This is a genomic window from Pseudundibacterium arcticum (assembly GCF_042646465.1).
GTDB classification, from domain to species: Bacteria; Pseudomonadota; Gammaproteobacteria; order Burkholderiales; family Burkholderiaceae_D; genus Undibacterium_A; species Undibacterium_A arcticum.
The window spans coordinates 1-56,299 of sequence record NZ_JBHRTP010000101.1; the positions used below are offsets into that span (position 1 = coordinate 1).

At 58.6% G+C, this 56,299-nt stretch carries 58 protein-coding genes and 1 pseudogene (1 of these 59 cut by a window edge); 36 read left to right on the forward strand and 23 right to left on the reverse strand.

Features of this window, described 5'->3' with window-relative positions; all coding sequences use genetic code 11:
- Positions 1–104: 104 nt before the first annotated feature.
- Positions 105–1,293: pseudogene (prpF, locus tag ACFOFO_RS24515) on the forward strand (2-methylaconitate cis-trans isomerase PrpF).
- 94 nt (positions 1,294–1,387) lie between these two features.
- Here the strand turns inward: prpF and lexA are convergent.
- Positions 1,388–2,059 carry a transcriptional repressor LexA gene (gene lexA / locus ACFOFO_RS24520; protein WP_390333280.1) on the reverse strand — a complete coding sequence of 224 codons (672 nt, stop codon included), beginning with the start codon at positions 2,057–2,059 and terminating at the stop codon, positions 1,388–1,390.
- A 256-nt stretch (positions 2,060–2,315) separates the two neighbouring features.
- Between lexA and rpsF the strand changes: the two genes are divergently transcribed.
- The 8 genes from rpsF to ACFOFO_RS24560 all read left to right on the forward strand — a co-directional run bounded on the left by rpsF (position 2,316) and on the right by ACFOFO_RS24560 (position 7,836).
- The gene (gene rpsF / locus ACFOFO_RS24525) at positions 2,316–2,708 is read left to right on the forward strand and encodes a 30S ribosomal protein S6 (protein ID WP_390324287.1); all 393 of its coding nucleotides are present in this window, start codon (positions 2,316–2,318) and stop codon (positions 2,706–2,708) included.
- A 105-nt stretch (positions 2,709–2,813) separates the two neighbouring features.
- On the forward strand, positions 2,814–3,053 hold the full coding sequence (gene priB / locus ACFOFO_RS24530) for a primosomal replication protein N (RefSeq protein ID WP_390333354.1): 240 nt from the start codon (positions 2,814–2,816) through the stop codon (positions 3,051–3,053).
- Between the two features lie 51 nt (positions 3,054–3,104).
- On the forward strand, positions 3,105–3,389 hold the full coding sequence (rpsR, locus tag ACFOFO_RS24535) for a 30S ribosomal protein S18 (RefSeq protein WP_390324290.1): 285 nt from the start codon (positions 3,105–3,107) through the stop codon (positions 3,387–3,389).
- A 53-nt stretch (positions 3,390–3,442) separates the two neighbouring features.
- Positions 3,443–3,895, forward strand: a complete 453-nt coding sequence (gene rplI / locus ACFOFO_RS24540) for a 50S ribosomal protein L9 (protein WP_390324292.1) — start codon at positions 3,443–3,445, stop codon at positions 3,893–3,895.
- Positions 3,896–4,004: 109 nt separating this feature from the next.
- Positions 4,005–5,390 carry a replicative DNA helicase gene (locus ACFOFO_RS24545; protein WP_390324294.1) on the forward strand — a complete coding sequence of 462 codons (1,386 nt, stop codon included), beginning with the start codon at positions 4,005–4,007 and terminating at the stop codon, positions 5,388–5,390.
- Positions 5,391–5,531: 141 nt separating this feature from the next.
- Positions 5,532–6,158, forward strand: coding sequence for a DUF47 domain-containing protein (locus tag ACFOFO_RS24550; RefSeq protein ID WP_390324296.1), 627 nt, complete (start codon positions 5,532–5,534; stop codon positions 6,156–6,158).
- A 122-nt stretch (positions 6,159–6,280) separates the two neighbouring features.
- Positions 6,281–7,294, forward strand: coding sequence for an inorganic phosphate transporter (locus ACFOFO_RS24555; RefSeq protein ID WP_390324298.1), 1,014 nt, complete (start codon positions 6,281–6,283; stop codon positions 7,292–7,294).
- Between the two features lie 137 nt (positions 7,295–7,431).
- The gene (locus ACFOFO_RS24560; RefSeq protein ID WP_390324300.1) at positions 7,432–7,836 is read left to right on the forward strand and encodes a DUF3224 domain-containing protein; all 405 of its coding nucleotides are present in this window, start codon (positions 7,432–7,434) and stop codon (positions 7,834–7,836) included.
- Positions 7,837–8,065: 229 nt separating this feature from the next.
- Here ACFOFO_RS24560 and ACFOFO_RS24565 read toward each other — a convergent pair whose 3' ends face one another.
- The 13 genes from ACFOFO_RS24565 to ACFOFO_RS24625 all read right to left on the reverse strand — a co-directional run bounded on the left by ACFOFO_RS24565 (position 8,066) and on the right by ACFOFO_RS24625 (position 23,694).
- Entirely contained in the window at positions 8,066–9,622 is a 1,557-nt protein-coding gene (locus ACFOFO_RS24565) for a DHA2 family efflux MFS transporter permease subunit (RefSeq protein WP_390333282.1), read from the reverse strand.
- 244 nt (positions 9,623–9,866) lie between these two features.
- Complete coding sequence (locus ACFOFO_RS24570; RefSeq protein WP_390324301.1) at positions 9,867–11,069, reverse strand: HlyD family secretion protein; 1,203 nt, start codon at positions 11,067–11,069, stop codon at positions 9,867–9,869.
- Complete coding sequence (locus ACFOFO_RS24575; RefSeq protein ID WP_390333285.1) at positions 11,066–12,598, reverse strand: efflux transporter outer membrane subunit; 1,533 nt, start codon at positions 12,596–12,598, stop codon at positions 11,066–11,068. Before ACFOFO_RS24575 ends, ACFOFO_RS24570 begins: the two co-directional genes overlap by 4 nt.
- 72 nt (positions 12,599–12,670) lie before the next feature.
- A complete protein-coding gene (locus ACFOFO_RS24580) occupies positions 12,671–13,144 on the reverse strand; it encodes a MarR family winged helix-turn-helix transcriptional regulator (protein ID WP_390333287.1) in 474 nt (157 codons plus the stop codon).
- Between the two features lie 195 nt (positions 13,145–13,339).
- The gene (locus tag ACFOFO_RS24585) at positions 13,340–15,022 is read right to left on the reverse strand and encodes a PhoH family protein (protein ID WP_390333289.1); all 1,683 of its coding nucleotides are present in this window, start codon (positions 15,020–15,022) and stop codon (positions 13,340–13,342) included.
- A 240-nt stretch (positions 15,023–15,262) separates the two neighbouring features.
- Positions 15,263–15,736, reverse strand: a complete 474-nt coding sequence (locus ACFOFO_RS24590; protein ID WP_390333291.1) for a peroxiredoxin — start codon at positions 15,734–15,736, stop codon at positions 15,263–15,265.
- Positions 15,737–15,821: 85 nt separating this feature from the next.
- The gene (locus ACFOFO_RS24595) at positions 15,822–16,760 is read right to left on the reverse strand and encodes a polysaccharide deacetylase family protein (protein WP_390324305.1); all 939 of its coding nucleotides are present in this window, start codon (positions 16,758–16,760) and stop codon (positions 15,822–15,824) included.
- Between the two features lie 58 nt (positions 16,761–16,818).
- The gene (locus ACFOFO_RS24600; RefSeq protein ID WP_390324307.1) at positions 16,819–17,871 is read right to left on the reverse strand and encodes a bifunctional UDP-4-keto-pentose/UDP-xylose synthase; all 1,053 of its coding nucleotides are present in this window, start codon (positions 17,869–17,871) and stop codon (positions 16,819–16,821) included.
- Positions 17,872–17,948: 77 nt separating this feature from the next.
- On the reverse strand, positions 17,949–18,845 hold the full coding sequence (locus ACFOFO_RS24605) for a formyltransferase (RefSeq protein WP_390324309.1): 897 nt from the start codon (positions 18,843–18,845) through the stop codon (positions 17,949–17,951).
- Entirely contained in the window at positions 18,842–19,834 is a 993-nt protein-coding gene (locus ACFOFO_RS24610) for a glycosyltransferase (protein WP_390324311.1), read from the reverse strand. Before ACFOFO_RS24610 ends, ACFOFO_RS24605 begins: the two co-directional genes overlap by 4 nt.
- Before the next feature lie 381 nt (positions 19,835–20,215).
- Positions 20,216–21,355, reverse strand: coding sequence for a DegT/DnrJ/EryC1/StrS family aminotransferase (locus ACFOFO_RS24615; RefSeq protein ID WP_390333293.1), 1,140 nt, complete (start codon positions 21,353–21,355; stop codon positions 20,216–20,218).
- A gap of 163 nt (positions 21,356–21,518) precedes the next feature.
- Positions 21,519–23,180, reverse strand: coding sequence for a glycosyltransferase family 39 protein (locus ACFOFO_RS24620; RefSeq protein ID WP_390333295.1), 1,662 nt, complete (start codon positions 23,178–23,180; stop codon positions 21,519–21,521).
- A 112-nt stretch (positions 23,181–23,292) separates the two neighbouring features.
- Complete coding sequence (locus tag ACFOFO_RS24625) at positions 23,293–23,694, reverse strand: Mth938-like domain-containing protein (protein WP_390333296.1); 402 nt, start codon at positions 23,692–23,694, stop codon at positions 23,293–23,295.
- Positions 23,695–23,933: 239 nt separating this feature from the next.
- Here ACFOFO_RS24625 and ACFOFO_RS24630 point away from each other — a divergent pair, with 239 nt between their 5' ends.
- The 4 genes from ACFOFO_RS24630 (at position 23,934) to sugE (ending at position 27,812) form a co-directional block, all read left to right on the forward strand.
- The gene (locus tag ACFOFO_RS24630) at positions 23,934–25,163 is read left to right on the forward strand and encodes a pyridoxal phosphate-dependent aminotransferase (RefSeq protein ID WP_390333298.1); all 1,230 of its coding nucleotides are present in this window, start codon (positions 23,934–23,936) and stop codon (positions 25,161–25,163) included.
- A 141-nt stretch (positions 25,164–25,304) separates the two neighbouring features.
- Positions 25,305–26,627: a homoserine dehydrogenase gene (locus tag ACFOFO_RS24635; protein ID WP_390324316.1), complete on the forward strand. Its 1,323-nt coding sequence runs from the start codon at positions 25,305–25,307 to the stop codon at positions 26,625–26,627.
- Positions 26,628–26,745: 118 nt separating this feature from the next.
- Positions 26,746–27,321: a TMEM175 family protein gene (locus ACFOFO_RS24640; protein ID WP_390328054.1), complete on the forward strand. Its 576-nt coding sequence runs from the start codon at positions 26,746–26,748 to the stop codon at positions 27,319–27,321.
- A 170-nt stretch (positions 27,322–27,491) separates the two neighbouring features.
- Positions 27,492–27,812, forward strand: coding sequence for a quaternary ammonium compound efflux SMR transporter SugE (gene sugE / locus ACFOFO_RS24645; protein WP_390324318.1), 321 nt, complete (start codon positions 27,492–27,494; stop codon positions 27,810–27,812).
- A 63-nt stretch (positions 27,813–27,875) separates the two neighbouring features.
- Here sugE and ACFOFO_RS24650 read toward each other — a convergent pair whose 3' ends face one another.
- From ACFOFO_RS24650 to ACFOFO_RS24660, 3 genes are all read right to left on the reverse strand, one after another.
- On the reverse strand, positions 27,876–28,157 hold the full coding sequence (locus tag ACFOFO_RS24650; RefSeq protein WP_390333300.1) for an EF-hand domain-containing protein: 282 nt from the start codon (positions 28,155–28,157) through the stop codon (positions 27,876–27,878).
- A 151-nt stretch (positions 28,158–28,308) separates the two neighbouring features.
- On the reverse strand, positions 28,309–28,617 hold the full coding sequence (locus tag ACFOFO_RS24655; RefSeq protein WP_390333302.1) for a hypothetical protein: 309 nt from the start codon (positions 28,615–28,617) through the stop codon (positions 28,309–28,311).
- Positions 28,618–28,642: 25 nt separating this feature from the next.
- A complete protein-coding gene (locus tag ACFOFO_RS24660) occupies positions 28,643–29,218 on the reverse strand; it encodes a helix-turn-helix domain-containing protein (RefSeq protein WP_390333304.1) in 576 nt (191 codons plus the stop codon).
- A 200-nt stretch (positions 29,219–29,418) separates the two neighbouring features.
- On the opposite strand from ACFOFO_RS24660, the gene kbl reads away from it, so the two are divergent.
- From kbl to ACFOFO_RS24675, 3 genes are all read left to right on the forward strand, one after another.
- Positions 29,419–30,636, forward strand: coding sequence for a glycine C-acetyltransferase (gene kbl, locus ACFOFO_RS24665; RefSeq protein ID WP_390324322.1), 1,218 nt, complete (start codon positions 29,419–29,421; stop codon positions 30,634–30,636).
- Positions 30,637–30,647: 11 nt separating this feature from the next.
- Positions 30,648–31,631, forward strand: coding sequence for an NAD-dependent epimerase/dehydratase family protein (locus ACFOFO_RS24670; RefSeq protein WP_390324324.1), 984 nt, complete (start codon positions 30,648–30,650; stop codon positions 31,629–31,631).
- A 115-nt stretch (positions 31,632–31,746) separates the two neighbouring features.
- Positions 31,747–33,132 (forward strand): L-serine ammonia-lyase, encoded by a 1,386-nt coding sequence (locus ACFOFO_RS24675; RefSeq protein ID WP_390324325.1) that lies wholly within the window; start codon positions 31,747–31,749, stop codon positions 33,130–33,132.
- Between the two features lie 102 nt (positions 33,133–33,234).
- Here ACFOFO_RS24675 and ACFOFO_RS24680 read toward each other — a convergent pair whose 3' ends face one another.
- Together ACFOFO_RS24680 and ACFOFO_RS24685 are read right to left on the reverse strand one after the other, a co-directional pair.
- On the reverse strand, positions 33,235–33,579 hold the full coding sequence (locus tag ACFOFO_RS24680) for an antibiotic biosynthesis monooxygenase family protein (protein ID WP_390333307.1): 345 nt from the start codon (positions 33,577–33,579) through the stop codon (positions 33,235–33,237).
- Complete coding sequence (locus ACFOFO_RS24685) at positions 33,560–34,774, reverse strand: cytochrome P450 (protein ID WP_390333308.1); 1,215 nt, start codon at positions 34,772–34,774, stop codon at positions 33,560–33,562. Before ACFOFO_RS24685 ends, ACFOFO_RS24680 begins: the two co-directional genes overlap by 20 nt.
- Positions 34,775–34,863: 89 nt before the next feature.
- Here ACFOFO_RS24685 and ACFOFO_RS24690 point away from each other — a divergent pair, with 89 nt between their 5' ends.
- From ACFOFO_RS24690 to ACFOFO_RS24760, 15 genes are all read left to right on the forward strand, one after another.
- Entirely contained in the window at positions 34,864–35,571 is a 708-nt protein-coding gene (locus tag ACFOFO_RS24690) for an ArsR/SmtB family transcription factor (protein ID WP_390324331.1), read from the forward strand.
- Between the two features lie 105 nt (positions 35,572–35,676).
- Positions 35,677–37,161, forward strand: coding sequence for a threonine synthase (thrC, locus tag ACFOFO_RS24695; protein ID WP_390324333.1), 1,485 nt, complete (start codon positions 35,677–35,679; stop codon positions 37,159–37,161).
- Positions 37,162–37,318: 157 nt separating this feature from the next.
- Positions 37,319–38,638: a molybdopterin molybdotransferase MoeA gene (locus tag ACFOFO_RS24700; protein WP_390324335.1), complete on the forward strand. Its 1,320-nt coding sequence runs from the start codon at positions 37,319–37,321 to the stop codon at positions 38,636–38,638.
- On the forward strand, positions 38,638–38,895 hold the full coding sequence (moaD, locus tag ACFOFO_RS24705) for a molybdopterin converting factor subunit 1 (RefSeq protein ID WP_390324337.1): 258 nt from the start codon (positions 38,638–38,640) through the stop codon (positions 38,893–38,895). Before ACFOFO_RS24700 ends, moaD begins: the two co-directional genes overlap by 1 nt.
- Positions 38,892–39,596, forward strand: coding sequence for a lysoplasmalogenase (locus tag ACFOFO_RS24710; RefSeq protein ID WP_390333309.1), 705 nt, complete (start codon positions 38,892–38,894; stop codon positions 39,594–39,596). Before moaD ends, ACFOFO_RS24710 begins: the two co-directional genes overlap by 4 nt.
- A gap of 213 nt (positions 39,597–39,809) precedes the next feature.
- Positions 39,810–41,060 carry a sterol desaturase family protein gene (locus ACFOFO_RS24715; RefSeq protein WP_390324339.1) on the forward strand — a complete coding sequence of 417 codons (1,251 nt, stop codon included), beginning with the start codon at positions 39,810–39,812 and terminating at the stop codon, positions 41,058–41,060.
- Between the two features lie 213 nt (positions 41,061–41,273).
- A complete protein-coding gene (locus tag ACFOFO_RS24720) occupies positions 41,274–41,423 on the forward strand; it encodes a hypothetical protein (protein WP_390324341.1) in 150 nt (49 codons plus the stop codon).
- A complete protein-coding gene (locus tag ACFOFO_RS24725) occupies positions 41,420–42,007 on the forward strand; it encodes a hypothetical protein (protein ID WP_390333311.1) in 588 nt (195 codons plus the stop codon). The genes ACFOFO_RS24720 and ACFOFO_RS24725 overlap by 4 nt, the downstream gene beginning before the upstream one ends.
- A gap of 17 nt (positions 42,008–42,024) precedes the next feature.
- Complete coding sequence (locus ACFOFO_RS24730) at positions 42,025–42,609, forward strand: hypothetical protein (RefSeq protein ID WP_390324344.1); 585 nt, start codon at positions 42,025–42,027, stop codon at positions 42,607–42,609.
- Positions 42,610–42,858: 249 nt separating this feature from the next.
- A complete protein-coding gene (locus ACFOFO_RS24735; protein WP_390324346.1) occupies positions 42,859–43,362 on the forward strand; it encodes a molybdenum cofactor biosynthesis protein MoaE in 504 nt (167 codons plus the stop codon).
- Positions 43,359–43,733 carry a fluoride efflux transporter CrcB gene (crcB, locus tag ACFOFO_RS24740; protein WP_390324347.1) on the forward strand — a complete coding sequence of 125 codons (375 nt, stop codon included), beginning with the start codon at positions 43,359–43,361 and terminating at the stop codon, positions 43,731–43,733. Before ACFOFO_RS24735 ends, crcB begins: the two co-directional genes overlap by 4 nt.
- A 405-nt stretch (positions 43,734–44,138) precedes the next feature.
- A complete protein-coding gene (clpB, locus tag ACFOFO_RS24745; RefSeq protein ID WP_390333313.1) occupies positions 44,139–46,748 on the forward strand; it encodes an ATP-dependent chaperone ClpB in 2,610 nt (869 codons plus the stop codon).
- Positions 46,749–47,027: 279 nt separating this feature from the next.
- Positions 47,028–47,312: a hypothetical protein gene (locus tag ACFOFO_RS24750; protein WP_390333315.1), complete on the forward strand. Its 285-nt coding sequence runs from the start codon at positions 47,028–47,030 to the stop codon at positions 47,310–47,312.
- The gene (locus tag ACFOFO_RS24755) at positions 47,309–48,181 is read left to right on the forward strand and encodes a hypothetical protein (protein WP_390333318.1); all 873 of its coding nucleotides are present in this window, start codon (positions 47,309–47,311) and stop codon (positions 48,179–48,181) included. The genes ACFOFO_RS24750 and ACFOFO_RS24755 overlap by 4 nt, the downstream gene beginning before the upstream one ends.
- 15 nt (positions 48,182–48,196) lie before the next feature.
- Complete coding sequence (locus ACFOFO_RS24760) at positions 48,197–48,490, forward strand: hypothetical protein (protein ID WP_390324351.1); 294 nt, start codon at positions 48,197–48,199, stop codon at positions 48,488–48,490.
- A 205-nt stretch (positions 48,491–48,695) separates the two neighbouring features.
- On the opposite strand, the gene ACFOFO_RS24765 is transcribed toward ACFOFO_RS24760, so the two are convergent.
- Positions 48,696–49,484: an AraC family transcriptional regulator gene (locus ACFOFO_RS24765; protein ID WP_390324353.1), complete on the reverse strand. Its 789-nt coding sequence runs from the start codon at positions 49,482–49,484 to the stop codon at positions 48,696–48,698.
- 158 nt (positions 49,485–49,642) lie between these two features.
- Between ACFOFO_RS24765 and ACFOFO_RS24770 the strand changes: the two genes are divergently transcribed.
- Both ACFOFO_RS24770 and rraA read left to right on the forward strand, forming a co-directional pair.
- Positions 49,643–50,890, forward strand: coding sequence for an MFS transporter (locus ACFOFO_RS24770; RefSeq protein ID WP_390324355.1), 1,248 nt, complete (start codon positions 49,643–49,645; stop codon positions 50,888–50,890).
- Positions 50,891–50,979: 89 nt separating this feature from the next.
- Positions 50,980–51,474: a ribonuclease E activity regulator RraA gene (gene rraA, locus ACFOFO_RS24775; RefSeq protein ID WP_390324356.1), complete on the forward strand. Its 495-nt coding sequence runs from the start codon at positions 50,980–50,982 to the stop codon at positions 51,472–51,474.
- A 305-nt stretch (positions 51,475–51,779) separates the two neighbouring features.
- On the opposite strand, the gene ACFOFO_RS24780 is transcribed toward rraA, so the two are convergent.
- The 3 genes from ACFOFO_RS24780 to ACFOFO_RS24790 form a co-directional block, all read right to left on the reverse strand.
- Complete coding sequence (locus ACFOFO_RS24780; RefSeq protein ID WP_390333320.1) at positions 51,780–52,244, reverse strand: hypothetical protein; 465 nt, start codon at positions 52,242–52,244, stop codon at positions 51,780–51,782.
- A 504-nt stretch (positions 52,245–52,748) separates the two neighbouring features.
- The gene (locus tag ACFOFO_RS24785; RefSeq protein ID WP_390333322.1) at positions 52,749–53,222 is read right to left on the reverse strand and encodes a YybH family protein; all 474 of its coding nucleotides are present in this window, start codon (positions 53,220–53,222) and stop codon (positions 52,749–52,751) included.
- Between the two features lie 105 nt (positions 53,223–53,327).
- On the reverse strand, positions 53,328–53,693 hold the full coding sequence (locus ACFOFO_RS24790; RefSeq protein WP_390324359.1) for a cupin domain-containing protein: 366 nt from the start codon (positions 53,691–53,693) through the stop codon (positions 53,328–53,330).
- A 154-nt stretch (positions 53,694–53,847) separates the two neighbouring features.
- Between ACFOFO_RS24790 and ACFOFO_RS24795 the strand changes: the two genes are divergently transcribed.
- From ACFOFO_RS24795 to ACFOFO_RS24805, 3 genes are all read left to right on the forward strand, one after another.
- Positions 53,848–54,108, forward strand: coding sequence for a phage integrase N-terminal SAM-like domain-containing protein (locus ACFOFO_RS24795; protein WP_449369387.1), 261 nt, complete (start codon positions 53,848–53,850; stop codon positions 54,106–54,108).
- Between the two features lie 242 nt (positions 54,109–54,350).
- The gene (aceA, locus tag ACFOFO_RS24800; RefSeq protein WP_390333324.1) at positions 54,351–55,646 is read left to right on the forward strand and encodes an isocitrate lyase; all 1,296 of its coding nucleotides are present in this window, start codon (positions 54,351–54,353) and stop codon (positions 55,644–55,646) included.
- Positions 55,647–56,011: 365 nt separating this feature from the next.
- On the forward strand, positions 56,012–56,299 hold the beginning of the coding sequence (locus ACFOFO_RS24805; protein WP_390324362.1) for a 23S rRNA (adenine(2030)-N(6))-methyltransferase RlmJ. The gene runs 657 nt beyond the window's last position; 288 of the gene's 945 nt are visible here — the first part of the coding sequence; its start codon is at positions 56,012–56,014; its stop codon lies off the right edge, out of view.

Genomic DNA, 56,299 nt, shown 5'->3' on the forward strand with positions numbered 1-56,299 from the left:
GCTACCGCATCTGGCCCTTCAACCGAATAATCAAAGTTGCACTTCGTATCTGAATCCGCGGCCTATTTTTGGCAATACTCCCCTATATTTTAAGGAATGATGCGATGCGAGTGCCAGCACTGTATATGCGCGGCGGCACCTCGAAAGGCGTTTTTTTCGATGCCGCCGACCTGCCGGCAACACCATCCGAGCGCGACGCATGATTGTTGCGCATCATGGGCAGCCCGGATCCTCACAGTAAGCAATCCGACGGCATGGGTGGTGCCACCTCCGGCACCAGCAAGGTGGTGGTCCTCGCGCGCTCGCAACGGCCCGGCTATGACGTCGACTACCTGTTCGGCGCGGTCGCGATCGACGCGCCGCTGATCGACTGGTCAGGCAACTGCGGCAATCTGTCGGCCGCGGTCGGGCCGGCTGCCATCCATTTGGGTTTGCTCGACCCACCAACACGGTCCGGAACGGGATCCAGCGCGTACGGATCTGGCAATCCAACATCGGGCAGCAGATCGTCGCGCATGTTCCTGTCAGGGATGGCTCTCCGCTCGAGTCGGGTCAGTTTCAGGAAGATGGTGTTACTTTCGCCGGCGCTGAAATCGTGCTGGAGTTTATCGAAGACGAGCATCCCAGCACCGCCTTGCTGCCTACCGGAAATGTTGTGGATCAGTTGGATGTACCCGGCATCGGGCGCATCGAGGCGACATTGCTGACGGCCGGCAACCCGACGGTGTTTATCGAAGCAGCCGCCATCGGCCTGAGCGGAGTGGAAATGCCCGTGCAAGTCAATGCCGATCCGGAATTACTGGCACGCTGTGAGGCGATCCGTTCGTACGCGGCGGTCATCATGGTCTGGCGCCGGATGTGGCAAGCGCCACGCGCGAGCGCCCGGCGACACCAAAACTGGCGTGGCTGGCACCGCCTGCCACGTATTTGAGCAGCGCCGGCGAAACGGTGGCGGCAGAACGAATCGATGTGCTGGCGCGGATTTTGTCCATGGGCAAGCTGCACCACGCGTTTACCGGCACCGGGTCAATTGCGTTGGCGGTGGCGGCGGCCTTGCCGGGATCGATCGCCGCGCGCGTCCTTGCCGCAGCGTCGGGTGCGCGGGGTGCGCTGCATGCTCAGGCGAGCGGTGACACGCCAGCAGCGCCAGCGCAACTGAGGATCGGCCACGTGTCAGGACGCCTGATGATCGGTGCCAGCGTGCGGCACGGCAAGGCCGGATGGCGCATGGAAAAGGCGATCCTGTCGCGCAGCGCCCGCGTCATCATGTCCGGCTGGGTGCATTGTCCATGATCGTGGGCAGCCGCCTGCTCAAACCAAGGGTCGAACGCATGATCGCGTTCGGCAGCCGTCAAGTTTGGCCGCAATGACTATCGTAGAGGTCGGATCAAGCCCAGCTGCGCAATAGCCCGACCGCCAGACCCTCGAGTGCAAAATCATCGCGCCCGGCTTCCACCCGGATGATCTGAAAATCGGGATTTTCCGGGTGCAGTTCGATCACGCCGCCGGTTTTTTTATAACGCTTGACCGTGACATCGTCACCCAGGCGGGCCACGATGATCTGGCCGTTTCGGGCAGTGTCGACCTTTTTGACTGCCAGCAAGTCGCCATCGAGTATGCCGACGTCGCGCATCGACAGCCCGCGTACTTTCAGCAGGTAATCGGGTTTCGCTGAGAACAGGGCAGGATCCACGTTATAGCTTGCCTCGATATGCTCTTGCGCCAGGATAGGGGAGCCGGCGGCGACCCGTCCGACCAGTGGCAGGCACAGTTGCATCAGCGCCGGATGCGGCAACGCCATTTGCGTACCGAAACGCGGCGCGCCTGCGCCCGATTGCCCGCCATCCATGTCGCGCAACCGGATGCCGCGCGAGGTGCCCGGCGCGATCTCGATCGCGCCCTTGCGCGCCAGCGCCTGCAGATGCTCCTCCGCCGCATTGACTGAGCGAAAGCCGAGTTCGGTCGCGATCTCGGCGCGGGTAGGGGGGAAGCCAGTGTTGTTGATGGCATCCCGGATCAGGTTGAGGATTTGTTCCTGGCGGGCGGTGAGCTTGAGCATGGTGATTGGCGCTGCGCGGGCAGCGTATGCTGTGGATATTGACAGGCTGTATTTTTGTACAGTATTAATTCGAATGCAAGGGTAATTTGATTGCCTGGTCCGATTTTTTGGCGATAGTGCGCCTGTCGGCCGAGGATAAGGACTTGAAAGCGTTGAGTTTTCTGCGGTTTTGAGTTACTATTTTCGGCTTTCCTCTTCCCACACTCGTCTTGACGCCGAGGTGGGCGATTTTTCAATCCGTCCAAAAGGAGATTACATGCGTCATTATGAAATCGTATTTATCGTGCACCCGGATCAAAGCGAGCAAGTGCCTGCAATGATCGAGCGCTACAAGACCAACGTCACGGCCCGTGGCGGCAAGATCCACCGCGTTGAAGACTGGGGCCGTCGTCAGATGGCTTACATGATTCAAAAGCTCGCCAAAGCGCACTATGTCTGCATGAACATCGAATGCGACAGCGAGACCTTGACTGAAATCGAAACTGCATTCAAATTCAATGATGCGGTGCTGCGTCACCTGACCGTCAAGATGAAGAAGGCAGAAACTGCTCCGTCGCCGATGATGAAGTCGGTTCAGCGCGAAGATGCAGCCAAGCACCGTACCGAGACACCTGCACCTGCAGCTGCGCCTGCTGCTGCAGCGGCCTGATTGCGCTAGTTGCGGAATATTCGCGTCATTCAGGGAGCGTGAGCTAGTTTAGTGAGTCAATTCCAGAGTCAGCTTCAACTGGTTGCCAGCATTGCCGAGCGCGAGATGTTGCGCTACACGCCGGCAGGCATTCCGATTGTGTCAGCGCGTTTGCTGCACAGTTCGCAACAGACGGAGGCAGGCATCGAGCGCCTGGTCGAATTTGAAATTGCTGCGCTTGCCGCAGGCGAAATTTCAGGCCGGTTCAATCGATTGGAGTTGGGCAGTGCACTATGCTTCACAGGATTCCTGGCACGCAAGAGCCGCAACAGCAAGAGTCTGGTGTTTCACATCATTGATTTTTAGCGCTAAGACTGACAATAGTCGCAGCGCACTTAATATATACAGGAGCCACAAATGGCATTCGGTAAAAAGTTCGATAAGAGCAAACTCAAAGAAAAACGCAAGCAGCAGAATCCGCTGTTCAAACGCAAAAAATTCTGCCGCTTCACCGCAGCGCACGTTGAACGGGTCGACTACAAGGACGTCGACACGCTCAAGGATTTTGTCCAGGAAAACGGCAAAATCATGCCAGCACGCCTGACCGGCACCAAGGCGATCTATCAGCGTCAGGTTGACACTGCGATCAAGCGCGCACGTTATCTCGCGTTGTTGCCATACACCGATCTGCACACAGCGTAATTGGCCGCTAACGCACATTCGTTAAGCCAATTTCCAAGATCCCGGAGAAAAATATGCAAATTATTCTATTAGAAAAAGTCGTTAATCTCGGCAACCTCGGCGAAGTCGTACGCGTCAAGGACGGTTATGCCCGTAACTTCCTGATTCCTCAGCGTCTGGCCCGTCGTGCCACGACCAGCGCAGTTGCCGAATTCGAAGCAAAGCGCGTTGAACTGGAAAAAGCAGCTGCCGAAAAATTGGCTGCTAGCCAGGCGCAGGGCGAGAAACTGGCCGGTCTGACCGTCCAGATCTCGCAAAAATCGGGCGTCGATGGCCGTCTGTTCGGTTCCGTCACTAATTTTGACATCGCTGAAGCGCTGAGCAAACAAGGTTTCGCGGTCGAGAAATCGCAGATCCGCATGCCGCAAGGCGCACTCAAGATTGCTGGCGACCACGCCGTGGCCGTCGCATTGCATACCGATGTGGTCGTAGACATCACGGTGGCTGTTATCGGCGATCACGCTTAAGCGATCATTTGTAACAAGTTACTTTGCACCATAAAAAAGCCGGGTTTGCCCGGCTTTTTTATTGCCGATTTACCGGGAATTGTCAGTTCTAGCAGGTATAATTCGCGCCATGAAAGTCGCCGTCGATCCCCAATTAGAGTCCCTTCGCGTACCACCACACTCGATCGAGGCTGAGCAATCCGTACTGGGCGGATTACTGCTCGACAACGCTGCGTGGGATCGCATTGCGGATTTCCTCCGCAACGAGGATTTCTATCGCTATGATCACCGCATCATCTTCCAGCAGATCGTCAAGCTGATCAACGCGTCGCGTCCAGCCGATGTGATTACCGTATTTGAAGCACTGTCGAGCATCGGCAAGGCCGACGAGGTCGGCGGCCTGTCGTACCTGAATGCGTTGGCGCAAAATACCCCATCGGCCGCCAATATCCGTCGCTATGCGGAAATCGTGCGCGATCGCGGCGTACTGCGCAAGCTGATCTCGGTCGCGGATGAAATTTCCGGTCAGGCGCTCAATCCGCAAGGCAAGGAAGTCAAGCAGATGCTGGATGAGGCCGAGTCCAAGATCTTTGCGATCGCGGAAGAAGGCGCGCGCGGTGCACAGGGCTTCCAGGAAATTCAACCGCTGCTGACCCAAGTGGTGGAGCGAATTGACGAGCTATACAACCGCGACAGCCAGAGCGACATCACCGGCGTGCCCACCGGGTTTGCCGACCTGGACCGCATGACATCAGGTCTGCAACCAGGCGATCTGATCATCGTCGCCGGGCGTCCGTCGATGGGTAAAACCGCGTTTTCAATCAATATCGGCGAGAACGTCGCGATCGAAAGTGGCCTGCCGGTCGCGGTATTCTCGATGGAAATGGGCGGTACCCAGCTGGCGATGCGGATGCTCGGTTCGGTCGGCCGACTCGACCAGCACCGCTTGCGTACCGGACGATTGAACGAAGAGGACTGGCCACGGCTGACGCATGCAATTCAGAAAATGAACGACGCTCAGCTGTATATCGATGAAACACCGGCGCTGAACTCGATCGAACTGCGCGCGCGTTCACGCCGCCTGTCGCGCCAGTGTGGCAAGCTGGGCCTGATTATCATCGATTATTTGCAACTGATGTCGGCCAACAACGCGGGTGAAAACCGCGCCACCGAAATTTCCGAAATCTCGCGCGGTCTGAAAGGCCTGGCAAAGGAACTTAATTGCCCCGTGATTGCGCTGTCGCAGTTGAACCGTTCGCTCGAACAGCGTCCCAACAAGCGTCCGGTGATGTCCGATTTGCGCGAATCAGGCGCGATCGAGCAAGACGCCGACGTGATCCTGTTCATCTATCGTGATGAAGTCTATAACCCCGACTCACCGGATAAAGGCACGGCCGAAATCATCATCGGCAAGCAGCGTAACGGTCCGATTGGGTCGGTACGCCTGACATTCCAGGGGCAATACACCAAGTTTGACAATTACACCGGTGCGCTGACGCTGTACGGCGGCGATTGAGCGGAATTCCGCAATATCAAACGTCGTGAGGCGCCATGCAAAGCGTTTCTGATAGTGCGGCAGATCTCGGACAGCTTGCGCTCGACTATGCACGGCATCCAATTTAAATAAACGATATAACGAGTAAGGAAGAGGGCGATTATGTTTGGACGACTGATGCCGACCGAAGGCAAATTTTTTGAATTGTTCAACCAGCACGCTGACCTGTGCGTCAAGGGCGCCAAGGAAATGGTGTCGCTGATGACCAATTTCGACGATCTGGAAATCCGGGTTCACGCGATCGAGGGCCTCGAAAAGGAAGCCGACAAGGTTACCCATGCAACGATCGAGATGCTGCACAAGACTTTCATCACGCCGATCGATCGCGACGACATTCATCAGCTGATCACCCGCATGGACGACATTCTCGACTTGCTGGAAGATGCGGCGCAAACCATCTCACTGTATGACATCAAGGTCGTCACGCCGGAAGCCAAGCGGCTGGCCGAACTGTGCCTGGCCTGTGCCGAGAAGGTCAAGCTGGCGGTGGCGCTGCTGCACAATATGGATAATTCGCGGCAGATCCTGGAATACTGCAACGAGATCGACCGCCTCGAATCGGATGCCGATCACGTGATGCGTGCCGCGATGTCGAAATTGTTCCGGGACGAGCCGGACGTGCGTACGCTGATCAAGCTGAAGGCGATTTACGAAATTCTGGAGACGGTCACCGACCGTTGCGAGGATGTCGCCAATATCATCGAAGGCATTATTGTTGAAAACGCCTAAATGCACGCAGCCGCTGCCGCTGCTGGCGGCCGATGGATGTGCGGGCGAGCTCCCGCGACCATCGGCGGGCGGGTCGGTTTCGCCGGTTTTCACGATATCCCGAACTGATTGAACACAACAACATGCATACTTTCCAAATCAGTATCTACGTCCTGATCGCCCTGATCGCACTGGCCCTGATATTCGACTTCATGAACGGTTTTCATGATGCGGCCAACGCGATCGCGACGGTGGTATCGACGGGTGTGCTGAAACCGCAGACGGCAGTGGCGATGGCCGCCGTTTTCAACTTCGTCGCGATTCTGGTGTTTCACCAATTGACAGTCGCGACGACGGTCGGCAAAGGCACCATCGATCCGGGGGTGGTCGATCAATATGTCGTATTCGGCGCGCTGGTCGGTGCGATTTTCTGGAATCTGCTGACGTGGTATTACGGAATTCCATCGTCATCGTCGCATGCGCTGATCGGCGGCCTGGTCGGTGCTGCGGTGGCTAAATCCGGCACCGGCGCGTTGGTAGCGGCCGGTTTGATCAAGACGATCGTGTTCATCGTGCTGTCACCGCTGCTCGGCTTCATTTTCGGCTCAATAATGATGCTGCTGGTGTCGTGGGTGTTCGTGCGTTCGACACCGCGCCGCGTCGATGCCTGGTTTCGTCGCCTGCAACTGGTGTCGGCGTCAATGTACAGCCTGGGTCACGGCGGTAACGACGCACAGAAAACCATCGGTATCATCTGGATGCTGCTAATCGCGTCCGGTTATTCCAGCGCTGCCGAGAGTATGCCGCCATATTGGGTCATCATCGGTTGCTATACGGCGATCAGCCTGGGCACCCTGTTTGGCGGCTGGCGCATCGTCAAGACCATGGGTCAGAAGATCACCAAGCTGAAGCCGGTCGGCGGGTTTTGCGCAGAAACCGGCGGTGCGATTACACTGTTCATGGCGACCGCGCTGGGCGTCCCGGTATCGACCACCCACACCATTACCGGCGCGATTGTTGGCGTGGGTGCGGCACAGAAGATGTCCGCCGTACGCTGGGGTGTGGCCGGCAATATCGTGTGGGCGTGGATATTCACGATTCCGGCATCGGCCTTCATGGCGGCGGTAGCGTGGTGGGTCGGCACCCGCATCTTCTGATGCAAGACCGGAAAAGGGCGCTGCGGGCGCCCTTTTTTTTCGCCGCCACCCAAACATTTGAACAGATCGCACCGTACGACAGGGGTTCATCTATGATCAGCGATCATTGATCATTCCGCCACCACCATGGAGCAAGCATGAGCAAAGACGCCAGCGGTTCATTCGACGTAACACTGACGCCACAACCGGCGCAGGATGAAGTCATCGGTGCCATTCTCGGCCGATTCGCTATCGACAAGCAGTTTCATGGTGAGCTCGATGCAACCAGTCGCGGCGAGATGCTCGCCGCCGGTACCGAGGTCAAAGGCTCCGCCGCGTATGTCGCGATCGAGCGTGTCACCGGCACGCTGCAAGGTCACAGCGGCAGTTTCGTGCTGCAGCATGGCGGTACCATGACGCGCGGCGATGGAAAATTGACCGTGACTGTGGTGCCCGATTCCGGCACTGGGCAGCTGAAGGGATTGGCCGGCAGCATGACGATCGATATCGTCGACGGCCAGCATTTGTACCAGTTCCAGTACACGCTGGACGCGCTGAGTTGAGGGCGGCTGTACTGCAAAAAGAAACGCCAGCGGAACAGGACGAGAAGTGCGCCGCACGCACCATCGTCTGCAGCTATCGGTGCGCGCGGCGCACCCTACGATCATTTGGCGAGCAGGATTAGCTTCGCGGTTACTGGCGCGTCTGACAGCGCGCCGTTTGCGGAGAATCAAACATTCGCCGTACATTGCTAGCGGGAGTTTGATTAGCCCGTGACCGTCATTGATGCACTTAGTGCGCAGCCGACGACGCATCCATCGAGACGCTCGACTTACTCGGCTTGGTCATCCAGACCAGTCCAATCAGGGTCAGGAACAGGAATGACGACAGCCAGAAGATATCGGTTGCAGCCAGGGTGCTGGCCTGCACGCTGAGTGTGCGTTCGATCACCGCCAGCGCGCCCGGTTCCGGCATGCCCTGCGCGGTCAGCGCCTGCACCGCCTGACCGAAGGCCGGGTTGGTCGGGCCGCTGTGCTCGGCCAATTGCGCATGGTGCAGGGTAGTGCGGCGGTCCCACAAGGTGCTGGTCAGTGAAGTGCCGATACCACCGAACATGATGCGGACGAAGTTGGACAGGCCGGCGGCAGCCGGAATCTTGTCGGGCGGCTGACCCGACAGGATAATAGAGGTCAGTGGAATAAAGAACATGGCCATCGCCGCGCCCTGGATCACGGTCGGAATCATCAACGTGAGGTAATCGACTTCAGTCGTGAATTGCGCGCGCATGTAGAACACGATCGCGAAGATAATGAAGGCGCTAGTCGCGACCAGGCGCGCGTCGATTTTCGGCAACAGTTTGCCGACCAGCGGCGACAGCAAGATCGCAAAGATGCCGACCGGCGCCATCACCTTGCCGGCTTCGGTCGCAGTATATCCGATCTGGGTCTGCAGCCATAAGGGCAGGATCACCAGACTGCCGAAAAATACGCCATAGGCGACCGAGATCGCGATCACGCCGGCGCTGAAATTGCGCCCGGCGAACAGCGACAGATCGACCACCGGATGCTCTTCGCCCAGCTCCCAAATGATGAAGTAGATAAAGCCGACCACGGCACATGCACCCAGCACCACGATTTCGCCCGAGTTGAACCAGTCCAGTTCCTTGCCCTTGTCGAGCATCAGCTGCAGGCTGGCGACCCAGAGCAGCAGCAGCGCCAGTCCGACCTTGTCGATCGGTCTCTTGATGATGGTCGATTCGCGCTTGTGATAGATCGACCAGGTAGCCCAGGCTGCGAAAATACCGACCGGGATATTGATATAGAAGATCCATGGCCAAGAATAATTATCTGAAATCCAGCCACCCAAGAGCGGGCCCATGATCGGCGCCACCAGCGTGGTCATGCCCCAGAAGGCGAGCGCCATCCCGCTCTTGGCGGGCGGGTAACTCGATAGCAGCAACGCCTGCGACAACGGGATCATCGGCCCGGCGACAGCACCTTGCAGGACCCGTGCCGCGATCAGCATCTCGATATTTGGCGCCATGCCGCACAGCCAGGACGAGATCACGAACAGCAGGATCGAGGTGATGAATAATTTGACCTGACCGAAGCGCATGGTGAGCCAGCCGGTCAACGGCACCGAAACCGCATTGGCGACCGCGAACGAAGTGATGACCCAGGTACCTTGCTGCGGTGACACACCAAGGTCGCCGGCAATCGCCGGAATCGACACGTTCGCGATCGATGTGTCGAGCACGTTCATGAATACAGCCAGCGACAAGGCGAGCGTGCCCATGACGAGCTGGCCGCCTTGGAGCGGTTGCAAAGCGGGGCGGGATGGGGAAGTCATGGACGCATTCTGGTGGCTAGTGAGCGCAGGCATCAACCGTCGTACTGCTGTTGATACCGCTTTTCTTAACTGTGTTAACGGTAGTATATTAAGGTGACCAATGTTTTAAATGATGAATTCGACATTGATGTAAGGAGTATCTGTAATCAACGATACCAAGCAACGAACGCCAGCATGAATCAAATGCGTCCAACCGGCTGTGCCACTGTCGTACGCATCTGATTGGCAACGCACAACCGGCTGCTTACTTCACCGCCGGCACGGGCGCCGTATTGCCGCCGTTGTTGACCGCGATGATCTGGGCGATCCGCTTGTCGGCATCGGTTCCCGCGTCATTGAATACGTCGGTTGCATACGCTGGTGCCGTGCGTGGCGCGGCATTGCTGGTCAGCGAATTTCCTTGCGCATTGGCGATGTCGGTCTTGACCTGCATCGACAAGCCGATGCGCAGCGGATGTGCTGCCAACTCTTTCGGATCAAGCGCAATGCGCACCGGAATCCGCTGCACCACCTTGATCCAGTTGCCGCTGGCATTTTGCGCCGGCAATAGTGCAAACGCGGAGCCGGTACCGGCCGCCAGTCCAATCACCCTGCCATGGTATTCAACGTCCGAACCGTATAGATCCGAGTGCAGGCTGACGGGTTGGCCGATCCGCATGCGCGACACCTGCACTTCCTTGAAGTTGGCATCGACCCACAGCGCATCGAGTGCAACGATCGACAGTAACGGCGTCCCGGCCGCCACCCGCTGCCCTACCTGCACCGAACGCTTGGCGACATAGCCATTGATCGGCGCCAGCAGCGTCGAACGGGCATAGGTCAAATAGGCATTGCGCACGTTGGCTGTGGCGCGCTGTACGTTCGGATGCTGTTCCACCGTGGTGCGGTCGGTCAGCACCCGGTTCGACGCCAGCTGATCCTGCGTGACCTGTAACGCCGACTCCGCAGCCTGCACCGCGCTGCGCGCGTGTTCCAGCTCTTCCTTCGATACGGCACCGGTGCCGATCAATTCCTGCCGCCGCACCAGATCGGCACGGGCTCGTGTCAGATCGTTGTTGCGCACCGCGACATTCGCATTGAGCGCGCCGTTGTTGACGAACAGCGTGCGCACTTCACGCACCGCTTGCGCCAGTTGCGCGTCGGCTTGATCAAGCGCCACCTTGGCATCGCGGCGGTCGAGTTCGACCAGCGGTTTGCCGGCCTGGACCAGTTCGGTATCGTCGGCGTTGATCGCCAGCACGGTACCGGCAACCTGGGGTGTGACCTGCACCACGTTGCCGGCGACGTAGGCGTCCTCCGTGCTTTCGTAATGGCGCAGGAAAACTGCCCACCAGATGGCATACGCGATCAGGACGATCAACAGCACGGCAGTGACCGCGATCAGCAAGCCACGGCGTTTGCCGGGGACGACGGGTGCGACTTCGGGAGTAGGGCTCGGTGTGGTCATGATGCTGATTTCGCAAATGTTGAACGGTTGGAAGTGGATGAACTTGGGACGGTATCGGTGGTTGCGGCAAGTCCCGTCTGGGCCGCATCGAAGCCGCCGCCGAGCGCCTTGATCAGGCCGACCTCCAGGTCAGCACGGCGGGCCTGGGTATCGAGTTCCAGCTTGCGTTGCGTCAGCCATGCCGATTCTGCAGCCAGCACATGCAGCATGTTGGCGGTGCCGACTTGTTGCCGTTGCTGCGCCAGTGTCAGAGCCTGAGCCGCGGCCGAAGTGGCCTGGCGCTGATGGTTGCCCTGGGTCTCGACCGCGCGCAGCGATTGCACCTGGTCGGCGACCTCGTGCAGCGCCTCGGTCAGACTCTGGTTATAACTGGCGACCGCGCCATCGTAGGCGGCGACCTGGCCTTTCAACTGGGCGCGCAGACGGCCGCCGTTGAAGATGGGCACGGTAATGGCCGGGCCAATGCCCACAATGCGGCTGCCGCTGTCGAGCAGATTGGTCAGGCCGAATGCAGAAAATCCGGCGAACGCCTTCAGATCGATATTCGGGTAAAACGCGGTTTTGGCGCTGTCGATGTCACCTTGTGCCGCTTCCACCCGCCAGCGCGCAGCCACGATGTCGGGACGGCGTCCCAGCAGCGCGAGCGGCAACTCGTCCGGTATTTGCGTGGCGGATGCGGCAGGCAGCATCGGGAGTGCAATTGCCAAGCCACGATCCGGACCCTGCCCGAGCAGCGCCGCCAGTTGATTGCGTGTCAATGCAATGGCCTCTTGCCATTGCGCCTGTTCCGCGCGCAAGCCGGCCAATTGCACCTGGGTCTGTTGGTTATCGCTCTGATTGTCGAGGCCGGCGCGCACCCGCTGTTGGGTCAGGCGATCGAGTTTTTCACGTAGTTGCAACTGCTGTTCGGTCAGGCCCAGTTGTTCCGACTGGCGCGCCAGTTGGACCCAGGCACGGGTAACGGCGCCGGCTAGTACCAGTCGGGCCGAATATTGCTCGGCTTCGGCGACCTTGCCTTGCGACAGCGCTGCCCGTAACTCGGCCGCGTGCTTGCCCCAGAAATCGAATTCGTAGGAGAAATTAAGGGCCAACTCATTGTCAGACTTGTATTGTCCGGCCAATGGCGGCGGGATCAGGCCATTTTCGGTAAAGCGTTGGTAGGTGCTGCTAAAGCCGGCATCGAGCATCGGCTTGGTTGCCGCACCGGTCGCGTCGGCTATGGCACGCGCCGCCGACACGCGTGCCGCTGCGATCTGCAAGCCCGGATTGCCGCGCAGCGCCTCATCCACCAATATCTGCAACGGTGCGCCGCCGATATGGCCTACCCATGATGCATCCGGCCACTGGCCTCCTTGGCTGGGCAGGGTGGCGGCAGAAGCATAGTCACCCGGCGTCTGGGTTGATGCGGTCGGGCTAATGCCGTTGAAACTGGCGCAGGCGGATAACAGGGCCGCCGCGGCGCTGATCGCCAGCAGTCGCCAGGATGGGCGCGCGGTACGGTTCTTGCGTGGTATGAAGGGCATGGTCATGTGCGTTGTTTGCTCTGCAGTCGGTGTGACGTATTCAGGCACGAGGTTTCGTATGCTCAAGTAATTGCTTGGTCAATTATTTTTCTCATCTGAAAGCGTACAGTTGGCAAGTAATTTCCGTAATAAATATTTTAAAAACCCTAATTCTTCGGCGCTGAATCCGCTGAAACTGCGGTTCAACGTCGCCGTATACAGCGCCGGCAGTTTCTCGGCCAGCGTCGTTCCCTCGTTCGTCAGACGCAACTTGAACTGGCGGCGGTCGTCCGGATTGGGTTCCCGCGCGAGCAAACCACGTTTTTCAAGGCGATCGATCATGCGCGTCATGGACGCGGCGTCGATGTATAGTTCGCGCGCGAAATCCGCCGCAGTAGTGGATTTCCCGGTCGCCAGCCTGATGAGAATGCTGCCTTGGGCATGGGTGATGTTGTGTTCGGCCAAGGCGGCATCGATGGCTTTGGCCAGCATCGTGCGCGAGCGCGCCAGCAGGTAGCCGACGCTGTCCTCGATACGGAAATCCTCGAATGGATTGGATTTAATTTCTGACATGCTATTAATTGCCTAGACAATGATTGCTTAGGCATTAATGTAGTCGAAATTTGCTTGCGTTGCAAGCGGCACGATTTTCACAAGGGTAGGTCGATCGGCACCGGAGCGCAGCGCAGAATGAAAAACGGCGCTTGATGCGCCGTTTTTTTAACAACAAGACCAGTCGGAGCATGACCCGACCTCTGCAACTGCTCGCTACAAGACTTCGCTCGCATGATCCGCCAGGCGCGAGCGTTCACCGCGTGCCAGCGTCACATGTCCACTGTGCCCCCAACCCTTGAAGCGGTCGACCACATAGGTCAGCCCGCTGGAACCTTCGGTCAGGTAAGGCGTATCGATTTGCGCGATATTGCCCAGACAGATGATCTTGGTGCCGGGGCCGGCGCGTGTGACCAGAGTCTTGACCTGTTTCGGGGTCAGGTTCTGCGCCTCGTCGATGATCAGGAACTTGTTGACGAAGGTGCGGCCGCGCATGAAATTGAGCGATTTGATCTTGATCCGAGAGCGAATCAGGTCCTGCGTTGCGGCGCGGCCCCATTCGCCGCCATCGGTGTCGGACTTGTTCAGCACCTCGAGGTTGTCGTCGAACGCGCCCATCCACGGCGACATTTTTTCTTCTTCGGTACCGGGCAGGAAACCGATGTCCTCACCAACCGGCACGGTCACGCGAGTGACGATGATTTCGTTGTACAGCTTGGTCTCGAGCACTTGTGCCAGACCTGCAGCCAGCGCCAGCAGGGTCTTGCCGGTGCCGGCCTGACCCAGCAGAGTGACGAAGTCGCACTCTGGATTCATCAGCAGGTTCAGCGCAAAATTTTGTTCGCGGTTGCGCGCGGTGACGCCCCAGACGTTGTTCTTGCTGTGTGCAAAATCACGCAGCGTCTGCATTACCGCGGTCTTGCCGTTGATCTGCTTGACCTGTCCATAGAACGACGCTTCGCCGTTTTTTGGTTCGGTATAGACGAACTGGTTGACCAGCAATGATGGGACCACGGGGCCGGTGACGCGATAAAAAGTGTAGCCGGTGCCGTGCTTGTTTTCCTGCCAGGATTCCATGCCCTTGTCGTGCTTGACCCAGAAATCGTCCGGCAGTTGCACGATGCCGGAGTACAGCAGGTCGGTATCTTCCAGGACGTGGTCGTTGAAGTAGTCTTCTGCCGGCAGACCGAGCGCGCGAGCCTTGATCCGCATGTTGATGTCTTTCGACACCAGTACCACGGCCCGCCCGGGTTGTTCCGCTTCCAGTGCGCGTACCACGCCGAGGATCTGGTTGTCGGCTTTGCCAACCGGCAGCCCTTCCGGAAGAGTGACGTCGTGCAGTTTGGTCTGGAAGTACAGGCAGCCCTTGGCATCCTTGTTGCCGAGCTTGGATAGCGGGATGCCTTGCTCGATCCGGTGGTTTTCCGAATCGCCGACCAGTGCATCGAGCGAACGCGACACCTGGCGCGCGTTACGCGCGACTTCGGACATGCCTTTCTTGTGGTCGTCCAGCTCTTCCAGCGTCATCATCGGCAGATAGATGTCGTGCTCTTCGAAGCGGAACAGCGATGATGGATCATGCATCAGCACATTGGTATCGAGCACGAACAGCTTGGTTGCGCCTACCTTGTCGGCAGCGCGGCTGGTGCTGGATTTCATGCGCGCTTCGACCGCCGGATTTTTCGCCAGACGATGCGTTTCAACCAGGGCAATTTCTGTGGTTTTTTTGCGTGCCACCGGCGCTATGTCAGCGGGTGCCGGCTTTTTCGCTGCCGGTTTTTGCGCCACGGTTTCTGGCACGGTCATGACGGGTTTGACGATTTTTCCCTTTTCCGCTTTCGGATATTCTTTGGGCGACAGTAGCGCGGCGGGTTTGCTTGGAATTTTTGGCAGGGGCATCAGAACCTCAATCTAAAATTATCACGAATAGTCTGTATGGACAGCATACAGAATTTGGGGCACAAATGCTCGGGGAAGAACAGGAGAAACGCTTGCAGCAAACGCGAGGGGCGAACAGAAAAAAGGGGGATTGACGGGTGATAAGCTGAAAATAAAAAAAAGCCGTGGTCGGAAGCTCGGTAGCGTCTTCCAACAACGGCATGATGCGGAGAAAATTCTCTTGTATTCAATGGATTAGGGCTAGATGGATCTCACAAATTCCAGCACATCGTCTACGTGCCCGGGTACCTTTACTCCACGCCATTCTTTCACCATTTTGCCCGACGCGTCAATCACAAAAGTGCTGCGCTCGATGCCGCGGACTTGCTTACCATACATGTTCTTCATTTTCATGACATTGAACATGCCGCACAGGGTTTCGTCGGGGTCGGAAATGAGCTCGAAAGGCATGCCCAGCTTGGACTTGAATCCCTCGTGCGAGCGAATGCTGTCGCGGCTGATACCGAAAATCTCGGTATTGGATTGTTGGAACTGTGGGTACAAGTCGCGGAACGCCATGCTCTCGGTGGTGCAGCCGGGCGTGTTGTCTTTAGGGTAGAAAAACAGCACTAGCTTTTTGCCCTTGAAATCGGACAAGGTAAAGGTCTGGTCGCCGGTCATCGCGGCGGAAAAATCGGGCACCATCATGTTCAGTGCAGAGGGGGTGTCAGCCAAGTGGAGTCTCCTGATCGGTTATGCGTACGCTGTTGTTGTCGTTACCGTGGAGAGGGTTAGCCGCGTTCGCACCACCGGTTCCGCATCAAGCTTGCAAAATCAGTTCGCCCGAGCGCCCCGGCAACTCTCCCCAACTGACCGGATAAGTGGGTAATGGCTCGTTCTTGACCTGTTCATAATAGTCTGCCATTGCCATACATTGATAGCCTTGTGCCCGCCATCCGCTCAGCAATTGATCGAAGATGGGGGCGAGTTTCTGTCCTTCAAGTTCTGCGTGCAAGGTGTACACGTGATCGCGCGGCTGCTCGGTCAGTTTCAGCAAATGGGCAGCGATATTGGCCGTGTCGACGACGGCGCCATGCATGCTGCGCCCGAGCATTTCATCCAGCGTTGGCAGTGTGGTCGGCAACTGGATGCAGGAGTGGGTCTTGCCCAAGGCACTGAGCCGGTGCGGACCGGCTGCCGGATCGGCTAGCGTGCCGGATTCTGTCAGCTGGGCGCGGCCGTCGGACGCATAGGCCATGCCGAACGCGTCAAGCTGGGCGAACGCATGTTCGTTCATCTGCCACCCGGCGGCACCATGCGTTTGCGGCGGCTGGCCGAAGATGTCGGTAAAGCGGTCGAACGATTTTTGCATTTGCGTGCGGGTCCACGTCGCATCGCGCCGGCGCACGTGGTCCTGCCACACCACATGATCCCAGGTATGAATACCGCATTCGAAGCCGGCATCGCGCACTGCGCGCATTTCGGCGGCGCAGGTCCGGCCGATGTCAGGTGCCGGCAACAGCACGCCGTACATCAGGGTCTTTAAGCCGTAATGCTCGACCACCGAGGTGCGGGATACCTTTTGAAAAAAACCGGGTCGAAATGCCCGCCGCAATGCCCAACCGGTATGGTCCGGGCCGAGCGAAAACAGGAAGCTGGCATTGGCCTGGTGCTGCTGCAGCAGCCGCACCAGGTTCGGCACACCCTCGCGGGTGCCGCGATAGGTGTCGACGTCGATTTTGAGGGTGATTGATGGCACAGTGGGCACTTGGGGCACGGGGCAAGGTGAACAGGGTTGGCGCAGCTTCGCATCAACCTTAGTCGACCAGTGCCCGGGCCTCGGCAACTTGGCCGCGGTAAGCGTCGAAAATCGTGCGCAAGGCATCGGCCATCGAGGTAGTCGGCTGCCACTTCAGTTCGTCGCAGGTATTGGTGATTTTCGGCACGCGATTCTGCACGTCCTGATAGCCGTTACCGTAGTACGCGCCGGAAGTTGTTTCGATCAGTTGGACGCGCTTGGCCGTGTCTGCGTATTCCGGGTATTCGGCAGCGAGTTTGAGCATCATTGCCGCCAGATCGCGGATCGAATAATTGTTGACCGGATTGCCGATGTTGTAGATCTTGCCGCTGGCAATGCCATCTTCGTTGGCGATGATTTTCATCAGCGCATCGATGCCGTCACCGATATGGGTGAACGCACGCTTCTGATGGCCGCCATCGACCAGCGAGATGTTTTCACCGCGCACGAGGTGGCCGAAGAACTGCGTGACGACCCGGGACGAACCTTCTTTTGGCGTATGGATCGAATCGAGTCCGGCGCCGATCCAGTTGAACGGGCGGAACAGCGTGAAGTTCAGGCCTTCCATGCCGTAGCCCCAGATTACGCGGTCCATCAGCTGCTTGGCGCAGGAGTAGATCCAGCGCGGCTTATTGATCGGGCCGCAGACCAGCTCGGACTGTTCCGGATCGAATTCGTCGTCGTGGCACATGCCGTAGACTTCAGACGTCGATGGGAACACCAGGTGCTTGCCGTACTTGGCGGCGGAGCGCACGATCGGCAGATTCGCTTCAAAGTCGAGTTCGAATACGCGCAATGGTTGCTTGACATAGGTCGATGGCGTTGCGATCGCAACCAGCGGCAGGATCACATCGCATTTCTTGACGTGGTATTCGACCCATTCCTTGTTGATCGTGATGTCGCCTTCGAAGAAGTGCATGCGCGATTTATAGGCTTCGTTGTCGAGCAGGTCGTTGATGCGGTCGGTCATCATGTCCATGCCGTAGACGTGCCAGTCGGTGGTCTCGAGAATGCGTTGGGACAGATGATGGCCGATGAAACCGTTGACGCCGAGGATAAGGACTTTTTTCATGTTTTTTCGCTTGCTCTGGTTGATTGGTGATCCCGATGGCGGCCGCGACGGCAATCAGGCGTCGTGGCGTTCAGGGCTCAGGACAAATATTGTTGCAATTGGGAAGGCGAAACGGGTGCTCCGTCCACCAATAATTCGGTAATGCGCAGCGCGAGGCCATCGCCGCAGACGCCAAATACGCAATTATCCACTACTGCCAAGCCTAAGGGCAAATCTGGCGGTGTCGTCGCTGCCAGTCGGGCCTTGCCGATCACGAAGGTACGGTCGCCGATTTGCGTGAACGCGCCAGGATAGGGCGGTGCTACTGCGCGATACAGGTTGTAGACGTTTTGTGCGTTTTGCGACCAGTCGATGCGACCGTCTTCCGGGGTGCGGCCGCCGAAGTAGCTGCCTTTTGCGAGCTCGTTCGGCAGCTTTGGCGCATGCCCGGCCAACAGGTCAGGCAGTGCGTTCCACAACGTTTGCTCGGCCGCCACGGTCAGCTTGCCGAACACTTCATAGGCGGTGTCGTCGGGCAGGATCGGCACCGCAGATTGTCCAATAATTGCGCCCGCGTCCGGCTTGGCCGTCATTTCATGCAGCGTGGCGCCGGTTTCGGTTTCGCCATGCAGCACGGCCCAGTTGACGGGCACGCGGCCGCGGTATTTGGGCAGCAATGAGCCATGCATGTTGTAGGCGCCGTGTTTGGCCAGCGCCAGCAATTCGGGCGCCAGCATGTGGCGGTAATAGAAGCTGAAAATGAAATCCGGTTGTAGCGTTTTGATGCGTTCAAACAATTCCGGCGAGCGCGGGTCGGCCGGGGTCACGGTCGGAATGCCATGCTCACGGCACAACGCGGCGACCGATTCGAACCAGATGGTCTCCGACGGATTGTCTTCGTGGGTGACGACCAGCGCGACGTCCACGCCACGCGCCAGCAGCACCTTCAGGCAGCGCACGCCGACATTGTGATAGGCGAAGACGACTGCTTTCATCGCCGATCCCGAATAACTGCCGGCTCGGCATGCAGCGGTTCCGGCTGCTCGCTGGTCTGTTGCTGTTGCAGGATGGTCTTGATGACATATTGCGGCCGTCCACGCACTTGCTGGAAGATGCGGCCGACATATTCACCGACCAGGCCGATGCCGAACAGGATTACGCCCATCATGAAGAACGCGATCGCAAACAGGGTGAACAGTCCCTCAGCCTCGGCGCCAAGCAGGAAGCGCCGGATCAGCAGTAATACCACCAGGCCGGCCGAGCCGATGGACAGCACCATGCCCAGCATCGAGAACAATTGCAGCGGCACCAGCGAAAAGCCGGTGACCAGATCGAAATTGAGACGGATCAGGCTGTATATCGAATATTTCGATTCGCCGGCCGCGCGTTCTTCATGCTCGACCACGATTTCCGCTGGTTTGCGGGCGAAGGTGAAGGCCAGCGCCGGCACGAAGGTATTGACCTCGGTGCACTGATTGATCAGGTCGATCACGTTGCGGCCGTAGGCGCGCAGCATATTGCCCTGATCGGTGATCTTGATGTGGGTGATTTTTTCGCGCAACAGGTTCATCGCCTTGGAGGCCATCGTGCGCCATGCCGAATCCTGCCGTTTGCGGCGGATCGAGCCGACATAATCGTAGCCTTCGCGCACTTTGGCGACCAGGCGGCCGATTTCTTCGGGCGGATTTTGCAGGTCGGCGTCGAGCGTCACTACGATGTCGCCGCGTGACGCGTTGAAACCGGCCAGAATCGCCATGTGCTGACCGTAATTGCCGTTGAACAGCACGACCCTTGTCACGTCTGGCCGCGAACGGAATTGCTCGGCCAGAATGGCCGCCGAGTTGTCGCGACTGCCATCGTTAACGTAGACGATTTCATACGGATAGCCGAGCGCGTCGAGCGCAGGATACAGGCGGGCGAACAGATGGGCCAGGCCGGCTTCTTCGTTATAGACGGGGATGACGACGGAGATTTCTGGATTCATTGGGCGTTTTTTTATGGGTGGGACTTTTGTAGAATGGACATCTAGGAGTCTGTTGGACCTACGGAATCGAAGCGAAAAATTGGCTGAGCGAGGACAGATTTTGCCGGATTTGCAGCGTCAATAGCGAGCTATTGACCAAAAAAACCGGCGACACTGTACCGCTCAGAGACTTTAGCAGCCGATTCTCCGGGGGCGCCGAGCCGTAAGTCCGACAGACTCCTAGTTGCCGTGTCATTCCCGCGCATGTCGGGACCCGGTGTCGTTCATTGATCAAGCGAACACGCCGGGCAGTTTTCGCCGAAATGACGTCTGGACAACTATCCAAGTTTTAGGTAAGCCCTCATCGAGTGTGCAAGCGGTGCCCGGCAGCACCGCATGGAATTATTCGCCAAGCATAGATTTTACCGCGCCAACCGCCCGTTCCACATCGGCTTTTGTCATGGCCGAGAACATCGGCAGGGTCACAGTTTGGCGCCCGATCCGTTCTGCGACCGGGAACATGCCTTCCGTGAAACCGCGTTCGCGGTACAGCGTGAACAGATGGATCGGCGCGTAGTGAAAGCCGATACCGATATTGTGCTGCTGCAACATCTGCGCCATGAAGTCGGCGCGCTTGATGCGCTCCGGCAAGATGATCTGGAACAAATGCCAGTTGCTGTTCTCGGTATCGGCGACCGGTAGCTGGGCGCCGGTGTTGGCCTCGAAATCTGCGCCAAAACAGTGGAAATAATGCTGCGCCAACGCCTTGCGGTGGCTGGTAATGGTGTCAATGTGGGCCATTTGACCCAAGCCGATGACGGCCGTGATGTCGGTCATATTGTATTTGCCGCCCAGCACGTCGACGTCGATGCCGTCGAAACCGCTGCGGGTCACGCCTTGCAGTCGGTATTTTTCCGCCAGCCGCGCCTCGTCGGCATTGTTCAATACCAGGCAGCCGCCTTCACCGGTCGTGATGTTTTTATTGGCCTGGAAGCTGAACGACACCATATCGCCGAAAGCACCGATGCGCTGACCGCGCCAGGTCGAGCCGATCGCCTGAGCCGCATCCTCGACCACGCGCAACTTGTGCTTGTTGGCGATCGCATACAAGCGGTCCATATCGACCGGCAGGCCGGACAGATAGACCGGGATGATGGCCTTGGTACGGGGTGTGATGGCCGCTTCCAGCTTGTCCAGGTCGATGTTGCGCGTGCTCGGATCGATATCGGCAAACACCGGCGTTGCGCCGACTTCGATGATCACGTTGGCGGTCGCGACCCACGACACCGGCGTCGTAATCACCTCGTCGCCCGCACCGATGCCGGCGATGCGCAGCGCAATCTCCATGGTGCAGGTGCCGGAATTGAAGGTGCGGACCGGGCGGCCGCCGAAATAGTCGGATAACTGCGCTTCCAGCGCCTGTACCTTGGGCCCGCTGGTAATCCAGCCGGAGCGCAACACCTGGCCGACGGCCTCGATGGTGGCTTCGTCTATGGTCGGCCTGGAAAACGGCAGGAAGGGTAGTTGGGCAGTGGTTGTCATTCGGCGGTCGCTCGGGTTTCGTTGCTGAAAATGGTTCAAGGTGGCGGTTGTCAGGTTGCCCGGAGACAACTGCGCACAAAAACGGCCGGCAGATAATGCCACATCACCGACCATGCGCCAAGCGCCAGCGGCCGGTGTGTGCCGACCGCTTGTCAGTCTGGCATCAGGGCTTTGGGTCATTCGCAATCACGATCCGGCGCGGGTCCTGGACCACGATGCGCATCGGCACGCCTTGTTTTTGCATCTCGGTGTAGATCTCCGGTGTCGTCACCGCAATCGATTTCGGGCCGTTGCGCCACTTGTCAATGAAGGCGGCGCGGGTCGGAATCCATAGTTCGGGTTGCTGTTTCAGGCCGAATTCGAGTTCGTCGGTATGTTCTACCAGGATCATGGTCCGGCGCAAATAGTAGGGAATCGCCTGATCGTAGCGACCAACCGCATAAAGCGGCGTGTCCGGGCTCAGTTCGGCCAGGATCGGCGCCACCAGCGGCTCACCCGATGCATAGCGGCCGAGCGGCTCGTGGCCCAGCATCAGGATCTGGCTGGACGCAAAACCGCTGACGGCCAGAATCACGACTGCCAGATCGCGGCGGGTTTGCAGCGAGCGCAAGCACCACAGGCTCATCAGGCCGCCGACCAGCGCCACGATGGCGGCCGCCAGCACCCACGGTTGATAGGCTTGATACAGCGGGATCTCCTGAGGAACCTTGGTCAAGGTCGCCACTTTCGGCGTCAGGGCCATGCCGACCACGCCCAGCGCGGCGAGCAGGCTGGCGGCGATGATCCAGCTGCGGCGCGGTGCGTGTTCCAGATACGCGGCCAGCAGCAAGGCCAGCGCCGGAAAGATCGGCAGGATGTAAGACGGCAGCTTGGAGCTGGAGATGCTGAAAAAGAAGAAGATGAAGCCGGCCCAGATCACCAGCATTTTTTTCGGCTGAAAACGCGCGGCGGCATCGTGTTTCATTCCCTGCACGACACTTTGAACAAAAACGCCGAGCCAGGGCAGGAGGCCGACCACCAGCAGCGGCACGAAGTAATACAGCGGCCCTTCGCGATGGTGGGTCTTGGTCAGGAAGCGCTCAAAATGCTCGTGGATGAAGAAAAAACGCGGAAATTCTGGATTTTTCAGCGACACCAGTATGAACCACGGCGTGGTGATCGCAAAAAACAGCAGCAGACCCTTGCCCAAGTGCAGACGCTGCCAGATCGACCAGTCGCGCGCCAGCACGGTGTAAATCACCAGCACGGCGCCCGGCAGGACCAGCCCGATCAAGCCCTTCGACATGACGGCCAGCGCCATGCCGGCCCAACAAGCCAGCATCCAGGTGCGGCGTTCGCTGGCGGTTGCATTGTCACGTTGCGCGACCAGCAGCGCACACAGCGCCAGCGTCATCATGCCGGACAGCCCCATATCGAGCGTGTTGACATGGCCTAGCGCAGCCCACAGCCAGCTTGACGCCAACACCAGTCCTGCATAGAAGCCGACGCGTGGGTTGAATACGCGGTAGCCGGCATACGCAGTCATCACGATACCGAAAAAGCCGGACAGGCCAGTCCAGAAGCGTGCCTGCCATTCACCCATGCCAAACAGTTCGAAAGTGAGCGCATTCATCCAGGTTTGCAGCGGTGGCTTTTCAAAATACTTGATGCCGTTCAGGCGGGTCGTGATCCAGTCGCCGCTGGCGACCATTTCGCGCGCCATCTCGGCATAGCGGCCCTCATCGGTCGGGACCAGGGTGCGCAAATCGAGCATGTAAAACCAGGCAATGGTGAAAATCAGCAGCAGTGCCCAGGTGAAGGCTTTGGATTTGTAAAGATCGGTCATTGTGGGGAGTGAATGCAAGGGCTTGGTCCGTCCAAATATGTTATGGAGTATATTGATCTATCCGCCTATTTTATTGCGGATGGAGATCGATATCTATGGAGTATATGCTTAATCAGGATTGTTCTTGCGGGCCTGGAGCAGGGTTTTCAGCTATCAGCGCGAGCGCCACCTTGCGGCCTTCCGCCATCAGGATGTTATAAGTACGACAGGCTGCCTTGTTGTCCATGCATTCGACGCCGACCCGGCGCGCCGTCAGCATGGCGGTCAGCCTCGGATGGACGAAACGCTGGCGGGCGCCGGTACCGAGGATCACGACATCCGGCATGGCGGCATCGATCTGCGCGAAGTGCTCGGGGGTCAATTGCTCGAAACTGGGGACCGGCCACGCGATTGGCGCGACTTCCGGCAGCACCAGCAGGCTATAGTTAAAATGCCGAGCATTGATTTCGATACCGCTGTCGTCGTAGGCGGTGACGGTTTGGTATTGTTGAGTGGTGGTGGCATGCAGCTTCATGGCGTCGGCACGCGCGCGCAACCGATTTGAATGCGCGAATTGCGTGGAAAAGATGGGGAACAAGCCGCATTGTAGCGTTTTTCCGCGTTTTAACTCGCTTTGGTGAGCTTCATCGGCCTGTTTAGATTGATAAAAGAGGGTAGATTCGGCAGAATGGGGTTTTTCTGGCAATGCAGCAATCCGGCATCAGTAGTCAAGCCCGCGCAGTACCTAAATATTGAAAACGACGAAAGACCGCAGTGCGACCGATTCAAAAATCAAAGAAACTGGCAGACGTCTGCTACGACATCCGCGGGCCTGTGCTGGAAAAGGCCAAGCAGATGGAGGAAGAGGGCCACAAGATCATCAAGCTCAACATTGGCAATCTGGCCGTGTTCGGGTTCGATCCGCCCGACGAAATCGTGCAGGACATGATCCTGAACCTGCACAACGCTGCCGGCTACACCGACTCCAAAGGCATGTTCGCGCCACGCAAGGCGATCATGCACTACACGCAGGGCAAGAACATCGCCGGCGTGACGATGGAAGACATCTATATCGGGAATGGCGCGTCGGAGCTGATCGTGATGAGCATGAATGCACTGCTCAATGGCGGCGACGAAGTGCTGGTGCCGGCGCCCGACTATCCGCTGTGGACCGCCGCGGTCAGCCTGTCGGGTGGCAAGCCGGTGCATTACCTGTGCGACGAGTCCAACGGCTGGCTGCCCGATATCGACGATATCAAGAAGAAGATCACGCCCAATACCAAGGCGATCGTCGTCATTAACCCGAATAACCCGACCGGGGCGCTGTATCCGGTCGAGATTTTGCAACAGATCGTTGAGGTGGCGCGCCAGCATCAACTGATCGTGTGCGCCGACGAGATCTACGACAAGACGCTGTACGACGAGGCGCAGCACGTCTCGATCGCGTCGCTGGCCGATGATGTGCTGTGCCTGACCCTGAATGGCTTGTCCAAGAATTACCGCTCCTGTGGTTACCGCGCCGGCTGGATGGTGGTGTCGGGTGAAAAACGTCACGCCAAGGATTACATCGAGGGCCTGAACATGCTGGCCTCGATGCGTCTGTGCGCCAATGCGCCGGGGCAGTACGCGATCCAGACCGCGCTCGGCGGCTATCAGAGCATTGCCGACCTGGTCGGTCCTGGCGGCCGCCTGCTCAAGCAACGCGACATGGCGCACAAACTGTTGACCGCTATCCCGGGCGTGACCTGCGTCAAGCCAAAATCGGCGCTTTACATGTTTCCCAAACTCGACGCCAAGATGTACCCGATCGCGGATGACCAGCAATTCGCCTACGAGTTGCTAGAGGAAGAACGGGTCCTGATCGTGCAAGGCACAGGCTTCAACTGGCACACACCGGACCATTTCCGCGTCGTGTTCCTGCCCAATGCGGACGATTTGAGCGACGCCATCGGCCGCATTGCGCGTTTCCTGGAAGGCTATCGCCGCCGCCACAGCACCGAATAGGTTGGAGTATGTAGTATCTCCCGGCTTTTCATATGCGGGAAGGAAGCAATTGTCATGGAGTATATTGTCGAGTCGGGCCGGCCGCGCCTTGCCCACGCTCGTGTTTTTCGCGCTGTGTTTAAACAAAAGATATAGAGAGCTATGAAACCCATCAAAGTAGGCCTGCTAGGCATCGGCACCGTCGGCGCCGGCACATTCAACGTCCTGAAACGTAACCAGCAAGAGATCACGCGTCGCGCCGGTCGCGGCATCGAAATCACGATGGTGGCCGACCTCAATACCGAACGCGCGCGCGAACTGACCAATGGCGAATGCGAAGTGGTGAGCGACGCCAACCTGGTGGTCAACCATCCCGACATCGACATCGTGATCGAGCTGATCGGTGGCTACGGCATCGCCAAGGACCTGGTGCTGAAGGCGATCGCCAATGGCAAGCATGTCGTCACCGCCAACAAGGCCTTGCTGGCGACGCACGGCAACGAGATTTTCAAGGCGGCGCAAGACCAGGGCGTGATGGTCGCGTTCGAAGCGGCCGTCGCCGGCGGCATTCCGATCATCAAGGCGCTGCGCGAAGGCCTGACCGCCAACCGGATCGAGTGGATCGCCGGCATCATCAACGGCACCACCAATTTCATCCTGTCCGAGATGCGCGACAAGGGACTCGATTTTGACGTCGCGCTGAAAGAGGCACAACGCCTCGGTTACGCTGAAGCCGACCCGACCTTCGACATCGAGGGTATCGACGCTGCGCACAAGGCCACCATCATGGCTGCCATCGCGTTCGGCATACCGATGCAGTTCGAGAAAGCTTACGTCGAAGGCATCACCACATTGCAGGCCACCGACATCCTGTATGCCGAAGAACTAGGCTACCGGATCAAGCTGCTCGGCATCGCCAAGCGCGCCCACGTCAACGGCCAGGAAGGCATCGAACTACGCGTGCACCCGACGCTGATCCCGGAAAAGCGTCTGATCGCGAATGTCGAAGGCGCGATGAATGCGGTACTGGTGCATGGCGACGCCGTCGGTGCCACCTTGTATTACGGCAAGGGCGCCGGCGCCGAGCCGACCGCATCGGCAGTGATCGCCGATCTGGTCGACATCACCCGCCTGGCGACGGCCGATCCGGAACACCGGGTGCCGCATCTGGCTTTCCAGCCCGACGCGATGACCGATACACCGATCCTGCCGATGTCGGAAATCACCACCAGTTACTACCTGCGGATGCACGTCGCCGACCTGCCGGGCGTACTGGCCGATGTCACCCGGATCCTGGCCGATGCGTCGATTTCGATCGATGCGATGCTGCAAAAGGAACCGGCCGAAGGCGAGAGTCAGACCGATATCGTGATCCTGACGCATCAGACCCAGGAAAAAAACATCGTGGCAGCGATTGCGAAGATGGAAGCCTTGTCGACGGTGGTCGGCAAGGTGATCAAGATCCGTCTGGAAGAGCTGAGCTGATCGCGCAGCGGCCAGGCGGCCGCAGCGCTTGGCGCAGACCAACATCGGCCGGCACACTCGTTCGGGCCAGATCGCCGGCGCCGCCGCAGGGGGCACGTCTGACAGGGAGGGGGCCGAGATGGACAAAGGCCGGCTGGAAGCATTTAGCGATGGCGTGATTGCCATCATCATTACCATCATGGTGCTGGAACTGAAGGTGCCGCACGGCGATGATCTGACCGTGCTGCAGCCGCTGATTCCGGTATTGATCAGTTATGTGTTGAGCTTCGTGTATGTCGGCATCTACTGGAACAATCACCACCATCTGCTGCATGCGGTGAAGAAGGTCAATGGGCCGGTATTGTGGGCCAATTTACATTTGTTGTTCTGGCTGTCGCTGTTCCCGTTTGTGACCGGCTGGATGGGTGAAAATCATTTTTCGATGCTGCCGATTGCGGTCTATGGCTGCGTGCTGCTGATGGCGGCCATCGCGTATTACATCCTGGTGCTGGTGCTGATCAGGCTGCATGGCTGGGATTCCCGACTGGCCAGAGCGGTCGGATGCGATGTCAAGGGCAAGCTGTCGGCGTTGGCGTATGCGCTCGCGATACCGCTGACTTTCTTCAATCATTGGCTCGCCTTAAGCATCTATGTCGGGGTCGCGCTGACATGGCTGGTGCCGGACCGCCGCATCGAGAAGGTGCTGGTGGAGTGATTCGGTCTGCGGGCTGCGAAACTGACGCGGGTGGAGGCATATACTCCCCGTTGTTCTACTTTCCGCCCGCAAATAATTATTGCACTATTTTAATATACTCCTACCGCAACGTGATTGCGCCGGGGCATCTGTCGGCGCGATAGCGGCGCGTCTGTATGCAAAGGAAATCGATGGCTTGGCTCATGCTGATTGTCGCAGGACTGTTCGAGGTGGGCTGGGCCATCGGACTCAAATACACGGAAGGATTCACGCGGCTGTGGCCGACGGTCGGCACCGTGCTGGCGATGCTGCTCAGCGTCGGACTGCTGGGGCTGGCGATGAAGTCGTTGCCGGTCGGCACCGCCTATGGCGTCTGGGTCGGAGTCGGCGCGGTCGGCACCGTGATCCTCGGCATTATTTTGCTGGGGGAGCCCGCCAATGCGGCGCGACTGGTCAGCGTTGCGCTGATCATCGCCGGCATAGTCGGCCTGAAACTGGCGACGCCGGCCTGATTGCCGATTTAATGACCGTGCCGGGCCGTATTGCCGACGCCGCCGGCGCCCGGCAACGCCCTCCTATTTGGAGGCCTCGCCTTCCATATTGCGCATATACATGCGCGTCATCTTTTTCATCTCGTTCATGTCGACCATGCCGTCTTTGGTTTTCTTCATCGCGTCGTACCTCGCTTCGTGATATTTCATGTATTCATCCTTTGAAACCATGCCGTCACCATTGGTGTCCATTTTCTTTAACTGCATCATCATGGCTTTTTCGGACTCTTCACTTTCCTTTGCAAACGTAGATGTGCTGGCAACCAATGAGACGCAAGCGAGCAGGGCGGCAAGAAATGTTTTCATGATGATTTCTCCAAAATTGAATTTACGGTAACCCTTTGTGTACACACTGCTTGCCCCGATTAATCGGGACAAGGCATCAAACGTATGGGCCAAAAGTCGGCATATCATTGTTTGATCAGTGTTTGGTCGAAAGCGTCGGCAAATCATTTCACTATTTGCTGCCGTCGGTTTGATTTGCATCATCGAAACCGATCGGAATCGCGCAAAGCACGATCGTCGCTGCGGCTCGGCTCAGCATGTGGCCGAATCGCCGCAGCGCCTTATGTACGCTGCGTGCGCTGCGTGCGCTGGTCGTCATGGGTAAGGAAACGGTCAAGCTGCTGGCATCCGCGCACGGACGGACAGCGTCATCGGGATCGCCGGTGCGTAATTTCCGGAGCATTAGTTTCTCCGAAATAAATCGATGCAAAGGATCGATTGTCCGGATCAAAGCCGGCGCGGGATTCGAATTTTTTCTCATTAACTTATACCCAGCGCCGGGTGGATCATCGGTGGATGACGACCAGTAACGCTTTCGCCTCAGTCTTGCCTGCGTTCCTGATTGCATGGCTCTTGTCCGCCATGTAGCGGGCGGTACCGCCGGTCTTGAGTTTTTTCTTCACGCCATCCACCTCGACATCAACCGCGCCGTGCAATAACGTCAGGTATTCCTTGGTGCCCGGATCGTGCGGTTGGGACACCAACTCGCCTTGTGGCGCCAGCGTCAATTCATACCATTCATACTTGCCGGCCAGTTCCATCGGCCCCAGGATCCGCAGTACATAACCGGCATGCACGCCGGGCAGGGTCGGTGTCTCGTGCGGTTCCAGGATGTGGATCGCTTCCGTCGCCTGCGCCTCGCCAGCCAGCAATTCCTCGATGCCGATACCCAGCGCATTGGCGAGCCGCCAGGCGACCGCGATGGTCGGATTGGCCTTTTCGCGCTCGATCTGCGACAGCATCGACTTGGACACGCCGGCGGCGCGCGACAGGTCGTCCAGCGTCAGACCGCGTTTCAGGCGTATTTTCTGCAGGGTGGCGCCGACTTCTGGCGGTGTGGCGGGAGTGATCGTCTTTTTCATGAAGTGCTTGCAATGTTTAATGGGCATCGCTAATATCCACTATATTGAACTTGAGTTTTGGATAGTGGATTTTTTGCTTTGTACTGAACAGCATCGTAGCAGATGCAATGCCAGCCAAGTACAAAAAATATCAGCTGAACAGTTATAGGCCTCGATCCGGGGCGATTTGGCTTAATTTGACTTACATACGGGGATCTTCCATGAGCGAAACGAATGCGGCGCATGCAAAACAGGCTTTTTATGCCGGCCTGGACGACAAACTGGGCAAATTGCGCCAGGACGGGTTGTACAAGAGCGAGCGCGTGATCGCGTCGCGTCAGGGTGCGCAAGTCGCATGTGACGACGGCCGCACCCTGATCAATCTGTGCGCCAACAATTACCTGGGCCTGTCCGGTGATGAGTCGATGGTGCAGGCGTCCATCGCCGCCACCGAGAAATACGGCTATGGCCTGTCGTCGGTGCGTTTCATCTGCGGCACCCAGACCGTGCACAAGCAACTGGAGCGCGCGTTGTCGGATTTTGTCGGCATGGAAGACACGATCCTGTATGCGGCGGCCTTCGACGCCAACGGCGGCCTGTTCGAGCCGCTGTTCGACGAGCAGGATGCGATCATTTCGGATGCGCTGAATCACGCATCGATCATCGACGGTATCCGTTTGTGCAAGGCGGCGCGCTATCGCTACCAGCACAACGACATGGCCGACCTCGAGACACAACTCCAGGCTGCGGCCGATAAACGCCATAAGGTGATCGTGACGGACGGCGTGTTCTCGATGGATGGCACGATTGCACAACTCGACAAGATCTGCGATCTGGCCGACAAGTACGGCGCATTGGTGATGATCGACGAATGCCATGCCTCCGGCTTCATGGGCAAGACCGGGCGTGGTACCCATGAGCACCACAATGTGCTGGGACGGGTCGATATCATTACCGGCACGCTGGGCAAGGCGCTGGGCGGCGCGATGGGCGGCTTCACTGCGGCACGCAAGGAAGTGATCGATACCTTGCGCCAGAAATCGCGCCCTTATCTGTTCTCGAATACACTGGCGCCATCGATTGCCGGCGCCTCGCTGGCCGTGTTGCAGCGGCTGTCGACCTCGACCGAATTGCGCGACCGGCTGCATGCGAACACCGCGCATTTCCGCCGCGAGATCGCACAACTCGGCTTCACCATCAAGCCAGGCACGCATCCCGTGGTGCCGGTGATGCTGTTCGACGCGCCGCTGGCGCAACAGTTTGCGGCGCGCCTGTATGAACTGGGGGTACTGGTGACCGGTTTCTTTTATCCGGTGGTGCCGATGGGACAGGCGCGGGTGCGGGTGCAGCTGTCCGCCGCGCATACCACCGAGCAACTGGATCGCGCACTGGCCGCATTCGCGCAGGCCGGCCGCGAACTGGGCCTGATTGCACATTAAAGGGATAATAAATGGATAAGCAAGTGGAAAAAATTCTAGTCATCGGCGCCAACGGCCAGATCGGCAGCGAACTGGTCGGTGCGCTGGCCGCACAGCACGGCGCCCACAACGTGATCGCAACCGACATCGGCAGCAGCAACCTGTACGGCGCGGCGCGCTATGAACAGCTGAACGTGCTGGACCAGGAGCGGGTAGCACAGTTGGTGGCCCAGCACGAGATTACCCAGGTCTATCAACTGGCGGCGATGCTGTCGGCGACCGGCGAACAGTCACCGTTGAAGGCCTGGTCGCTGAACATGGACGGCTTGTTGAATATCCTCGAAATCGCCCGTGAACGGCTGCAGGCCGGCAAGCCGCTGAAAGTATTCTGGCCGTCGTCGATCGCCGCCTTCGGCCCTAATACGCCGACCGTCAACACGCCGCAAATGACCGTGATGGATCCGAGCACGATTTACGGCATCAGCAAGCTGGCCGGCGAGCGCCTGTGCGAATATTATTTCAGCAAATACGGCGTCGACGTGCGCAGCATCCGCTATCCCGGCATCATCAGCTACAAGTCGCCACCGGGCGGCGGCACGACCGATTACGCGATCGCGATTTTCCATTCGGCCTTGCTCGACGAGCGCTATGTCAGCTTCCTCGGCCCGGACACGACCTTGCCGATGATTTACATGCCCGATGCGATTCGCGCCACAATTGAATTGATGGATGCGCCGGCGCGGCAAGTGAAGATTCGTTCGTCGTACAACGTGGCCGGCGTCAGTTTCAATCCGCGCGAACTGGCGCTGGAGATCGCCAAACAGCGCCCCGGATTCGAGATTGCCTACCAGCCCGACAGCCGCCAGGCAATTGCCGATAGCTGGCCGCAAAGCCTGGACGATGGCGCCGCGCGCGCCGACTGGGGCTGGCAGGCCAGGATCGGCATCACCGAGCTGGTGGCCGACATGCTGGCCAATGTCGTGGTGGCACCGGCTCAATTGAGCAAGGTTGCCTAGGCGCTATCCATGGCGGAAATGCGATCGCATCACCAGCACTAGGTTGACAACTACTTCCCGGCGCAACCGGCTGCTCTAAAATAGCCAACCCATAATTATTCGACAAGAGACCCAGATGGACATGAGCGTGTTTGACCTCTTCAAAATCGGTATCGGGCCGTCCAGTTCGCACACGGTCGGTCCGATGCTGGCGGCACGCCGGTTTCTGCTGGAGGCCGGTGCGCTCGACCAGGCCATCGGGATCGCAGTCGGGTTGTACGGCTCGCTGGCGCTGACCGGCGTCGGCCATGGTACCGACAAGGCCATTCTGCTTGGTTTGATGGGTGAAACACCGCAGGACATCGCGCCGGACGCGGTCGACGGCAAGCTCGCCGCACTGGCGCAGAGCGGCGAAATCGCGCTGCTTGGCACGCATACCGTTCCGTTCGACGCGGCGCGCGATCTGGTCTGGCACAAGCGGGAAGTCTTGCCCGAGCATCCGAACGGCATGCGCTTTGCGCTGAGGCTGGCCGATGGCAATACGATCGAACGCGTGTTTTATTCCACCGGCGGCGGCTTCATTCATGCGGAAGGCGAGGCGCAAGCGGCCAAGTCGGAGGGCGTCGTGGCCGTGCCGTATCCGTTCAATACCATGAGCGATCTGCTGCAGCACGGCAAGGAAAGCGGCCTGTCGATCGCGGCCATGATGCGCGCCAACGAATGCGCGCATATCAGCAGCGAGCAGCTCGATGCCGGTCTCGACCAACTCTGGCGCGTGATGCACGCTTGCATCGCGCGCGGCCTGCAACACGGCGGCGAACTGCCTGGCGGCTTGCGCGTCAAGCGGCGCGCCGCAGCGCTCTGGCAGGCGGCCAACGATTCCGCCAATGACGCGGCCGACGCACTGCCGCAGGACGGGCTGCACCGCGTCAGCCTGTACGCGATGGCGGTCAACGAAGAAAACGCCGCTGGCGGTCGGGTCGTCACTGCGCCGACCAATGGCGCGGCCGGCATCATTCCGGCCGTGCTGCGCTACTACGCCGAGGACTGCAAACCGAGCGATCCGGTGCAGGGCGTGCGCGACTTCCTGCTCAGCGCGGCCGCGATCGGCATGCTGTGCAAACGCAATGCATCGATCTCCGGCGCCGAGGTCGGTTGCCAGGGCGAGGTCGGTGTCGCCTGCGCGATGGCTGCGGCGGGTCTGGTCGCGGCGCTCGGCGGCACTAACGAACAGATCGAAAACGCGGCTGAAATCGGCATCGAACACCATCTCGGTCTGACCTGCGACCCGATCGGCGGTCTGGTGCAGATTCCGTGCATCGAACGTAACGGCATGGGCGCGGTCAAGGCGATCACCGCATCATCGCTGGCGCTGAAGGGCGACGGCACCCACTACGTCAGTCTCGACCAGGTGATCGAAACCATGCGCCAGACCGGCGCCGACATGATGACCAAGTACAAGGAAACCTCGCTCGGCGGCTTGGCGATCCATGTGGTGACCGTCAATTACTCGGCCTGCTAGACGGAATTCAATCTGCTCCAGATTGTAGGATGGGTGCAACCCATCCATGAGGTCCGATAGACGATGGGTTGCACCCATCCTACGAGACTGTGCGGCGCGCGCTTACCGATGCGCCTGCCGACTGTCCGCCGGCGCCTGAGCCCGGTCGAACATGCCGTAATCCCTGATCACGCCGGCGATCCTGAGTCGATAATCGTCGAACACGCTGGCGCGCCCTCTGGTCTGCGCCATCCGGTGCGTTTCCAGCTGGCGCCACTGCGCAATGGCGGTTTCATCGCGCCAGAATGACAGCGACAATAACTTGCCGGGATCGGATAGGCTCTGGAAGCGTTCGATCGAGATGAAACCCTCGATCTCGTCCAGCAACGGTCTGAGGCTGGCGGCAATGTCGAGATATTCCTGCTTGTGCTCGGCCTTCGGTATCACTTCAAAAATGACTGCAATCATGACTGTCCTTCCATTCGGGAATTCTGGCATTGACCGATGGGCGGTAATGCACCGTGTCGATAAGCTGTTCGTACGCGACCGCCGACGCCAACAATTTTTTCAGTCCTGCGGCGGCGATGCCGGCGGCAATGGCGGCACCGGGACAAGCGTGCAGACCGCTGCCGAAGCTGAAATTGGTGCGATCCGGGCGGCGCAGATCGCAGTGCGCCGGATGTAGGTTGACAGCAGGGTCGCGGTTGGCAGCCGCCAGCAGCAATAATATCGCGTCGCCGGCTTTTAGCCGTTGCCCCGCGATCTGCGTGTCGGCAACCAGATAGCGGCGCGTGTTTTGGATCGGCGGATCGAGCCTTAGCACTTCCTGAATCAGTGGCGCGAGCAGGGCGGGATCGGCCAATACCTGCGAGCGGATAGCCGGTTGCCGATGCAGGTTGATCAGCGTATTGCCGATCAAGCCGGCGGTCGCTTCATAGGCTTGCGTGATGAATCCGATGGCATTGGCGATGACGGGAGCGTGATCGGTGCATCCGATCAGTCGGGCCTGCCGTGCCAGCAGTGCCAGCCCGCTGCTGCCGTCGATTTGCTGGTCTGGTTGCTTGACCAGATGCAAATGAAACAGATCGATCAAATGCTGGGCCGCCAGCGTGCCGTGCGCGACTTGCTCGACGCTGCCGCCCGGCGCGATGCCGCGCACGAAAGCATCGATCCAGATCGCAATGTGCGGCCAATTCTCGGTGGGCATGCCTAGCCAACGGGCAACCACATACACCGGCAGCCGAAACGAAAACTCAGTTAAACGACGCGGCTCGGCTGCGAGATTGCATTGTTCGAACAGAAATTGTGCCGCCTGATCGCCGTGCTCGGCCACTTGTTGCGCGCGGAAAGCCTCCAGCGTACCCACAACCGCCTGTTTGAACGGGCAATGACCGGCGCCGTCATTCATTCGGACCAGATGCCGGAAGATTTCCGCAGCCGCTGAGCCGAGTAATGCCAGCGGCACCGGCTCCGCCGCCGGCCGGACCCGGCAGTGCGGATGCTGCAACACGGCAGTGACCACGTCGGCGCTGGACGCCACCCACATCCGCAGCGTCTGGTCGAAATACAGCGCTTGACGGGCGACCAGCCCGGCATAGTAGGGATACGGATCGGCGGCGGTGGCCGCGGTGATGGGGGTGATAGGGTTGAGTGGTGGGTTCATGCCAGCCTTGCTTGGATGGTGTGCGATGCGCCATTTTGTACCACTGCGTGTAGCATGTCATGCATTAACAGTTTGCTGGCCATCGAACCATGATTGCGAATTCAAACCCGGAACCAGACCTCAGCCGGCTTGCACGCACGGTCGGCGACCCGAGTCGAATCCGGATGCTGACCTTGCTGATGGAAGGGCGCGCGCTGACCGCCAAGGAACTGGCCTACGGTGCCGGCGTCGAGCCGGCCACCGCGAGCGCCCACCTGCGCCGGTTGGAAGAAGATGCCTTTGTCAGCAAGACGGCACAGGGGCGCCACAAGTATTTTCGCCTGGCGTCACCGCAGGTCGCACAATTGGTCGAGGCGCTGATGGTGATGAGTCCACAAGCCCAGCCGCAGCGCACTGGCGCCAATCAGGACGCACCGATCCGGCTGGCCCGGTTTTGTTACGACCATCTGGCAGGCCGGCTCGGCACCGGTCTGACCGCCATACTGCTTGAGCGTGGCTTGCTCAGCATCGACGGCAAGGCGTTTGCCGTTACCGCAGCCGGCGAGAGCTGGTTCCAGTCGTTTGGCATCGATCTGGGGAGCCTGCGGTCAGGACGACGCCAGTTTGCCCATCAATGCCTGGACTGGACAGAGCGCAAGGACCACTTGGCTGGGGCATTGGGCGCTGCAATCGCGCAGCGCCTGCTCGAACTCGGCTGGATTACCCGGCAAAAATCCTCGCGCGTGGTGTCGATCACCGAGTCGGGCCAGCATGGACTGCAGCAACAATTCGGATTATCGCTGCGGGCCGCGGCCTGAATTTACGCCCTGGCCGAGGAGTGCGGACTGTATCCGCAGGGATTGAAATCAAGGGCAAAGCTATAATAAGTGTCATCTTCCACTTAACCATTACTCTTCCACGACATGCAATACGTTTCCACCCGCTCAGGCCACGCCCAGCCATCGACTCCGCAGCAGTTTTCCGACATCCTTTTGGGCGGGTTAGCGCCAGACGGCGGTTTGTATCTGCCGGAGCAATATCCGCAGGTCAGCGGTGCCGAACTCGACGCCTGGCGCAAGTTGTCGTATGCCGACCTGGCGTTTGAAGTGTTGAAAAAATTTGCGACCGACATCCCCGACGCCGACCTCAAGGCGCTGACGCACCAGACCTATCGGGCCGAGGTGTATTGCAATGCGCGCGCCGGCGAGCATGCGGCGCAGATCACACCGCTGCGGGTGCTGGAGGCGAGCAATGCCAAAGGCGAATCGTGTCGACTGATCCTGCAGGCATTGTCGAACGGCCCGACGCTGGCGTTCAAGGACATGGCGATGCAGCTGCTCGGCAACCTGTTCGAATACACGCTGGCGAAGCAGCACGCAGAACTGAATATCTTCGGCGCCACTTCCGGCGATACCGGTAGCGCGGCCGAATACGCGATGCGCGGCAAGCTCGGCATTCGCGTCTTCATGCTGTCGCCGCACAAGAAGATGAGTGCGTTCCAGACTGCGCAGATGTTCAGCCTGCAAGACCCGAACATCTTCAATATCGCGATCGAAGGTGTGTTCGACGATTGTCAGGATATGGTCAAGGCGGTGTCCAACGATCTCGACTTCAAGGCGCGCCAGAAGATCGGCACCGTCAATTCGATCAATTGGGCGCGGGTGGTGGCGCAAGTGGTGTACTACTTCCGCGGCTATCTGGCGGCCACTAGCAGCAATGATCAAAAGGTGTCGTTCACCGTGCCGTCCGGCAATTTCGGCAATATCTGCGCCGGCCACATCGCGCGCATGATGGGTTTGCCGATCGACAAGCTGGTGGCCGCAACCAATGAAAACGATGTGCTCGACGAATTCTTCCGCACCGGCGTGTACCGGGTGCGCAAGTCGGCCGAGACCTACCACACCAGCAGTCCATCGATGGATATCTCGAAGGCATCCAATTTCGAACGCTTCATCTTCGATCTGCTGGGACGCGACAGCGAGCGCGTGCGTGCCTTGTTCCACAAGGTCGAAACCGCGGGCGGTTTCGACTTGTCGGGCCAGCCGGGCAGCGACGGCGACGAGTTCGCCAAGGTCGCGCAATACGGCTTCCGCTCGGGCAAATCGACGCATCAGGGCCGGCTCGACACCATCCGCGATGTGCAGGATGAATACGGCATCACGATCGACACGCACACCGCCGACGGCATCAAGGTCGCACGCGATTACCTGACCCCGGGCGTGCCGATGATCGTACTGGAAACCGCGCTGGCAGCCAAGTTCAACGAAACCATACTGGAAGCGCTGGGCACCGACGCCGAACGTCCGGCCGGCTTCGAGGACATCGAAGCGCTGCCGCAGCGCTTTGTCGTGATGGCGGCCGACATCGCGAAAGTAAAGGACTTCATTGCGGAACGGACCGGTTTATAAACCAAAATCCTGGTCCCGGCAATGGCAAATGATGGGAGTATGTGATGAAAAGACGTAGGATGCGCTTGAATTCATTGCGCCATGTTTTTATACTGGCAGGTGTATATTATTTGGCAAGAGCCAGCGAAAAGGCTTCGGACAGCGGGAAAAAGCAGCGATGACCACGACCAAACCCATGCTCAGTGCGGCCGAAGCACTCAATCTCCTGCTGACGGCGGCGGTCCCGGTGACGGACACCGAGCTGCTGCCGACCCAGGCCGCCAACGGCCGCATTCTGGCGCAAGCGCAGAGCTCGCAACTGGATGTGCCGCCGGCCGACAATAGCCAGATGGACGGCTACGCGGTACGTGCCGCCGAATGCCTCAGCGGCGCAGCGACCCTGTCCGTCGGCCAGCGCATCCCGGCTGGTCATGTCGGTCAACCGCTGCAGCCCGGTACGGCGGCCCGTATCTTCACCGGCGCGATGATTCCGGCCGGCGCGGATGCAGTCGTGATGCAGGAAATGTGCGAACTGACCAAGGCACCCAATGACGGATCGGGCGCTCCGGATTCCGCTGCCACCGATATGGTCACCATCAGGCGCACCCCGGCCAGCGGCGAATGGATCCGTCGCGGCGGCGAGGACATCCGTGCCGGCAGCGAGATTTTGCCAGCCGGCACGCGCCTGCGCGGGCAGGAACTGGGTCTGGCCGCATCGGTCGGTCTGGCGACGCTGCCGGTGGTGAGACAGTTGCGGGTGGCAGTGTTCTTTACCGGCGACGAACTGGCGATGCCGGGCGAAGTGCTGAAGCCGGGCGCCATCTATAACTCCAATCGCTTCATGTTGCGCGGCCTGCTGGAAAATCTCGGCTGCGACATCACCGATTACGGCATCGTGCCCGACACGCTGGCCGCGACCCGCGACACCTTGCGCCGGGCGGCCGAGCAGCATGATCTGATCATCACCTCCGGCGGTGTCTCGGTGGGTGAAGAGGACCACATCAAGCCGGCGGTCGAGGCGGAAGGGCGACTCAACATGTGGCAGATCGCGATCAAGCCCGGCAAGCCGCTGGCGTTCGGCGAGGTCGACCGAGCGGCTGGCGCATCGGATGCATCGGACGCAGCGAGCGCACCGAACGCCGTGGGCCCACGTCGTGCCGCCTTCTTCCTGGGTTTGCCCGGCAACCCGGTGTCCAGTTTCGTGACCTTTCTGCTGTTCGTGCGGCCTTTCATCCTGCGTTTGCAGGGCGTATCGGACGTTGCCCCGAAAGCCTACCAAATGCGCGCCAATTTCAGCTGGCCGAAAGCGGACCGCCGCAACGAATTCCTGCGCGCCCGCATCAACGCCGACGGCGGCCTCGACCTGTTTCCGAATCAGGGTTCCGGCATACTGACGTCGACGGTATGGGGCGACGGCCTGATCGACAATCCACCCGACAGGGCCATCGCAGCAGGCGACCTTGTACGTTTCATTCCTTTTAACGAATTGCTTTATTAATGAATATCCAGCTCCGCTTCTTCGCCAGCATCCGCGAGGCGCTTGGCACCGCGCAGGAATCCGTCAGCCTGCCGGATCATGTGCGCAACGTCGGCGACGTGCGCCGCCACCTGATCGAACGCGGCGGCGTATGGGCGGAAACGCTGGCCGAAGGGCGTGTGTTGAGGATGGCTTATAACCATGTGATGAGCGAGCCGCAGACCGCGATTACCGAAGGATGTGAAGTCGCATTCTTCCCTCCCGTGACCGGTGGATGAAGCTGGAAGCCAGTGTCAGCAAAGCCGGTCCCGCTGTCTCGGGCAACGCACTGGCGGTCGCGATCGTCGCGGCACTCGCGATCATCGGCGCCAGTGTTCCTGATCTGATCTGGCTGTATTACTGTTGCAAGCCGTTGACGACCCTGATGATTTTCCGGATGGCTTGGGACAGCGTGCCGGCGGTGAGCTTGCGCTATCGCCGCGCCGTTTTGATCGGTATCGGATTTTCCCTGTTGGGTGACATCTTCCTGATGTTGCCCGCCAACGTATTTGCGGCCGGATTTATCCTGGGACTGGCTAGCTTCCTGGTGGCGCACCTCGGGTTCTTGCGGGCCCTGACGACCGACAGCAAGTTGTTTGCACGGCCCGCGGTGTTCGCCGGCATCGGTCTGGTGGGAGCGCTTAACTTGCCGATCCTGTGGCCAGGCCTGAGCGCCGATTTGCGCATACCGGTGGTGGCCTATGTCGCCTGCCTGTTGACGATGACGTCGCAGGCGATCGCGCGCCATCTGTCGCTGCAGACACCGGCCAGCAGGATGGCGGCCATCGGCGCCGCGTTTTTCATGCTGTCCGATACCTTGCTGGCGTATGACCGTTTCCGCGCGCCGCTGCCCCAGTCCGCACTGCTGATACTGGCGACGTACTACCTGGCGCTGTGGCATATCGCGCGCTCGGTCCGCAACGCACCGCCGGCATACTAGGAGTTTGTCGGACTTACGGCTCGGCGCCCCCGGAGAATCGGCCGTTAAAGTCTCTGAGCGGAACAGTGTCACCGGTTTTTTGGTCCATGGCGCGCTATGGACGCTGCAAATCCGGCAAAATCTATCGTCGTTCAGCACATTTTTCGCGTCGATTCCGTAAGCCGACAGACTCCTAGTCCGGCACCCCCATCAAAAAACTGACAAGAGATGACCGTGCACGAAAAAATCATCATGTTCGCCAGTCCGGTGTTCTTCCTGCTGATCGTGATCGAACTGATCGTCGGCCTTCGGCGCAAGCACAATACCTATCGCGTCAATGACACCATCAATAGTCTCAGTCTTGGTGTGATGAGTCAGATCATCGGCGTATTTTTGAAAATTCTGGCAGTCGGTATGTATGCCTGGGTATTTCAGCATGTTGCGCTGTTCAAGCTGCCAGCCGATAGCCTCTGGGTCTGGGTTTCCGGGTTGCTGCTTTACGATTTTCTGTATTACTGGCTGCACCGGATGGGGCACGAGACCGGGATTTTATGGGCGGCGCATGTCGTGCACCATCAAAGCGAAGAGTACAACCTGAGCACTGCCTTGCGTCAGACCAGCAGCGGCGCCTTGCTGAGCTGGGTATTCTATTTACCGATGGCGTTGCTCGGTTACCCGGTCGAGGTTTTCATCATCATCGCGCTGATCGATTTGCTGTACCAGTTCTGGGTCCATACACAGCAGATCGGCAAGCTGGGCTGGTTCGATCGGATATTCGTGTCGCCGTCCAATCACCGTGTGCATCACGCAGTCAACGATATTTATCTGGACAAGAATTACGGCGGCATCCTGATTTTGTGGGATCGGCTGTTCGGCAGCTTTATCGAAGAGCTCGACCAGCATCCGGTGGTGTACGGCACGCGTAGCCCGTTGCGCAGCTGGAATCCGTTGTGGGCCAATCTCGAGGTCTACCAGGCGATAGCGACCGATGCGTGGCGCGCCCAGCGCTGGATCGACAAATTGCTGATCTGGTTCAAGCCACCGGGCTGGCGACCGGCCGACGTCGCCGCGGCATTTCCGGCAAAGGCCTTTGATATTGCACGCCCGCAGTATGATCCGCCGCTGGCCGGGGCCAGGATGTGGTACTGCCTGCTGCAATTTATGCTGATCCTGCAGGTGACCACCCATTTCCTCGCGGCATACGCAGGCGTGCCCTTAGCCTATGCGCTGGCTTATGCGTTATGGCTGATTGCCGGTTTGTGGATCGTCGGCGGCTTGATGGAGCACAGCATGCGCTACCTGAAACTGGAAGTGGCGCGACTGATCCTGACGATGCTGGCAGTGTCGGTCACCGCCAGCTGGTTCGATACCCTGAACCTGCCGACCATCGCGCAAGGGCTGATCGGCGCGGTTTGTCTGGCGTCACTGCTGGCGCTCTGGATCATCTTCGGCAAAGATAGCGCAGCAAGACCTGTTTCGGATTAAGTCCGATGACATGTTCGGACCGGTAAAAATGGCGAAAACCGCTAATTCTACGAACCAGGTTTTGAATCTCATGTTCAGCATGGCATATTTTGTAGGCTTGCCGGTGTAGCCCTCGAGTGCCGGATGGCCAGCACGCTGTTGGGCCGTGCGGTGATGGTGTCGGCACTGTGCCAACACTTTGATACAAAAAAATCGTCCTAAGGCGCGCTGCCAATGCATGAAAATACTGCGTTGCGCCAATTAAATAACGTGTTTTTGCCGATATTCGCGCAAAAATATTCCGGCCAGGTGCGTGCAAAGGGCAACAACCGTGTACATTTCGGTTTTGTAATTTGCGCGCGCAATTTTGGAGAGAAAGAATGAAGATTTGTTTGCGGTACCCACGGACCTTGGCGATACTGACCGCCACGCTGGTGTTGAGCGCTTGCGGTGGCAGTGGCAGCAGTGAGATTGCGTTGAGCGGCACCGCGACCGGGGTGACAGGGAGCGGCGTGATCCTGGCCAATGTCGTCAATACGGTCGTGATGCCGATCGCGATTCCGGTCAACGCGACCACCTTCGCTTTTCCGACACACCTGCAGTTCGGCTCGGTCTATTCCGTCTACGTGCAGGCCGAGCCGGTCAATCTGAGCTGCATGGTCCTCAATGCGGCTGGCACCGCTACGGGCAATGTCACCAATTTGCAACTGGTATGCACATCGCGCAGCGTGTTGGGCGGAACGGTCAGCGGCCTGACCGGCGCCGGGCTGGTGCTGGCCAATGGCGGCGATGTTGTGAGCGTGGGGGCCAATGCAATGACCTTCAGTTTCGCGAACCGTGTCCCCCTTGATTCGGCCTATGGCGTAACGATCCTTACCCAGCCTGCGGGTCAAACCTGCGTTGTGACAAATGGCAGCGGCAAAATGGGCGATGCCGATATCACCAATGTCCAGGTTAGTTGCAGCTAGGAATTACGGAGAAACCAATGAACAAGAATCCCTTAAAAACACGTCTGTTGCCAGCGTTGTCCTTGCTGGCGCTGACCGTCATCCTGTCTGCATGCGGCGGCTACACCACGGTCGATCTGGGCGGTTCCGCTTCTGGCGTAACCCGCGACGGCCTGGTACTGGTAAACGCCGGCAAGACGGTCGCCGTGCCGGTTAACGCGACCTCGTATACATTCCCGGAAAAAATTGACATCGGTTCGCAATATAACGTGTCGATTCAGGCTCAACCTGGCAGTCTGACCTGTGCGCTGTCGAATACGAGCGGCACCGCGTCCGGACAACCGATCAGCAACGTCAATGTCGCATGCACGACCAATACCCATACGCTAGGCGGTACCGTCAGCGGCCTGACAACCACCGGATTGGCGCTTACCAACGGTAGCGATACCGTGACGATTGCGGCAGGGCAGACCAGTTTTGTTTTTTCCGGCAAGGTCGCGGACGGCACCGTGTATGGGGTCGCGATTCTGACGCAACCTGCGGGGCAGACTTGCAGCGTGCAAAATGGCACAGCCGTAATGGGGTCTGCCGATGTCACTAACGTGGCGGTGAGTTGCGTCTGAAGCACCACGACACATTAGCGCCTTGGTGAATGGATGAATCGGTTGAGGCAATGGCTTCGGATGAAGCCATTGCCTGTCTGATTGGCATATTCGTCTCAGTCTTTGTATGATCGTGTCCGTTCCGATTTTTTCGCCTCGTTTTGATGAAACGTGACACAAATCGGACCGGTATCAGACTTCAGATACCTGCACGCCAATTCGGCGCGCTAGAATACCGTATTACAACCCGCCACAGCCCGTAATCTCCTCATGCCCATCCGCGTTCAGACCCAGGATTTCGACCTCAGCACCGAGTTGGCACAACTGCGTGCGGCGGATCCGAAAATTGGTGCGATCGTCTGTTTTGTCGGGACCGTACGCGACCTGAGCGACGGTGTCGATGTGGCCGAGATGGAGCTGGAACACTATCCCGGCATGACCGAGAAGGCGCTGGAAGAGATCGTGGCGCAGGCCAAGCTGCGCTGGCCCCTGTTTGATGCGCTGGTGGTGCATCGAGTCGGTCCGCTCAAGCCTTTGGCCCAAATCGTGCTGGTCGCAGTGACCGCCGCGCATCGTGGTGAAGCGTTCGCCGCCTGCGAGTTCATCATCGATTATCTGAAGACGCAGGCACCGTTCTGGAAGAAGGAACAGACGCCACAGGGCGCGCGCTGGGTCGACGCGCGGGTGACCGATGACGTCGCGCTGGCCAAGTGGGGGGCCGAAACCAGTGTCGGTAGCGGCACCGCCGCGTGCAAGCCAGAATCCGCCGCATGAGCTGGCTAGCTGTGGGTTGCGGCGCTGCGCTCGGCGCTTGGTTGCGGTGGGCGCTAGGGGTGCTGTGTAATACGCTGCACAGCCAGTTGCCGTTAGGCACCTTGGCAGCGAATCTGGGCGGCGGTTATCTGATCGGCCTGGCACTGGTTTTTTTCAGCAAGCATCCGAGCCTGGCGCCGGAATGGCGTTTGTTTGCGATTACCGGATTTTTGGGTGGATTGACGACTTTTTCGACATTTTCTGCTGAGGCGATGCAGTTGTTGCAGCGCGGCGATTACGGCTGGGCGCTGGGCCACACCGCGCTGCATCTGGTCGGTTCGATCGCGTTATGCGGCGCCGGTTTCGCAACATACCGCGCGCTGGCCGGCTAGCGGTACCGATTTACAAGGGTTCCGCGCCGACGGCGCTCCACCGGCCTCCAACTCCGGCTCTTGGTGCGCGGGAGTATGTTCAAGAATATGACGATTCCGCTTCAATCTATTGGACGTTACTGAATACACACCACAGTATTTTTCCGTTGGCGGGACACTCCTGATTCAACGGCTGTTGCCGCATTGCATGGCAACATCATTGCGTCACCCAAGTCATCACAGTTTGCCCTATCTCCATTCGTTCGCGCGCAGCCGCTGCACAATCCTTCCTTGCGGCGATAATGTTCTCTGATCTTATTCGATGCCGCGCTGCACCCGATGTTGCAGATCGTCGCTGGACGGCAGCATCTTGTAAATCACCTGTTCGGCCCAACTTCTGGAGTAAATTGAATAACGGAGTGCCTGATGCGCCAAGATAAACTCACCACCAAGTTGCAGGAAGCCCTGGCCGATGCCCAAAGCGTGGCGGTCGGCAACGATAATCAATACATCGAGCCCTTGCACCTGCTGACCGCGTTGCTGGGCCAGGACGACGGCGGTGCCGTTTCGCTTCTACAGCGCGCCGGCGTCAATGTCGGCGGCCTGAATGCGGCGCTGAAGGCGGCACTGGAGCGTCTGCCGAAGGTATCCGGTACCGGCGGCGAGCTGCAGGTCGGACGCGATCTGGTCTCGCTCCTGAACCTGGCCGACAAAGAAGCGCAAAAGCGCGGTGATCAGTTCATTGCCAGCGAAATGGTGCTGCTGGCGATGGCCGATGACAAATCCGACGCCGGCCGGCTGGCGCGCGAAAACGGGCTGTCGCGCAAGGCGCTGGAAGCGGCAGTCACCGCGGTGCGCGGCGGCAGCACGATGAATTCGCAAGAGGCCGAAGGCCAGCGCGAGGCGCTGAAAAAATACACGCTGGACCTGACCGAGCGCGCCCGCAACGGCAAGCTCGATCCGGTGATCGGCCGCGACGACGAGATCCGCCGCGCGATCCAGGTGCTGCAGCGACGCACCAAGAACAACCCGGTGCTGATCGGCGAACCCGGCGTCGGCAAGACCGCCATTGTCGAAGGCTTGGCGCAGCGCATCATCAACGGCGAAGTACCCGAATCACTGAAGAACAAGCGCGTGCTGGCGCTCGACATGGCGGCGCTGGTGGCCGGCGCCAAGTATCGCGGCGAGTTTGAAGAACGCCTGAAAGCGGTGCTGAAGGAACTGGCGCAAGACGAGGGGCAGACCATCGTCTTCATCGACGAGATGCACACCATGGTCGGCGCCGGCAAGGCCGAGGGCGCGATGGACGCCGGCAACATGCTGAAGCCGGCACTGGCGCGTGGCGAACTGCACTGCGTCGGCGCCACCACGCTCGACGAGTATCGCAAGTACATCGAGAAGGATGCGGCGCTGGAGCGACGCTTCCAGAAAATTCTGATTGACGAACCGAGCGTCGAGGCGACCATCGCGATCCTGCGCGGCCTGCAGGAAAAATACGAGTTACATCACGGCGTCGAGATTACCGACGCGGCCATCATCGCGGCGGCCGAGCTGTCGCATCGCTACATCACCGACCGCTTCCTGCCGGACAAGGCAATCGACCTGATCGACGAAGCGGCATCCAAGATCAAGATCGAGATCGATTCCAAGCCGGAAGTGATGGACAAGCTGGCGCGCCGCGTGATTCAGCTGAAGATCGAGCGCGAGGCGGTGAAGAAGGAAAAGGATGAAGCATCGCAGAAACGGCTCGGACTGATCGAGGAAGAGATCGGCAAGCTCGAGCGCGAATACGCCGACTTCGAGGAAATCCTGAAAGCGGAAAAAGCCGGTGTCGAGGGCGCCAAGCACATCAAGGAAGAGATCGAAAAAGTGCGCTTGCAGATGGAAGAGGCGACCCGCAAGAGCGACTGGCAAACTGTGTCAGAGTTGCAGTATGGCAAGTTGCCGGAACTGGAAAAGGCCTTGGAAGCCCAATCGAAAAAGGACGCCCAAGCCAATCAGGACCAGCAGGGCATGGGGGGCCAAAGCAAGCCGAAGCTGTTGCGGACCCAGGTCGGCGCCGAAGAAATCGCCGAGGTGGTGTCGCGCGCTACCGGCATCCCGGTGTCGCGCATGATGCAGGGCGAGCGCGAGAAGTTGCTGCACATGGAAGACGAACTGCACAAGCGCGTGATCGGCCAGCACGAGGCAATCGTCGCCGTGTCGGACGCCATCCGCCGCTCGCGTTCGGGTCTGGGCGACCCGACCCGGCCGTACGGCTCGTTCATGTTTCTTGGCCCGACCGGGGTTGGCAAGACCGAGTTGTGCAAGGCGCTGGCGTCGTTCCTGTTCGATACCGAAGATGCCTTGATCCGCATCGACATGAGCGAATTCATGGAAAAACATTCGGTCGCGCGTCTGATCGGTGCGCCGCCCGGCTACGTCGGCTATGACGAAGGTGGCTACCTGACCGAGGCGGTGCGGCGCAAGCCGTACAGCGTGATCCTGCTCGATGAGGTCGAAAAGGCGCATCACGACGTGTTTAACGTGCTGTTGCAGGTACTCGACGATGGCCGCATGACCGATGGTCAGGGACGCACGGTCGATTTCAAGAACACGGTAATCGTGATGACATCGAACCTCGGCTCCCACAAGATCCAGGCGATGGTGGACAGCGATCCGGCGATCGTCAAGATGGAGGTGATGGGCGAGGTCAGGGCGCATTTCCGGCCTGAATTCATCAACCGGATCGACGAGATCGTGGTGTTCCACGCGCTCGACGAAAAGAACATCGGTGCGATCGCCAAGGTGCAACTGCACATCCTGGAGCAACGACTGGAAAAGATGGATATGGGCTTGGAGATGTCCGAGTCGGCGCTGCAGAAGATCGCCGAAGCTGGTTACGACCCGGTGTATGGCGCCCGTCCTTTGAAGCGGGCGATCCAGCAACAGATTGAGAATCCGGTGTCGAAACTGATCTTGCAGGGCAAGTTCGGGCCGAAGGACGTGATCGTTGTCGATGTGAAGGACGGACAGCTCAGCTTTGACCGAAAGTGATAAAAAATACCGCTTGTTAAAAACTTGTTACGCTGAAATATCAAGTTTTTGCAGGCGATAAGGACAATAAAAAGGCCACGCATGTGGTAATGCCGTTCAGTTAAGAGCTGAGCGGCATTTTTTTTGAAACTTGTCGGAATTCCCTACTGCCCTTTAAATTTTGCAAAAAAACTAAAATACCAATAGTATTGTTGTCATTAAAGAAATATTGCAAATAAGCATGCCAGCATAATTAATGCTTGTTGCAAAATTAGGGATATCGCTCATTTGGGAGAAGGAATGAAAAATAAATCGATGCTGCCCTTCTTTAGTTCTTTAGTTTTGGTAGGTAAATATCAAACCAACGTGGCGTTTGGCATCTCTGACTGCAGCAGCACTGCGGGAGTCGATCAGATGCAGATTACCGGTACTAGGGGGGATCAGGACGCCCCTTTCTCGATCACCAAGGTGTGCTTCAAAGTTGATAGCAAGTCATGTCCAATTGACGGGGGACACAGGTTTGGAACATTCATAAATCATGTTGTGGTGAGGGCAAATAATTCGGAGTGGAGGGCAGTTGCGTGAACTCACGAACCTTATCGCCACTGCTTTCGCTTTGCAGGATGGCGCGACATTTGGTTTGTATTGTTGCATGGCTCTGGGTTAGCGGAGTTGTGCATGCACAGGATACCTCCCCAGTCATCGTCGCAGGCTCAAAATTTCCCGCAGACGCCGGTCCCTTATTTCGCGTCGACGGCGGCGAACGAAAATTCCTCATCCCACAGGGCTATTTCCGCAGTCGTGTGGCGGGGTATGCCAGCAAGGATGCTTGGTGGCTCGAAGCGCTCTGGCCAGACCTGACACCGTGGCGAGAGAACAATCCTGCGGACGACAAAGAGTTTCATGCCCCGGGCGGGGGGCGGATGATAAAAATGGAAGTCGGGTTCGGGGGAAAGAACATGGCTACGTTCCTGAACAGATTGATCAATGAAAATGAGCCGGGAGACCCTGGGTACGGATACAAATCTCCATTTAATTTTCCCGACGACACTACCGACAAGCGTATCAAGGGCGATCAGCGCTATGGTCTTCAGCCTTACTACGTTGATTTCAACAAGGTTCTCGTGTTCCTGAACCGCGACAGAAAAGTACCCATCATCACGCTGGACGAAGTTGCCAAATCCAGGTGGAATGACTGGTTTATTCGGCGCGACAGTGCCGGCACGGTGAGTACATTAATCCGTTGCGACTCCAGAGAGGTGGCCGATCCTCCGGAGGCAGCCATCACGGGCCGAGGCATAGCTCTGGTTCCGCATTGCGAGCACAAAATCCTGCTGCCCAAATACAACGCTCGGGTGGATATCAGCTACCGCCGAGTATTCCTGCCGCAATGGCAAGCCATCGACGATGCCGTTCGGGCATTGTTGACTAAATTTGAAACTACACAACCGTAAACTGAAGAGAAGAACATGGCTGGACTTACCCAAAAAGACATCGATATACTGAGCAGCTACGCACGAGACGGCAATCGAACCGGCTACTGGAACTACCTTGCCAACCTCCCTGGCAACGACAACTACGGGCGACTGGCACTGTCCGTGGTGCGCAATGACAATCTGGCGGGCTCTACCGCCAACCACTTCGCAGAGGACCACGCGGAATCCAGAGGCGTGTCATTCACGGCGTACAACGTGATCGCCAACCTGTTGGAGCAGGGTTTGTCGCTACTGATTCTGGTGGTCGGCGGCAGAAAGTCGAATTGAAACCGTCTGCTTATACCTTTCAGAAGTTCGGCATGCAGGATGGCACGGTGCTCAATATCGGCGCCGATTTCAGAGTCAGCCACCGTGTACAGTAAGCACCCCCACCGGCAACGGCATCGATGCGGCAAAGTGGCAATGTCAACATACCCTGGTCTTGCCTGGCCCGATCGCAAGGCAGACCCGACCCCGGTGTGGCCACCGGCCTTTACTGCGCTTTGCCGTCGAAAAAAACCGATGGCGATTGCCCGAAGGTCTTCTTAAACATCGCGGAAAATGCGGATTGGCTGGCGTAACCCAGGTCTGCCGCGACCTGCGACATCGGCATGCCGCGCGCAATCAGTTGCGCCGCATGCGCCAGGCGCATCTGCTGGCGCCACTGACTGAAGCTCATACCCAGATCGCGCTCGAACAGGCGTGCCAGCGTACGCCCGGACGCGCCGACATGGCGCGCGAAATCATCCAGCCCGAAGCGCGACCCCGGCGCCGCGATCATCATCTCACACAGCGCCTTAAGCCGTTTGTCGGTCGGCAGCGCGACCCGGATTGGCAAAGTCGCGGCACCGGCCAGTTCATCCAGAATCAAGGCGGCCAGCTTTGTTTCGCGCGGCGTATCCGGGTCGGCCTGGGCCAACGCGGCGATCAGTTCGCGCAGCAGCGCCGACACATTCAGCACTTCACAGTCGGTGCCCTGGAATGGCGCCAGTTCGGCGTCGACATAGAGCGCGCGCAAGTTGGCTTTTTCCAGCACCACGATTTCATGCAGCGCGTTTGGCGGGATCCAGATCGCACGCAGCGGCGGCACGATCCAGCTGCTATTGCCGACCGTGACGCGGATCAGGCCGAGCGAGGCGTGGGTAACCTGGCCCCAGCGATGGCTGTGCGCGGCCAACAGCTCCGCCGTATCCAGATCGCGCGCGATCAGTCGTACCGGCCGTTGTGCGCTTGGCGCCATGCCGGGTTGCGGCTGGGTGTGGGTAATCGGTTCGATGGGCATGATGCAGCCTGGCTAGTAACAAAATTCGACTAAGGGTCAAAGTTTGTCGATGATTCAGGTTGGCTGAACATCGACAACTTATGTCATTTTATCTTGAATGTGACGTTTTAATTATCCTTACACTGGCCATTCGCCAGCCATTGACCCCATAGCACACCATGCATAGCACCCAACCACCAGCACTGCGTCAGGACGCCAAGGTCATCGGATTGATCGGCATCGGGCACGGCGTCTCGCATTTTTTTCATCTGATCCTGGCGTCGCTGTTTCCGTGGCTGAAGGTCGATTTCCAGTTGTCCTACGCCGAACTGGGGTTGCTGATGACGGTGTTTTTCATTGTGTCGGGCATCGGCCAGGCGCTGGCTGGCTTCGTGGTCGATCGGGTCGGCGCCCGCAGGGTGCTGTTCGGCGGTTTGGGTTGTCTTGCGGTATCGGCGCTGGCACTGTCATCGGCGCAAACGTATCCGATGCTGCTGGCGGGCTCGATGCTGGCCGGCCTGGGCAACAGCGTCTTTCACCCGGCCGATTTCAGCCTGTTGAACAAGCGCGTGTCGGCAGCGCGGATCGGTCATGCATTTTCGGTACACGGCGTGTCCGGCAATCTCGGCTGGGCCGCGGCACCACTGTTTCTGACCGGGATTGCTGGCCTGTCGAGCTGGCGCAGCGCGCTGGTCGCCGCCGCGTTTATTCCGCTCGCAGTGCTGCTGTTGCTGGTGCTGAACCGTGATGCGTTGCGTACCGACGATCCGCGGCCACATACGTCACCGGCTGCGGTTGCTGCCAGCAACAGCGATCTGTTCGATTTTCTGCGGCTGCCGACGATCTGGATGTGCTTCACGTTCTTCGTCATCACGGCGCTGGCGACCGGCGGCATCCAGAGTTTTTCGGCCACCAGCCTGCGTGCCTTGTACGGCATGCCGCTGGTGTGGGCGACCACCGGCTATACCGCATATATGCTGGCGTCGGCTGCCGGTATGGTGCTGGGCGGATTCCTGGCGTCGAATTCAAGCCGGCCCGATCGTATCATTGCCCGTTGCTTCATCGGCTCCGGCCTGGTCGCGTTGCTGATTGCGTCGGGCTGGCCGGCGCCATTCATGGCGGTGAGCTTGATGGCCGTGGTCGGCTTCGGCGCCGGTGTGGCGGGACCGTCGCGCGACTTGCTGATCCGCGCCGCAGCGCCAAAAAACGCGACCGGTCGCGTCTACGGCGTGGTCTATTCCGGTAACGATATCGGCTTGGCCGCGTCGCCACTGCTGTTCGGCGCGTTGATGGATACGAACCGGCCGGCCTGGGTGTTTGTCTGCATCGGCGCGTTCCAGTTGCTGGCGATCGCCACCGCGGTCAGGGTCGGCAGCAATACCGCCAAAAAAGCAGTGGGCAAGGACAAGCAGTTGCTGCCGGCCTGAACCGGGCTTGACTGCTTGGCTTGCCAGGCTTCGTCTCGCTTTGTCTGCTTTATACTCAGCGCATCAATATTCTGGATGAGGAAAGACCGATGACGTTTGCCACCTGCGATCTGTGCGATGCGAATGAGGACCAGCTGGCCGATGGCTCGCTGGCGGTGCTGCCGCCGGTGTTCCGGCAATTCGGCAGGCTGATCGCGTTTTCCGGCCCGGCCGTGACCTTGAAGGTGTTCGAGGACAATACGCTGGTGCGCACTGCGCTGGAGCAGCCGGGCGATGGCCGGGTACTGGTGGTGGACGGCGGCGGCAGCCTGCGCTGTGCGCTGCTCGGTGGCAATCTGGCGCAGCTGGCCGAACAGAACGGCTGGGCCGGCGTCATTATCGATGGCTGCGTCCGTGATTCGCTGGAGATCAATGGCTGCAACATCGGCGTGCGCGCGCTGGCAACGCACCCGAAAAAGAGCGCGAAGCAGGGCGCTGGCGCACTGCACACAAGGGTGACCATCGCCGGGGTAGCGGTCGAACCCGGCTACTGGATGTATGCCGATGCCGATGGCGTGCTGGCGGCGGTGTGCAAGCTGGACTGACCTCGCATCAAGCCGACTAAATACTGGCGGTAGTATTTTTTAAGGCTCAACAAAATCAAGCGGGTATCGTACTGTTTTTGGCTATACTCCCGCCAAGTGCAGCGCGTTGATGCGTGCCCGCAGAATTGGGGGCGCGACCGTTGTCGCCCTCAGGCGCCACCCGCACAGCATGCGAGCGGGCCGCCATCGGCGCCGGCCTGCCTGACGCGAGCGGCTCTGACCGGGCCGCATTCCTGCTCGCTTCCTTGCCTCTGACTTCGGCCATTCTTGCTTCGGCACCAATACCGTGTTGCCTAACGTTCGAGTTAGACCGCATCGACAGACGTTTGCTCAAGGTTCGACGCGTCCTCGTTTATCCAGATTTTCGCTGATGGTAGCTCCAGTGATTTGTTCACTTGGTCCAACGTCAATGCCCCACGCGAGGCGTTAACTTCAGCAGCGCTCAACAGCAAAGGTTGAAGCGCCTTTAGCACGATGGAGTTTCGTTCGATCCCCACTCTGTGGTCGGTGTAGAACTGGGCCCGGTAGCCAAAAGCGCTGTTGAAAAACACATCGTAGGTTTGGGCCGTTATGGAAAAAAGAAACTCTGGACGAGTGTGCCCCTTGGCTTCCAGGTCGCCTCTGTTGGCGCAGTATTTGATTGTTTGGGTTTCTTTCACGATAGCCTCGATCACGCTGTCGAAAGGAATCGGCGTTGCCAAGTAGCGGCGCCGATCATTTCGCACGCGGGTAGGGTTAAGGTTCCAGTCTTGAAGGGTCGATGCAACCATTGGTGTTCAGTACGCCCAATGTCGAGGTGAGAGGCTGGCCGCCCAAGGATTAAACAGTGACTCGCAAGGCAGTAAGGCACAATTCGTAGGGCGTCAATAAGCGCAGCGCATTGCGCCGCATGTTCACTCCACACAAAGGATTACCTCATCAGATCCGCCCGCCAAATCCAGGAAGTACATTCCCTGCACCACCCAATGGTGAAATGTCGAATAGAGCCGATCGCGCGTCCGCTCGACCAAGCCATGCTTGAGCGGATTGACATGAACTTAATCGCCGTGCATTGCAAAATCCTTGTTGTCGCGAATCAAATGCTGTCCATAGCGCCGTTGCCAAATCCCACGTTCACCACGACGATAATGAGACATCAGGTGAATTGAACACAGCATACGGCGCAATGCGCTGCGCTTATTGACGCCCTACGAATTGCGCGCTACGGCCTTGTCGTGTAGGTGAGAGGCGCCCTGCGTTCGCGCGTCCCTCTCGACCGGGAGGTTATGCATGCTTCATTGCTTGGCGCCCTCGGTTCCCGCAGGCTCCGCCGACGCGTGATCGACGATGTAGACCCAACGGCCGCCTTTTCGCTCAGCGATGCCGGTGAATCGCCCTATCATCACAACTGGACTGCCGCCCGACTTGGGCGCCAGCGTAAGAGAGAACCTGCCCCAACCAACGGAAACCTTGCCCATGGTCCGATACCCCGTTTCCGACAAGACGACCTCCTTGACAGTGTTCGCGGACAGCAATCCTTCGTACGCAGAGCGAATCGCCTTTTCGCCGCGCGCCTCCTTGGCCTGAGGAAGCCAGACCACCGCATCGGGCGCGTAAGTCTTCAGTACGGCTTCGAGGTCATTGGCTTTCATGGCCTTGATCCACGACGAGTCCACGGACTGCGCGCCCGTCTCTGCAGCGCGACAAGGAAGCGAAAACGTGACAATCAGGAATGCAAGGGCCGTGATACGCAGCAACAAGGAACGCATGGCACACCTCCTATAGTTGATGGTGATGGAAGCTGGCTACCTACTGCCTAACGTAGAAGTAACCGGCCCGCGCGGTTTTTGGCGCGGGTTTGGTTGACTGCCATGTTAGACCGTTGGTAGAACATTCGTGCGGTCACCGGCGGTGGTTGGAGAGGAAACGACAATGAAAACGACCTCCACATCTGAGGTGTTTGCGAAACGGTGAGGTACTCCGGGCGGAACATGCACGCCTTGGCCTGCGTTGAATGAAACTTCCTTTCCCTCGCACTCCAACGTCGCGGAGCCAGAGAGAACATAGAAGAATTGACGGGCTCGCGAGTGATAGTGCTTGACCTCGCCGGCACCTGGCGGGACACGCTCTTGAATGACGCTCAGTTCCGGATGCTTGAGCAGATGCCAACCGTCGCAGACGCTACCCCAGACGTAGTGCTCGGCCGTTTCTCGATCAATGGGCGTGATGTTCTCGGACATACGAAGATGAGGTCTAAGTTTGATACGGGCGACAGTTTTTCTGAGTATCCACGTCGGCTGTCGCCCTAACTCCGAAACATGAAATCGTTTAGGAGTGGCTTGCGGGCTTGTTTTGCGCGTAATATGCTGTGCGTTTATACAGCATTAAATCATCGTGAAAACCAGCACTTCATCACTCCCACCTCTATGCGCGGTCAAGATTCTCGACCAGTTGCGTGAACGTATCCATTATTTGCACTACAGCATACGTACGGAAGATGTTTATGTCTATTGGGTAAAAGTATTTATACGCTTCCACCATGTCCGCCATCCGGCTGAAATGGGTGCGGCTGAGGTCGAGGCTTTTCTGTCCTGGTTGGCAAATGAGCGTGGTGTATCTGTGGGGGCCCGGTGGCATTGGGCCGATATTTCATGAAGCGAAAATGTAATTTCACAATATGAAAAATGAGGGTGCGTGGCACAAAATTGACTTTCCATTTTAAGGAATGTTATTTCGTATCGCAAAAAACAAAATATAAGTTATTGAAAATTATGAATAAAATTTAAGTTATATGTCTTATATAAGACATTGTTGCTCCGCAGAATAAGGGCTATCATTGATCTAACGAGATTTGGTTTTTACCTTGATTTTCAACTTGTCAGCCTAAGGAGATAGCAATGTCAACACGTCAACAGCAAGTCGCTGCCCTGCAAAAAGACTGGGATACCAATCCACGCTGGAAGGGTGTCGTTCGCAATTACACCGCCGAGGACGTGGTGCGCCTGCGCGGTTCGCTGCCGATCGAGCACACGCTGGCCAAGCGCGGTGCAGAGAAGCTGTGGGACCTGGTCAACAACGAGCCGTTCGTCAATGCGCTCGGCGCCTTGACCGGCAATCAGGCCATGCAGCAAGTCAAGGCCGGTCTGAAAGCGATCTATCTGTCCGGCTGGCAAGTCGCCGGCGACGCCAACAATGCCGGTGAAATGTACCCTGACCAGTCGTTGTATCCGGCCAATTCGGTGCCGACGGTGGTCAAGCGCATCAACAACACCTTCACCCGCGCCGACCAGATCCAGTGGTCGGAAGGCAAGGACGACATCGATTACTTCGCACCGATCGTGGCCGATGCCGAAGCCGGTTTCGGCGGCGTGTTGAATGCCTATGAGCTGATGAAGTCGATGATTGACGCCGGCGCCGCCGGTGTGCACTTTGAGGATCAGCTGGCATCGGTCAAGAAATGCGGCCACATGGGTGGCAAAGTGCTGGTGCCATCGCGCGAAGCAGTTGAAAAACTGACGGCAGCGCGTCTGGCAGCCGACGTGATGGGTACCTCGACGCTGGTAATTGCACGCACCGATGCGGAAGCGGCCGATCTGCTGACGTCCGATGTCGACGACAATGACCGGCCTTTCTGCACCGGCGAACGCACCGTCGAAGGTTTCTACAAGACCCGTCCAGGTATCGAGCAGGCGATCTCGCGCGCCCTGGCTTATTGTCCGTACGCCGATCTGGTGTGGTGCGAAACCGGCAAGCCGGATCTGGCCTTCGCCAAGCAGTTCGCCGATGCGGTGCATGCGAAATTCCCTGGCAAGATGCTGGCCTATAACTGCTCGCCGTCGTTCAACTGGAAGAAAAACCTGGACGATGCAACCATCGCCAAGTTCCAGAAAGAGCTGGGCGCAATGGGTTACAAGTTCCAGTTCATCACGCTGGCCGGTTTCCACGCACTGAACTACGGCATGTTCAACCTGGCACACGGTTACGCACGGCGTCAGATGTCGGCCTTCGTCGAGTTGCAGGAAGCCGAATTCGCCGCCGCGGACAAGGGCTTTACCGCCGTCAAACACCAGCGCGAAGTCGGCACCGGTTATTTCGATGCGGTGACACAGGCGATCCAGCAAGGCCAGTCCTCGACTACCGCGCTGCATGGGTCGACTGAGGACGAGCAATTCTTCGACCAGAAGGTTGCCTGAGTCTAGTGTGACCTGTAGTGTTTGAAGACCCCCGGAGGTGGTTGCCTTCGGTGAGCAAAAAGCCGCATCTTCGGGTGCGGCTTTTTCATTTTGCGCCGCCTTGCGCGGTGCAACAATTGCTGCCGGCGGCGATAGGACGAGGGTGAAACGGTTACAATTGAGGCTAGGAGCCTGTCGGCCTTAGGGAAATCGGCTACAAAACACCCTGAGCGGTGCATATCTCATCACGTTTTTGATCAATAGCGCGCTATTAACGCTGCACAGCGGCAAAATCTTCGCTCGCTCGGCTGCAACTCGCTGCGATTCCCTCGGTCCGACAGGCTCCTGGCGTCTTTTCCACCTCATTCATTTCAATAGGCCAATCTATGCTGAGTTACCGCCACGGTTTTCATGCGGGCAATCACGCTGATGTACTCAAGCACGTCGTCACGATGCAGTTGCTGAGTTATCTGGGCCAAAAAGAAACGCCGTATACCTACATCGACACCCACGCCGGTGCCGGTTTGTACGCGCTCGACGGCGCATACGCGTCGAAAAATGCCGAGTTTGAAACCGGTATCAGCCGTCTGTGGGAGCGCAAGGATCTGCCCGCGCCGCTGGCCGAGTATGTCAACCTGATCAAGGCGCTCAACCCGAGCGGCAAGATGCGCTAT

Bases quoted from the DNA above. Each gene is read 5' to 3' on its own strand.
- lexA (WP_390333280.1), bottom strand. From the start codon at position 2,059: ATGCTCAAGCTCACCGCCCGCCAGGAACAAATCCTCAACCTGATCCGG.
- rpsF (WP_390324287.1), top strand. From the start codon at position 2,316: ATGCGTCATTATGAAATCGTATTTATCGTGCACCCGGATCAAAGCGAG.
- priB (WP_390333354.1), top strand. From the start codon at position 2,814: ATGTTGCGCTACACGCCGGCAGGCATTCCGATTGTGTCAGCGCGTTTG.
- rpsR (WP_390324290.1), top strand. From the start codon at position 3,105: ATGGCATTCGGTAAAAAGTTCGATAAGAGCAAACTCAAAGAAAAACGC.
- rplI (WP_390324292.1), top strand. From the start codon at position 3,443: ATGCAAATTATTCTATTAGAAAAAGTCGTTAATCTCGGCAACCTCGGC.
- ACFOFO_RS24545 (WP_390324294.1), top strand. From the start codon at position 4,005: ATGAAAGTCGCCGTCGATCCCCAATTAGAGTCCCTTCGCGTACCACCA.
- ACFOFO_RS24550 (WP_390324296.1), top strand. From the start codon at position 5,532: ATGTTTGGACGACTGATGCCGACCGAAGGCAAATTTTTTGAATTGTTC.
- ACFOFO_RS24555 (WP_390324298.1), top strand. From the start codon at position 6,281: ATGCATACTTTCCAAATCAGTATCTACGTCCTGATCGCCCTGATCGCA.
- ACFOFO_RS24560 (WP_390324300.1), top strand. From the start codon at position 7,432: ATGAGCAAAGACGCCAGCGGTTCATTCGACGTAACACTGACGCCACAA.
- ACFOFO_RS24565 (WP_390333282.1), bottom strand. From the start codon at position 9,622: ATGACTTCCCCATCCCGCCCCGCTTTGCAACCGCTCCAAGGCGGCCAG.
- ACFOFO_RS24570 (WP_390324301.1), bottom strand. From the start codon at position 11,069: ATGACCACACCGAGCCCTACTCCCGAAGTCGCACCCGTCGTCCCCGGC.
- ACFOFO_RS24575 (WP_390333285.1), bottom strand. From the start codon at position 12,598: ATGACCATGCCCTTCATACCACGCAAGAACCGTACCGCGCGCCCATCC.
- ACFOFO_RS24580 (WP_390333287.1), bottom strand. From the start codon at position 13,144: ATGTCAGAAATTAAATCCAATCCATTCGAGGATTTCCGTATCGAGGAC.
- ACFOFO_RS24585 (WP_390333289.1), bottom strand. From the start codon at position 15,022: ATGCCCCTGCCAAAAATTCCAAGCAAACCCGCCGCGCTACTGTCGCCC.
- ACFOFO_RS24600 (WP_390324307.1), bottom strand. From the start codon at position 17,871: ATGAAAAAAGTCCTTATCCTCGGCGTCAACGGTTTCATCGGCCATCAT.
- ACFOFO_RS24605 (WP_390324309.1), bottom strand. From the start codon at position 18,845: ATGAAAGCAGTCGTCTTCGCCTATCACAATGTCGGCGTGCGCTGCCTG.
- ACFOFO_RS24610 (WP_390324311.1), bottom strand. From the start codon at position 19,834: ATGAATCCAGAAATCTCCGTCGTCATCCCCGTCTATAACGAAGAAGCC.
- ACFOFO_RS24615 (WP_390333293.1), bottom strand. From the start codon at position 21,355: ATGACAACCACTGCCCAACTACCCTTCCTGCCGTTTTCCAGGCCGACC.
- ACFOFO_RS24620 (WP_390333295.1), bottom strand. From the start codon at position 23,180: ATGACCGATCTTTACAAATCCAAAGCCTTCACCTGGGCACTGCTGCTG.
- ACFOFO_RS24625 (WP_390333296.1), bottom strand. From the start codon at position 23,694: ATGAAGCTGCATGCCACCACCACTCAACAATACCAAACCGTCACCGCC.
- ACFOFO_RS24635 (WP_390324316.1), top strand. From the start codon at position 25,305: ATGAAACCCATCAAAGTAGGCCTGCTAGGCATCGGCACCGTCGGCGCC.
- ACFOFO_RS24640 (WP_390328054.1), top strand. From the start codon at position 26,746: ATGGACAAAGGCCGGCTGGAAGCATTTAGCGATGGCGTGATTGCCATC.
- sugE (WP_390324318.1), top strand. From the start codon at position 27,492: ATGGCTTGGCTCATGCTGATTGTCGCAGGACTGTTCGAGGTGGGCTGG.
- ACFOFO_RS24650 (WP_390333300.1), bottom strand. From the start codon at position 28,157: ATGAAAACATTTCTTGCCGCCCTGCTCGCTTGCGTCTCATTGGTTGCC.
- ACFOFO_RS24655 (WP_390333302.1), bottom strand. From the start codon at position 28,617: ATGAGAAAAAATTCGAATCCCGCGCCGGCTTTGATCCGGACAATCGAT.
- ACFOFO_RS24660 (WP_390333304.1), bottom strand. From the start codon at position 29,218: ATGAAAAAGACGATCACTCCCGCCACACCGCCAGAAGTCGGCGCCACC.
- kbl (WP_390324322.1), top strand. From the start codon at position 29,419: ATGAGCGAAACGAATGCGGCGCATGCAAAACAGGCTTTTTATGCCGGC.
- ACFOFO_RS24670 (WP_390324324.1), top strand. From the start codon at position 30,648: ATGGATAAGCAAGTGGAAAAAATTCTAGTCATCGGCGCCAACGGCCAG.
- ACFOFO_RS24675 (WP_390324325.1), top strand. From the start codon at position 31,747: ATGGACATGAGCGTGTTTGACCTCTTCAAAATCGGTATCGGGCCGTCC.
- ACFOFO_RS24680 (WP_390333307.1), bottom strand. From the start codon at position 33,579: ATGATTGCAGTCATTTTTGAAGTGATACCGAAGGCCGAGCACAAGCAG.
- ACFOFO_RS24685 (WP_390333308.1), bottom strand. From the start codon at position 34,774: ATGAACCCACCACTCAACCCTATCACCCCCATCACCGCGGCCACCGCC.
- ACFOFO_RS24690 (WP_390324331.1), top strand. From the start codon at position 34,864: ATGATTGCGAATTCAAACCCGGAACCAGACCTCAGCCGGCTTGCACGC.
- thrC (WP_390324333.1), top strand. From the start codon at position 35,677: ATGCAATACGTTTCCACCCGCTCAGGCCACGCCCAGCCATCGACTCCG.
- ACFOFO_RS24700 (WP_390324335.1), top strand. From the start codon at position 37,319: ATGACCACGACCAAACCCATGCTCAGTGCGGCCGAAGCACTCAATCTC.
- moaD (WP_390324337.1), top strand. From the start codon at position 38,638: ATGAATATCCAGCTCCGCTTCTTCGCCAGCATCCGCGAGGCGCTTGGC.
- ACFOFO_RS24710 (WP_390333309.1), top strand. From the start codon at position 38,892: ATGAAGCTGGAAGCCAGTGTCAGCAAAGCCGGTCCCGCTGTCTCGGGC.
- ACFOFO_RS24720 (WP_390324341.1), top strand. From the start codon at position 41,274: ATGCATGAAAATACTGCGTTGCGCCAATTAAATAACGTGTTTTTGCCG.
- ACFOFO_RS24725 (WP_390333311.1), top strand. From the start codon at position 41,420: ATGAAGATTTGTTTGCGGTACCCACGGACCTTGGCGATACTGACCGCC.
- ACFOFO_RS24730 (WP_390324344.1), top strand. From the start codon at position 42,025: ATGAACAAGAATCCCTTAAAAACACGTCTGTTGCCAGCGTTGTCCTTG.
- ACFOFO_RS24735 (WP_390324346.1), top strand. From the start codon at position 42,859: ATGCCCATCCGCGTTCAGACCCAGGATTTCGACCTCAGCACCGAGTTG.
- crcB (WP_390324347.1), top strand. From the start codon at position 43,359: ATGAGCTGGCTAGCTGTGGGTTGCGGCGCTGCGCTCGGCGCTTGGTTG.
- clpB (WP_390333313.1), top strand. From the start codon at position 44,139: ATGCGCCAAGATAAACTCACCACCAAGTTGCAGGAAGCCCTGGCCGAT.
- ACFOFO_RS24750 (WP_390333315.1), top strand. From the start codon at position 47,028: ATGAAAAATAAATCGATGCTGCCCTTCTTTAGTTCTTTAGTTTTGGTA.
- ACFOFO_RS24760 (WP_390324351.1), top strand. From the start codon at position 48,197: ATGGCTGGACTTACCCAAAAAGACATCGATATACTGAGCAGCTACGCA.
- ACFOFO_RS24765 (WP_390324353.1), bottom strand. From the start codon at position 49,484: ATGCCCATCGAACCGATTACCCACACCCAGCCGCAACCCGGCATGGCG.
- ACFOFO_RS24770 (WP_390324355.1), top strand. From the start codon at position 49,643: ATGCATAGCACCCAACCACCAGCACTGCGTCAGGACGCCAAGGTCATC.
- rraA (WP_390324356.1), top strand. From the start codon at position 50,980: ATGACGTTTGCCACCTGCGATCTGTGCGATGCGAATGAGGACCAGCTG.
- ACFOFO_RS24780 (WP_390333320.1), bottom strand. From the start codon at position 52,244: ATGGTTGCATCGACCCTTCAAGACTGGAACCTTAACCCTACCCGCGTG.
- ACFOFO_RS24785 (WP_390333322.1), bottom strand. From the start codon at position 53,222: ATGCGTTCCTTGTTGCTGCGTATCACGGCCCTTGCATTCCTGATTGTC.
- ACFOFO_RS24790 (WP_390324359.1), bottom strand. From the start codon at position 53,693: ATGTCCGAGAACATCACGCCCATTGATCGAGAAACGGCCGAGCACTAC.
- aceA (WP_390333324.1), top strand. From the start codon at position 54,351: ATGTCAACACGTCAACAGCAAGTCGCTGCCCTGCAAAAAGACTGGGAT.